Origin of the sequence: Kitasatospora sp. NPDC088264 (genome assembly GCF_040685715.1) — a bacterium.
GTDB lineage: Bacteria > Actinomycetota > Actinomycetes > Streptomycetales > Streptomycetaceae > Kitasatospora.
Genome location: NZ_JBFBIR010000032.1, coordinates 1 through 57671 on the forward strand (window position 1 = coordinate 1; position 57671 = coordinate 57671).

Consider the following 57671-nt stretch of genomic DNA (forward strand, 5'->3'; position numbering starts at 1 on the left):
GCCACCAGGTTCGACAAGACCGCCGTGTCCTACCAAGCCGCCGCCACCCTCGCCTCACTCCTCATGTGGGCCTGACCTTTGACGACACTGCCTAGCCCCGCGGACGAACTCCGGTGACGTCGGCCACGACCGGTGGGCCGATTTCTACTACGACCTGTCGTTGTACTTCCCCGATGGCGGCCCGCTGCGCGGCAAGAAGGTCATCTTCTCGTCCACCGGCGACCTTGCCCCAGCCGGTGACGACTCCGTCTTCTTCCCGGACGCCGGGGACCCTCTGCTGCAGGGGGTCGAGTTGCCGGCCGGCTTGGGGAAGTACATCTCGTTCGTCCATGACGAGATCCCGTGGCTCGCCGGCAGGGGAAAGCGGGGCCAGCGGCGGGCGCACGGCCGCCGCTGGCTGGAGCAGCAGAAGCTCGTCCAGGAGTACGGACCTGGCACCCTGCTGACCGTTCTGGCGAAGGTGATGCAGCAGGACGGGCAGGACCAGCAGGAGCTGCGACATTGCCTGCTTCTGGCGTGCCGCCTGTGGAGCGGGCTGGCGGCTCGAAACAACGGCCGCGGGCCGACGATCGACGGCCTGCTGGTACCCACCCGAAGTGGCTGGTCCCCGACCTGGCAGGCGATGTTCGGTCCGGGCTGGGAGGGCAGGACATCGGGCATCGACGACACCCTCGCCCGCTTTCTGACCCGGACCCGCTCACTCGCCAGCGACCTCACCGCCGCCGACAACGCCCTTGTGCGGCCGGCAGCCGAACTGTGTGCCGGGAGCGAGGTCGAACCGACCCTGTTGAAGCGGTTCCTGGAGCAGCAGGGAGTCCGCCATGGCTTGCGGCCGAGCTATCTGCGCGCCACTGAGACCGTCAAGGGCGATCAGCTCAACTATCCAAGCCAGTTCGTCGGCTACTGGTCCCACACCCCGACCACTGAGGCGCGCCAACAGTGGCGCACGACGGCCGCACGCTGGCCGAACCGCCGCGAGGGCCGCTTCGCGACCGTGGCGTACAGGCCGACCAACAGCCTGGCGACTCTCCCGGGCCAGGGCGCCTACGCGGCCTTCGACGACGAGAGCCGCCGGCACTACGCCGAGCTGATCGTCCATGGCCTGGGCACCTGGCCGGACAGCGCGGTGGAGGTCAAATTCGTCGGGGGATCCGACAGGTCGGGTACCGCGTGGCCGACTCCGCTGGCCGCGTTCCTCTCCCAGGCGCCGTGGATTCCCCAGACTGCCGAGTACCAGGGCCAGAGTGGATTCGCGTCGGCGTCGACCGCATGGTGGTGGGCCGAGAGCGACCCGCCGCCTGCGTATCTCGCGGTGGTGTCGGCGGTGCTGAGGCAGTTGACCTCCGACAAGGTCCTCGACCGGCTTCGCCTGCTGCATGTCCGCCGCTGGGTTGAGCCGCAGACGGCGCTGGACCGGCTGCGCCACCTGCCCGCGCTGCTGTCCCGCTCGCCCCAGCTGCGGTATGGACCGCTCGCGGTCGCTCTGTGCCGGGCCTATGAGCAGGCGTGGTCGGATCTGCTACCGCCCTACCAGCAACGGGACACCCGGCAGGCGAGTGGTCTGGGCGGTGCGCTACCTCAGTTGCTCGTGTCCCGGGCCAACGTTCTGGAGGTGCTCCCTGCGGCGAAGGCGCCGAAGGACGCGGACACGGAGCCCGTCTACGTGCCGGACCCGCGCAGCGGCCAGCAGCGCAGACTGCTCGACCAGATCCCGGTGCCCGTGCTGGCGCTTGACGACCGGGCGCTGGGCAGCCGCGTCCACGACTACCTGTCCGCGCAGGACGGCTTCTCCGTGCGCAGGATCAGCGGAGCCACCGTGCAGGTCGTGGCGGACCGGGTGCCGGCCCCGCTGGCACCGAGTACTCCGCTGCTGGAGTTCACCGGTCAGTGGCTGCGCACCCTGGTCGCCGCGGTGGTCGAGTTCGATGAGGAGCGCTCCTCGCGGCCTGGCCCGGTCTCGATCGCCCACCTCAACCGGCGCTTGCGCTCCTGCGCCCTGGTGCTGGCCTCTGAGGCACTCACCCAGGTCGCCGGCCATGTGATCGATGATCCGGGAATCGACCGGTCGCTGCTACACGACGATCCCGAGCGGCCCTGCCTGGTGGTCGTCCGCGCCCTGCCGCAATCCGACTGGCCGGTGCTGCAGACGGCTGCGACAGCCATCGCCGAACTGGTCGGTGCGCCCTATCTGGCCACGCCACTGCAACTCGCCCTGATGAAGCTGGAGCGCCACCCGGCCGTTCAGCGCGTTGAGGAGGTGGGGGACGCCGAGATCGCGGCCGTGCTCGGCCGGTCCGTCCAGCAGATCGAGGCCGTGCTTGCCGACCGTGCCTCCACCCGCTCCGGCAGCGCCCGCCTCGTCCCCGTGCTCGCGTGCGAGGACCTCGCCCTGGCGGAGGAACTGCAACAACGCCAGGAGGGCTTCAACGACCGGGGCGAACTGCAGGCCTGGCTGACTGACCGTCTGGGCTCCGAGCGCGCAGAGCTTCTCCTCTCACTCCCGGACGAGGACTGGCAGCGTCGGCTCACTCTGCTCGGCGTCCCGCTGGAGCGTGCCAACCGTTCTTGGCAGGCGCTCGGACTGCCCGCCATCGACAACACCGCTGCCCATGCGCGTCAGTTCGAGGCCTGGTTGCAGCACAACCGGCCGCTTCTGGTCGACCGGGTGCGTGACGCATTCGTCGGTGCCTACCGGGCCCGGCAGGATCTCGGCACGTATGTGCGGCTTCGCGCTCTGCCCGAGCTTGGTCCCGACCCTGAGTGGCACCGGACGCTCTGGGACCTGCCTGCCGAGCTGCTCGCCGAGGAGGCGGACCGATGGCTGACCAGCCGCCTCCCGACATCGGCCGAGCAGGACGGGAAACGGGCCGACAAGCTGCGCCCAGTGGCAGAGGTCCGCGAAGTATGCGTCGACTTCGTCCACGCTCGGCTGCCCGGGCTTCGCTCTCTGATCGAGCGCTGGCTGGCCCAGCAGGAGACCGTCGGGACGACCACTTGTCCTGGCGCCACGGAGGTGGCGCGGGAGATGGATGCTGAAGGGAGTTTGGACTTCGAGCCGTTGAACAGCCGGGTGCTGATCGCTTGGTTGCAGTCACGCGGCTACTGGCCTGCCGGGATGCCGGCCTCGGCGCGTGCCGCCGATCTCGGACTGGACAGGCAACCGCAGGCGTCGCCAGGGCCGAACACCGGCCAGACGGGAGTTCAGGCGGCCCGACCCCCGATGCCCTTCCGAGGCCCGCTCCTGGAGCTCAACGGCGAGTCATTGCCCGTTGGCAGCGACGACCTGCGTGAACTGGCCCGGAGAGTGGCCTTGGACCTGACGCAGGAACAACTCGCCACCTCTGCAGCGCTGGCAGCCCCCCGGGCTCCTGCTGCCGCGCCGGTCTCCGTCATCCCACGCCAACGTGGCACATCTGGCGCGGCGGCGCGAGGGGAAGGCGGAAAACGTGAGGCCGCCGATCCCCACAAGCTCATCGCGATCGGACTGGCAGGCGAGGTAACCGTCGGCGCCTGGCTGCAAGAGAGGTTTGGGGTGCCACCCCAGGAGTCCTGGAAGTCGAGGATGCGACGGCATGTCTTCGCGGACGGGAACGGCGACGACTCTCTCGGCTACGACTTCCTGATTCGTGATGGCGACCGCATCCTGCTGTTCGAGGTCAAAGCATCCACCCAGTCGAGCGGTGAGATTCTCCTCGGTGAGTCCGAGGTCGAGCGAGCCAGTCATCTCGGGCCGAACGAGGAGTACATCATCGTCTACGTCTCCCACGTCATGGATCACGACCGTCGCCGCCTGACGCCGCTCCCCAACCCCTTCAGTGCACCCGGACTCGCCGGCTACCAGGTGGTGAGCACGTCCATGCGATTGCGCTTCTCCATACCGACAGCTGAGTGATGACTCTTCACGCGACCAGCAGTTCATGTATCAGCAAGTCCCGTCCTGTCCAAATCTGCTCCCGCCCGCAGAGTGGTACTCGTCTGAGTGTTCCGCCCAGACGTTTGATCATGTCTGTTGCTCTGGAGTGGTGATGTCGGTGCAGTTCATGAATGCCAAGGAGACGGCGAAGTATTTGAATATGTCCCTTTCGTGGATTTATAAGGAGGCTCCGCGGTTTGGTCTGACACCGTACAAGTTTGGTCGGGAGAGTAACGCAAAGATTCAGTTCAAGGTGTCCGAGGTCCAAGCCTGGCTTAAGCAGCAGAAGCAACCTGGGTGGTGACCAGGTGAGGCTGAACAGCCTTTGGCCCGGTTGTGGAGTTCGGACTGGCTGGCCTTGATCAACAGCAGGAAGTGCGCCTTCTCCTCCCCGATCAGGAAGCGCACGTGGGCAGGCTGGGTGTGCTTCAGCCGCCCCACTCGATGCGCACCGGTTCCCGGGCCGCGGCCAGGGCGCCGTCAAAGTCGGCTAGGCGCTCCGCGAGGGTGGCTGTGGCAAGGCGTTCGGGGAGCGCGGTGGAGAACTTCAGGCCGCGGACCGCGCGCGGGTCGACCGAGGGCAGGGTGAGGGAGTCGGGCAGTTCCGCGCGGGCCGCCTTCCAGTCGGCGGGGGACAGGTCCTGGCGGAGGCGTACGTGGGTGTCGGTGGGGCGTTGGACGGGGTCGGCGAGGTTGCCGAGGGAAGCAGTGAGGGTCGCGTTGGCCCGGTAGCCGGCCCAGGTCCACCAGCGTGCCGCGTCGGCGTCGCGCACCAGGAGACTGCCGGCGGGATGGACTTCGTGCGGCGCCCGTTCGGTACGCAGCGTCGCGAGGGCGGTCTCTGCACGGCGGGTGAGGCGGACACTGGGGTCTTCGCCGAGGAGCACGTCGCGCATCGCACGCGTGAGGGCGAAAGACAGGCCGCGGAACTCGCTGCCCTGCCATTTGGCCACGCCGCCGTCCTGGACCGGTTCGACGAAGACTCGCCGCCGTGCCCAGTCGGTGAAGGTGACTTGCCAGCTGCGTCCGGCGAGCAACAGTCGCCGTGGTCCCGGCCGTTCCTCGGTGAGTACGGAGGGGTCGGTGGTGCCGATCTCCGCGCGCCCGGCGAGCACGGTGAACTCGGGAGGGGCCGTGAAGGAAGCGGTGAGCTCCATGAAGTGCCGTCGCCCGAAGGCCTTCTCGGCCTCTGGCCCGATGAACAGCATCCCGCCGTCCCGGTCCAGGAAGCCCTGTGCGGCGAGGTGGTCGACGAGAGGCTGCGCGGAGGTGTCGAATGGTGCGAGGCCGTTCCACTGCTCGGCCCACATCTGGTCGCCGAGCTGGTGCTGCTGCAGGATCACCGCGAGGAGCTGCTGGGCGACCAGGTGGCGGGGCGAGGGTGGTGGGGTGATGGGCTCGACCCAGCCGCGCGACCACAGTGTGAGCAGGCCGGCAGCCTGGAGGAGGGTGTCCTCGCAGGTCGCCAGGAACAGGCAGTTGCGCGACGAGCCGGCCCGCCGCCCGGTCCGGCCGATGCGTTGCAGGAACGAGGCGACGGTGGACGGTGAGTCGATCTGGATGACACGGTCCAGGTCGCCGACGTCGATGCCGAGTTCTAGCGTCGAGGTGGACACGATCACGCAGTCGCGGGCCTCGGCGAAGGCTGCCTCGGACCGGGCGCGCTCCTGGGCCGACAGGGACGCGTGTGAGAGGAAGACCGTGACCTCGCGCTGCCGCAGCGCGGAGCCCAGCTCCTCCACCTGCTTGCGCGAGTCGCAGAACACGAGTCGCTTCTCGCCCTGGTGCAGCGCCTCGATCACCTTGGCGGCATTGGCGAGCGAGCCGACGTAGTCCAGCTCCACGTCGCCTGAGGGACGCACAGCTGGCTTGTCGGATGCGTTCGATACGGCGGATGCGGAAGGCAGGTCCGGTGCGACGACCCGCCCTGCCCGCCCCTTCGGCCGGGCCCCCTGCAGCCAGGTGAGCAGCGTGTCGGGGTTGCCGACCGTCGCGGAGAGGCCGATCCGCTGGATCCGCCTGCCGGTCAGGCGCTCCAGGCGCTCCAGTACGGCGAGCAGATGCCAGCCTCGGTCGTCGGCGGCGAAGGCGTGCACCTCGTCGATAACGACGGCTCGTACCTGACCGAGCATCAGCGCATGGTCCGTCTTGACGCTGATCAGCATGGCCTCGAGCGACTCGGGTGTGGTCAGCAGCACGTCAGGGGCATCGACCCGAATCCGGCGCCGTGCGGCCTCCGAGGTGTCGCCGTGCCAGAGCGCGGCGCGCCGTCCTAGCCACTGCGCATAGCCATCGACGCGGTGGACAAGATTGTTCAACAGGGCTTTCAGCGGGGCCAGATACAGCACCGACGTTCCCGTCCAGTGCTGTTGGGCCATGGCGGAGAGCACGGGGAAGACTGCCGCTTCCGTCTTGCCGCCCGCCGTCGGAGCGAGCAGTACCACATCCTCGCCGTCGAGGAGTGGCCCGACAGCAGCCTTCTGGAGAGGGCGCAGGTCGGGCCAGCCCAAGGTATTGACGATGTGGTGCACGATCACCGGATCGAGCCGCTCTACCGGGTCCGAACCCACCGCTTCTGAGCCCACAGCTACAGCTCCAGTTCGATCTCGTCCGCCGACCCGGTGAGGGCAGCCGCGTTGCGCTCCACGTCGGTCAGGTCACCGCCGCGGAGGGTAAGCCGGTAGTGGGCGCGCGGATCGAAGTCGGGGAACTGGTCGACACGGTCCAGGACATCGCCTACGAGCTTCTTCAGGAACACCCGCGGCGCCACCCCCACCTTTCCGCCCAGCGCCCCGCCGACCGCGCCCGCCAGGTCGGCGATGTACGTGTCGTCGGCGAGCTTGCCGATCCGCTCCGGGGAGTCGGCCCCCTGCGCGTACAGGTCGCGGATGGTGGCGCCGAGGATGGTGAGCGAGTCCGTCGTGAAGCCTGGCAGCCGGACCTGTACGGCACGGGGGTTGTCGAAGCGCGGGTCGGTGGTGAAGTCGGTGGCCAGGCGCTGTGCGAGCGGTGCGAGGCGCTGCACGCCCTGCTGGCCGTCGTAGAAGGCCGGGGTACCTGTGATGATCAGGTACAGGCCGGGGAAGCGGCCGGAGTGCACCTCGTCGATCAACTGCCGCAGCGCGTTGAGGGCTTTGTCGCGGGCGTCGGACCGTACCCGTTGCAGTGTCTCGACCTCGTCGAGGACCAGGACCAGGCCCGCGTGCCCGCTGTCGCGCAACACGGTGAGCAGTCCCTGCAGGAAACCGAACGCGCCGAAGTGGTCCAGGTCGCCGCGCACTCCTGCGGCGCGCCGGGCGGAGGCGGCGACGTGCGGCTGTCCGCCGAGCCAGGACAGGACGGCGGAGGCCGTCGCCTCGTCACCGGCCTGGAGCGCCTGCCGGTACCCGCGCAGCGCGGTGGCGAAGGCGGGCGCGTGCCGGGACACCTCGGCGAGCCGTGCGGTGAGCAACCGCTCGACGGCGGCGGGCAGTTCGTCCTCGCTCGCGCCGTCGTCCAGCGCGTCTTCCTCTAGCGCGTAGAACCATGCGTCGATGACCGGGCGCAGCGCACTGGGAGGGAAGCTCGCCGTGGTCAGCCGTTCGGTGAGCCGCCGGTACACCGTCTCCAACTTGTGCAGCGGTGTCTCCGTCTCGGAGATCTGCACTTCCGCGACGGCGAACTTGAGGCGCTTGGCGCGTTCGGCGAGCCATCGGGTGAAGAAGGTCTTGCCGGAGCCGTACTCACCGCGTACCGCCTTGAACACCGACCCGCCGGACGCCGCCGTCTGCAACTCCTCGTCCACGGCCTGCTCGAACCGGTCCAGACCGGTGGCGAGGAGGTCCAGGCCGCTGTCGGGGACAGCGCCGCGGCGCAGCGCGTCGAGGACGGCCCGCCGCCGCACCGCGCCCACAGTGCCGCCTGCCGCTCCAGGGTTGTTCACGTGCTTGTGTTGCCTTTCCAGTCGGGATGCAGGGGGCTCACAGCTCGAACTGGGTGCGCAGGAGCGTCTGATTGAGCCGCAGCGTGCGGTTGTCGGGGAGGATCTCCAGGATCGGTGCGCCGTCGTGATTGAGGAGCTGTGCGAGGGTCGCCGCGAAACCCGCCGCGCGTGCGGCGGGCTGCCCGGAGCGCTCGGCGAGCGCGGTCATCGACAGTGTGCCCGCTTCGATCAGCGCGGTCAGGGCGCGCGGCACGGCGTCGCCGCGCGGCCTGCGGGCGAGCATCTCGAGCTGCGCCTGGTAGAGTTCGCTCGCCGTCAGTCGTCGGACGAGGTCGGCAGCAGGTCCTGCGAACGGTGCGGGCTGCTCCGGCTGCGGTGCGGTCTGCGGTTCCGGCTGCGGCTCGGCGGCGGCGACCTGGTCGATGTCGAACAGGCCAAGGGTCGCTTCCGCCGGCTGCTGCGTACGCCGGCGGCTCGGCTTCTTCGCATGGTTCGCAGAAACGGACGGGGCCACGGGTGTAGCGGGTTCGCGGATCTCGGCCTCGGTGTCGAGATGCCACCATGCCGGTGCCGGATCGCTCACCTCCCGCCACGCCTTGGGCGGTTCGGCGCCGAACGGCAGCAGCGCGAGGACCGGGATGGTGACCTCGGCAAGGGTGACGCCGCCGTGGTAGCCGGCCTTGCGGGCGGTGTAGCGGCTGTCATGGTCGCGCAGGGCGACGATCGCCGCTTCGGGCTCGGGCCACACCACCCGCGGCCCGGACAGCTCGACCTCGCACTCGGCCACAGGACCGCCCGACGTACGGTGCCGCGCGGAGCCGATCACCCCACTGCCAGCCTCCACGCGCTCGCCGTGCCGGTCCACGACGTGCCCGTGGTCGGAGGTGATCAGTACGGTCATGCCGGACGCGCGCGCGGCGCGGAGCAGCGGGGCGAATCCGCCGACCTCGCCGACCGTCCAGGCGCCGTCGCCGAGCTTCTGTTCCTTGGCGAGCCGGTCGTCAACGGTGTTGAGGACGACCGCGACATGCCCGCGTTCATCTGCGAGGGCCGCGCTCAGGGCGTCCGAGAACGGTGAGCCTGTGTCCTCTGACCGCAGGTCGTCCTTGTGGAACACGGCGGCAGGTGCGTTCTTCCAGAAGCGGTGCTGGGGGAAGAGCCGCTTCTCGTCGCCCTGGTCGCCCTTCATCAGCGCGCCCGCGAACAGGCTGGTGCGGCTGACGGCAGTCAGCGTCGGCAGCGCCGCCGCCATCGCCCGCCGTACCGGGACAGACTCACGCGCGGTCCCTGCCAGGGGGTCGAACTCGGCCCAGCTGCGCCGCAGTTCCTCGCCGAGCTCCGCGGCGATCGCCGCGCTCATGCCGTCGACGACGAGCAGCAGGACGCGCCGCCCCACGGATGTCGACGTTATCGGCGCGACGACCTTCTCCAGGAACGTCTCCACCGTCAACAGTGACTTCGGCGGTGTGCCCTTTTCGGTCCACACGGCGAGCCGATCGGAGAACTCGCGGTCCAGGCGCCGGCGTTGGGTGCGTACCTCGCGGGCGACGGTATCGTACGCGGCCGCGAGGACAGCATCCTCGTCGCCGCCGGCTTCCAGGTGTTCCAGTGCCCGGTCGGCCCAGCCGAACTCGGCCATTTGCCGCTCTATGCCCGCCGCGACGGTGGGGATCTCCGCGGAGGGTGCGGAGGTGAGCCACCGCCGCAGCCGCGTCGCCATCCGCACCCGCTCGACACGGGCCAGAGCCTGCGTCTCCCCGGCGAGCGCATGCTCGGACAACTCACCCAGGACCTGGGCTAGTTGTGCGTGATCCTGGGTGGCCAGTGCCTGGCCGGCCGCCGTGAACCGGGCGTCGAGCCCGCCCTGAAGTACCAGGCTCGCCCCCGCCACCGACTCGGCGCCGAACTGCGCGGTGAGTTGTGCGGCCCGCGCAAGTACCGGGTCGGCGAGTCGGCGCTCGCCACGCTCGAGCAGGGAGCGCACATAATCCTCGCCGGTCCGGCCGAACACGGCGAGGAGTTCGTCCAGTTCCTCACCCTTGCTGGGCGTTCGCTCGCCGAAGAACCGCTCGGCGCGCCCGCGCGCCCGGAAAACCGTCTCGCCGCCGCTCCCGTGCGCCCACAGGGCGGCGCACACCACGGCGAACGCGAGAGAGTCCGCCCCGTTGCCCGCCTCGCATAGCGAGGCGATGCAACGCCCCGTCGAACCCGCCTGGTTGGGCTCGCCGAGGAACCGTCCGATGCCCTTCCGCTCGGCGGCGCGGGCCCCGGCGAGGCGTTGCGGACCGCCGGGCAGCAGCGTCCAGCGCAGCAGCTGTGCCGCGTCGATCCGCTCCCCGGCCGCGGACGGCTCCACCAGGCCTGCCTCGGCGGCCTCGTCAAGGCCGAGGATGCGCCGGGCGAGCAGCCCGAGCGCCTCATCGCGCGAGAGCACCCGCCGGCCCAACCCGGCCCGGTCGAGTCGCCCGGCCGAGCCGAGCAGGGCCTCGGCCGCCCACTTCTCGGCGCGCAGCCGCGCGTCGATGTCCTGAGTGCCGAACGCGGTCCGTACAACCTCCCAGTTGTCGACCTCGCGGATCCGCCGCCCGTACGTACGTGCCAGGAGCGCAGGGTCGAGCTCGGTGTCTTCACGGTCCGTCAGGACGATGAGGACAAGAGGGCCGGCAGCGCCTGTGTTGTCGTCGCCGCTCAGGTGGCGCAGGATCTGCTCGTGCACGCCGAGCACCGAAGGTACGGCCGTCACCCGGGCCCGCACCCCGTCCGGGGCGCGCAGTACGGCAGGCCCGTCCCACACCGGGGCTGCCCGCAGCAGAAGGACATGGCGTCCCCCGTCGTTCAGGGCGCTGCGGGAGGCGACGTACTGGGCGATCGTGGCCGCCGGAAGCCGCGGTGGTCCTGCGGCGGCGACGACAGTGTCGGATGTGACGGTCTCGGCCATCAGTCGACGACCTTCCAGAAGATCTCGACGGTGGCGTTCGGATCCAGCTCGGCCAACCCGGCGATCTCCGCGCGCAGCGAGGCGACGGCCTGCGCGGCGGTGGTACGGCCGCCGCCGGAGCGGCGCGCACCGGGCTTGCGCTGGGTGCCCGCGTCATCTCCGCCCGGCGCTTCCCCATAGCCGATCGGTGGGTGCGCGGAACCGCCGCTGAGGTCGATGTCGTCGGGCTTCGCGACGACTACCGGCTCCGGCCTGTCGGCCTGCTGCCTGGCCGCGCGCTCGCGCTGCACCAGAGCGATGACCTTGCTCCCAGCCGTGCTCAAAAGTGCGGGAAAGTCCGGGAATTCGACGGGGTCCCCCGCAGCGGCCTCCTGTAGGCGGGTGACGATCGTCAGGCCTTCGACCCCGTAGCCGTCCGCCAGCTTCAGTTCCTCCCAGCCCGTCCGGTGCAGCGCGTCCACCACCTTCCCGGCCGTCTTCAGTGACGTGCCGAAGCGCTGAGCCGTGAATCCGCCGAGGTCGAACCGCGCGAGCGCCTCCACGACACTCTTCGCCCCACCCGAAGCGGCAGCGGTCCCTGCCACCGTGCCGTCTCCGGCAATTGTCCGCACCAGGGCCGTGGCCCGCCGCGCGAGATCCAGGCGTGGTGAGGCGTCGTCCAATCCGAGCTGCGACCGGTGCCGCTCGAGGGCAGCCACCAGCCGGTCCGCATCGTCGACGACGCTGCGTGCCTGCTGCCGGATCAGTCCGGCGAACTGGTTGACGATCCGCCCGCGCCGCAACTGCGGCGGCTTCGCGCCGAACACCGCCTGGAAGCGACCCTGAGCCTCCAGCCAGTCCGCCTCGTCGGGCAGCGCCTGCTCGCGCAGTCCGTACGTGAGCCTGAGATCGGCAGGTGTGGCAGGAGCGGGGTCGATCAGCGATCCACCGAGTACCCATACCCGGTCGGTCATCTCCGCGTACGCCGCGGCCACCAGCTTCTGCAGCGCCTCCGGCAAGCCGCGCGGTGCGGGCTGGTTCATCCAGTCGCCGAGCGAGACGAGGGTCGGCTCGGTCACGCCGTCCGGGCGGGCGAGCCGCTGGAAGTGGTCGGGCCAAAACGAGGACTGCTTGTAGTACGCCTCCTGCTGGGTGCCCAGCTGCAGGCCACCCGCGATCCGCGCCATCAGCTTGCGGTCCTTGGCGGGGACCTCGGTCCGCCCGTCCGGGCTCTCCGCCGCCGCCCGCACATACCCGAAGACGGTCCGCAGGTCAGCCGCGGTCACCGCGAACCCGCGACTCTCCGGGTCGAGGTCGGGGTGGAGCGGGAACTGCTCGCCGAGGAGTTTGCCGGCGAGTTCTCGCGCGGCAACGTGCAGAGTGGCGCCGAACGGAAGCTTCAGTTTGTCTTCGGGCAGGTCGCTCCGGAGCGGCACGAGGTGCTGGTCGAAGTCGAGGGCGACCTTGCCCTCCTTCTTCTGCTCCAGCCCGTACGCCTGCTTCAGCACCTTGCCGAGTTCGTCGTTCAGGGTGTCGCGCTGCGAGGCGAACATGGTCTTGGCGCGGATCTTGTCGTCGGGCTTGAGACGGCGTGCGTACTCGTTGTCGAAGCGGTCATCGTCGGCGAGGAGCTTGTCGATAACGACGAGCAGCTCGAAGTCGTCGCGCGCGGCGCGGGTGAGGTGGCTGGGCAGCCAGGCCAGGGTGCGCACCTTGCCGCCGGTCTTGTCGCGCACCTTGCGCAGCCGTTGGACGTCGTCGACCGGCGTGAACTCGCCCTCGTCGTAAGGCAGGTCGATCACGAGCCGCCAAGCGTCGTCGCCAGCGGGACCGAGGTCGAGCTCGCTGAGGGAGTCGGGGTCGGCAACATTGCCGAACACCACCTCGGCGTGCCGCTGAGTTCCCTTCCACACGAAGTTGAGCAGGTCGTACCCGCCCAGTCCGTCTGGGCCCGGAGTGATGGCCAGGGCCTCCTTCAGGAGGGCCTCCATCTTGGCCTTGCGGGCGTGCTGGTTATTGTGGACCCGGGCGTTGGCGAGGACCGCCTCCAGGTCGATGCCAGTGAGTTCGAGCCGGACGGCGGGACTGCTCTTCGTACCGGTCCGCTTGATCTCCGGAATCGCGGCGGCCCACTCACCGACCTTCGTGTACAGGCGCGACTCTTCCGTGCCCGGGATCATCGTGATGATCGATCCGTAGTTGAGCGCGTCGAGCCGCTTCAGGGTCAGATCGGCGAGAGCCGGCACGGTCGGCGCGAGAGCGGACAACAGCACGGTGTGCATCAGCCGCAGGTCGCCGGTGAAGTCGCGGCAGCGGGACGCCAACTGGGGGTTGGTGACGGACTCCGGGGCGCGTCGGTAGGCGGCGACGGTGTCCTCGTCGAGGTTGTGCGTGCGCAGCAGGAACGGCCGGAGCTTCTCCTGGTACAGCCGGTCGGCCGCCTTGAAGTGCACCTCTTCCTCACCCGTGAACGCCTGGTCACCCCCGCCCACCAGTGCCGGGTACAGATCGCCGAGCGGGACGAGCTGCCCGAGCCGCCAGTCGTCGCGGTGGTCGGAGAGCAGCTGCCCCATAAGCTTCAGACCGGTACGGGACCGTTGCAGCGCACCCGAGATGTGCACGAGGGTGTCCATGAAGGCAGGAGAGAAGGGGTACGTCCGCCGGAACGACTCCTCGTCGGCGCCGGTCGTGGACTTGTCGTCCCCGAGCAATGTCTGCCACACATCGGGACCGAGCCGCTTCGCCGCGTCGAAGGCCGTGTCGATCTGAGCCTCGGCCTGGCGAGTGAGGGGCTTGAGGAGCCGCGCCTGGGCGATCTGGGGGAGGTTGCGGTCCTCCAGCGTGATCTTGTCGAAGCGGCCGATGCTCAGCTTCAACCCTTCCTGCACGGCCACCTCGGCCGCGCCCGACAGCTCCTCGCCCACGAGTTCGCGCAGGTCACGCTGGCGCGCGATGAACGACACGATCGGGATGGCACGCCGCTCGTCGGCGCCCTCCACCAGGTTCGTGATCTTGTCGGCCTCGCGGGACATCGCCTTCTGGTCGGAGATCAGACCGGCCAGCCACAGGATCAGCTCGTCCATGAAGAGGATCAGGCCGTCGTACCCGAGCGACTTGGCATGCTCGGCGATGATCCCGAGGCCCTTGTCGAGCGAGACGAACGCGTCCGCGTCCTCCGAGGAGTTGCGGGCGAAGGCCGGGAAGAGGGTCTGCGAGAGGTCCTGCACGAGCCGGGCGCGCAGCTCCTGCGGGGTGGTGGGATTCTTGAGATCGAGCTGCTTGGTGTTCTCGTGCTCCTCGGGCGCGGACATCGCGGTGTCGAGCAGCTCGGACGTCCACCGGAACAAGGAGTCTCCGGCGGGGACGAGATCGCCCCAGCCGTCGTCGTCGGCGGGCGCGCCGGCTGGTGGAGGCTCGGGTGACCCCGCCTGGGACAGCTGCTCGATGACCTTCGCGTCGCTGTTGAGCCGACGCTGCTGCGCGAAGTCCTCGAACAGACCGTCGGTGCGGTAGACCTGCGGCAGCGGAGCGGTGGGGTGCAGTTTGCGCACGTGGTCGACGTAGCGGCCGAGCACACGCTGTTCGAGGGACTTCGCCGACAGCATGTGGTATGGCACGAGCAGGAACTTGCGGCCGTCCTCGTCCAGCCACCCGTGCTTGGCGCGCACGGTGTCGAACTCGTCGCGAGAGCGGACAGCCTGATGCCCTGACAGCAGTGCGTACAGCACCGCCATGAAGTGCGACTTACCGGAACCGAACGAACCGTGCAGATAGACGGCCTTGGACGAGTGCCCGTCCAACGACGCCTTGATGTAGCCCAGTGCCTCCTCGAAGTTCCTCTTCAGCCGGTCCGTGACGACGTAGTCGCGCAGCGCCGCCTTCGCGCCCTCGGGGGTGACGGCCTCACTCAGCCGCAGCACGTAGTCGGACGTCGACACCGTTTCCTTGATGTCGATCAGCTCACGCAGCAGCGGCCGGTCCTCGGCGCGGGGCTTGCCCTTGCTCATGAATGCCATGGTGTAACTCTCTCGCCTCTCCGGTTCCGGCTCAGGTGTCCGACTTCACAGTCGCCTTACGCCCGCCGCGTGGGGCCGCGACGGGCTTCCAGCTCCTCAAGTCCTCGTCCGTGAGTCCGAGTTCGCCCTGCTTGAGATGCCTGAATCCGAGGATCTCGGCGGCGGGGGCGGCTCCGTAGTCCGGGTCGTACTCGCCGTACCACTGGTCGAGCCACGGCTGCAGTTCGAGCAGCCCGGCCAGGTACGGGACGAGGTCCGCGCCCTCGAGGCCGGCACCGGCGTCCTGGAGGTACGAGGCGAGCGCGAGCGCCTGCTCGAGCTGGTTCCAGCCCGCCCAGCCGTAGAGGGCGGGCTGCTGGACATTGGCTGACCCGTACGAGACGAACCGCTCCTTGGGCACGTCGAGCTTGCCTCGGGCCCGCCAGTAGGAAGGCTTGAGGAAGTCGGCGGAGGTGTACTTCGGCGGTACGGGCATGCGCTCGCGGACCTTGCGCTTGGCGGGCTCGTCGGGGGCCGCGTCTTCCTTGCGCTGGAGGTTCCAGACGTGCTCCCAGTCGGCGCGCTTCTTCAGCCCGGACGGCTTGTAGCGCAGAGCGGAGACGAACGGGACGTGCTCGTCGGCGAGTAGCTCGCGCACCGTCTTCGTGAAATCCTGGCGCGGCGCGTAGATCTCGGCGACGGACACGAACTCGGCGTCCGTACTGAGGTCTTCGGTGAGGCGGGCGAGCGAGACCAGGGTCGGGTTCCCCTCCTGGTCGAACCAGTGCCGGCGGTCCTCGACCCGGTCGAGCAGCCACGCCTTGAGCGCCTTGCCCTGCATGGCGTCCCAACCGTCGGTGGCCCAGCGGCGCTTGTACTCGGGGCGCTCGATCATGTTCAGGGCGCGGTTGGATTCGATGGCGTCGATGCGCTTCTGGACGAGAGCGCGGTAGGGGGCGGGCCAGTGCTCGGGAATGGCGGTGATGGGGGTAGACCCGTGCCGCTTGAACCACTCGTCGCTGGCCTCGCCGGCCGCGATGCGGCGAGCGAGCACGATCTCGAACGCGCGCTCACCGAGGGCGAGGGACGGGACGGCGGCGGTTGCGGGGTCGGTGTCGGCCTCGGGGAGGCGCAGCTCGTCGGCGTGCAGCTGGTAGAGACCGTACACCTGCCAGTCCAACTCCTCCTGGAGCGTGATCATGCGGGCGCGGGTTTCGTCGTAGCGGGCACGAGCCTCGCGCAGGGCGGCAGGGGTCGGTGTCTCGCGGGTGGTGAGGGCGGAAGGGGAGGCGGCGGACAGCTCCTGGGCGAGGGTGTCGAGGGCGGTGGCGAGGGGAGTGGGGTAGGTGGCGGGGAGGGGGAACTCCTGGAGCTTGGTGCCGGTGAACTCGTAGAAGCGCTCCCAGACCTGCGACTTGTAGCCCTCGTTGACACCCTGGCTGCCCTTATCGTGGCTCACCATCTTGAGCCAGAAGCCAGCCGTGGAGCTGTTGAGCATTCCAAGCAACGCCAGATGTTCCTCCTCCGTCGCATCCTTCCGCAGCTTGATCACGGGGGCGTGGCGGTTGAAGACGTTGCCGCCCCGGTCCAGGACGAAATGGTTGTGCGTTGCGACAAAGGCGAACATAAGTGAGAGCGGTGTCGCGTAAGCGGAGGACGTGAACTGCATGTAGTCCCACCAGTTGAGGCCTGCCGCGGCCATGTCTCCCTGGAAAGTACGGCGCTCCCTAAGTGGGGTGCGATATGCCCACAGCTCGTCTTGAAATTGCTGCACCTGGAAGCCCTTTGTGTACGGGAACCAGATTGTCTCGTCGGCTTCAGCGTGCCAATCTCGCACTACGTCACCAGTCAAGAACGGACGTAGTGCAGTCTTGTCTGCCTTAGTCTGGTAGCTCTCTCGTGCCGGCCGGACATAGGCGCTGTCAGCGCCAACTCGTACGGCACGTCCGATGCCGGGATCGATGGCCTGAACCATGGGGCCGACTGCTGTTGCGGTCAGCGACTCGATGAGTTCGCGTCCCCCATCAGCCAGAATCCAGGGCTGCTTACCGAAGTACCGTCCCCGGTCCAGGTCATCGACCGAGACCCACTGCCCCGCATACCCCGGCTGGTCGATCTGCTCCACGATCCCCCGCCAGACGAAACCCTCCTCCTCCTTCCCCTCCTTCGGTGCCGCAGGTTCCCCCTGCACACTCCGCACCGTGCGGATCGTCGCCTGCCGCCCTGAGCCGCTCCTCGGCCTGCCCACCAAGATCACTGTCGGCGTCCCGTGCCCCGGGATGTACGCCCCCGACGTGTCGATGACCTCCGTCAGTTCTACCTTGTGCGCGAAGAACTCCTCGATCAGCCGCGTCCCGAACTCCCGCTTCATGAACGAGTTCGCCGTGATCTGCCCGACCATGCCGTACCCGCGCCCGCTCTTCGGGTCGTCGCCCCGTACTGCGAGCTCGAAGAACCGCTGGGCGAAGGGCACCGACAGCGCATATGTCCCCGCGCAAGCGTCGTACAGCTTCCGGTATCGCTCGTTGAGTGTCTTGTCCTTGACCGTGATGTACGGCGGGTTCCCGACCACCACGTGATAGCGGCCCTGCTGCAGGATCTCCGGGTGCTCGAAGACGTCCTCCGTGCTCAGCGCGTAGTACGGGTCCTCAGCGTCTTCCCCCGAAGCGCCGGGGACCTCGAACAACCCCTCCTGCCGGAACTCCGTCGGCAGCAGCGAGTCGCCCACCGCGAGCCCCATCGGCCACTCGTACGCCGACGCTTCTGCGAAGGTCCGCATCTCGCCCGCCGCCATCGCCGCGAGCAGCAGCCGGAACCGGGCGATGGCGACCGCGAACGGGTTGAGGTCCACGCCGTGCACCGACTCCAGAGCCGCCCGCACTCGCTCGTACGGGCCAACCGCCGGCCGCTCGTCCGCCCAAAGCCGCACCAGCCGCCGGAACGCGCCGAGCACGAAGTGGCCCGACCCGCACGTGGGGTCGATCATCTTCAGGCCCTCGAACCCGAACTCCCGCACCGCCGGCTTCATCGTCCGGTCGAGGATGAACTCCTCGACGAACTCCGGGGTCTGCAGCAGTGCGTACGTCTTCCGGGCCGCCTCGCTCAGGTCCTGGTACAGGTCACCCAGGAACCGGGTGTCCCACCCCTTCGTTCCGTCGCCGCCCTCCTCCAGCGGGTCGGTGAAGTCGTGGATCAGCGTCCCGTCGCCGCCGTTCTCCCGTCGCCAGAACTCCAGCAGCGCGCCCGCGCCCTCGTGCGAGAGCGGGATCTGGAACAGCGGGTTGTGGCGTCGGTCGAACAGAAGCCGCCCCGCCGGACCCGCGCCCAGCTCCGCGAAAGCCGTCTCCAGCCAGCCGCGGTACGTCGGGTCGTCGTCCTTGTCGACGTACTCCTCGTACCGCGCCTGCGCGACGTCGCGACCCGCGACCGTCGGCGCGGTGATGTACGGCTCAGCGATCAGCTCGTTGTCCTCGCTGAAACGCACGAAGACCGTGCCGAGCACCCACGCGACGGCGACCTGTGTGACCCGCTCCCCGAGCCACGCGCTCCACGTGGCGGCTGTCCGGTCCGCCTTGCGCGCCTGGTCGTACTCCCTGCGCAGCCGTCCGCTCACCTCGGGCACGGCCTTGACCTGGGCGTCCAGGTCAATTTCGGCCGCCTTGACCTGCTGCTGAAGGTCGGCGAGGAGGCTCTTGCGCTCGATCAAGGATGGCTCCCGTTCGGGTGATGCATGCGGTAGGTGGTCGTGTGGGGCGTGGGGGCGTCAGTGATCATTGTCAGGCATCGGAACGCGCCGTCACCCACGCTTCCGGCACATGGATCCACTCGCCGCGCGCCGCCTGGTACGGCACGGCCTTCCCCGCGAGGCGTGGCGTGTCCGACGGGTCGGACTGGGCGACGAGCAGCCACAGCGGCCGCCTCCCCTCTCGCGCCAGCTCCGCAAGCCGGTCCAGGACGTCCAGCGCGTCGTAACGGGCCAGCACCGCCGCCTCCGTGAGCAACAGCGGCCCCTCGTTCGCCCCCGGTACCCGCTCAAGGCGGGCCGCCAGCTTCGGCTCCAACTGGTGCCACGCTCGCCCGGCGACCACACCGAGGTTCTGCCGACCGCGTGAACCGGGCGCGGCAGCGTCCGCTTCAAGGACCGTCTGCCAGGTCGGCTGGGGCCGCCCGTCGACCATCTCATGCAGCTCGTCGAGGAACAGCCCGGTCAGCGACACCGCCTCCGCCCCGTACGGCGCCTGCGTCAGGAGTCGTGCCGCGGTGTGCGCGCCGCGCGACGGCACGGTGAGTACCCGCAGTCCGTCCTTGCCCGCATCATGCGTCAGCCGCTGCTCGGCGGTGGCCGCGGCCCGTACTGCCTGGTCGGCGTCGTACCGGGCGGCGCCCTGCCGGCTCGCGGACGATGTGGCCCCTGACCGGGCGGCCCCTGTCCGCGAACTCCCGTACGTCGTCATCAGGCTGCCGCCGGCTCCAGCGCCCGCAGGCCGGTTGGGCAGCAGTCGCAGCACACGGTCGTAGCGGGTCTCCAGCTTCAGGTCGAAGCCGGCCTTGCGCAGCGACGTCACCAACTCTGCCCCCGTGGGGAGTTCGGCCGTGACGAGGGGGTCGGCGCCGAGTCCGGGGAAGCGGGTGTGGACCAGCTTGTGCACGTCCTCCACGCGCAGGCCCGGTTGCCGCTCCTCCTCCAGCTCCGGCTGGACGGCGACCATGCCAGCCTGGGTGATGCGCAGGGCGCGTACCAGATCCAGATCCCGCGGATAGATCTCCAGACGCGGCGTGAGCGCAGCCCGCGTGGAGGTGGCCACGGCGATCTCCGCGATCCGCTGCTCGTTCCAGCCGAGCACACCCGGCGGTGGTGCGACGGAGCCCAGCTCGGTCAGCACAGTCGCGGCGGTCGGCAAGGACTCCAGGGCAGCGAGCCGGTCCGCCTTCGCGCCGAGCTTCACGGCGTACTCCTGAAGCGCAGGCTTGGTCGGTGTGTCCGGGCTGTCCGTGCCCTCCCGTACGTCGATGACGAGCAGGCCGAGCACAGGCTCCGTGCCGCGCGGCGCCGGCGCGTGGAAGTAGTGCAGCAGCGGCGGCTGCGGATTCTTTTCGACGTCGTAGAACTGCTCCCGCTCCACCAGCGCCCGCAGCAGCGCCAGGGCGAGCCTCCGACGGCCGCGCCGGTCGGCGACCTCGGTGCCGCGGCGGGCGATGAGCGCGTCGGCGATCTCGACGACGGATGCCACCCGGCCGCGGTCGGCGAGGATCTCCACCACATGCTCGCGCAGGACCGCCAGCGCCGCGTCTTCGTGCCAGCGCTCCCGCGCCTTCTTCACGACCGGCGGGATTCGGCCCGTGGTGACATCAAGGGCCTTCGCCACGTCCGCCTGCCGCGCCCACACCGGACCCTCGGGGTACTGGCCCTGCTCGTTCGGCAGACCGAGTAGCAGTCGGATGCCCTTGCGGGTCGCCTCGTTGGAACCACCACGCCCTGTCGCAGGCTTGGGCACCAGCCGGGCCGCGAGCGCGTCCAGGCTGAGCCGGGCGAACGCCTCCGCGGCCGCTTCGCCTCCTACCGCCTCCGCGATACTCGCCTCAAGGTCGGTGAGTTCCTGCTCCGCCTCCCTGCGCGCCTCACTGCTGGTCGGCGCGACCGGCTGGCGCAGCCGCGCGTTCCACTCCTTCTGACGGCCCTGGATCTCCTCACGCGTACGCGAACCCATACCGGGCGCGGTGAGGAACTTGCGCGCCTTATAGGTGACGACATCGCCGACCGTGCTCAGGCCCATCGCATACAGTTGGGAGAGCGCAGCCGGGGTCAGGCCCGCCACCGACAGATGCGTGCTCAGCGTCGCCCGCGCGGCCTGCTCCTCACGGATCTGAAGCGCGGCCTCGCTCTCGTCACCTGGCGGAGTCTCATCCCCTGCCCCAACATCGGCACCCCGCTCCGCACTGGAACCGTGCCCGGTAGACGGCGCTGTCGCCTTCTGCGCCTCGATGAAGATCTGCTTCCAGGCCCGCTCCATCGGAACCAGATCCGGAAAGCGGTCCTTGACGTCCCGCGCGAGCGCCTTACGGAAGAACGCCACCAAGCCGTCGCGCACCGGCGTCTCGAACGCATCCGCCGCGATCTTCGGATACGGCCACTCCGTCGCGACCGTCTGCCGCGCGGTGACCGAGCCGTCGCCCCACTGCGGCAGCTCGCGCGCGGCCATCTCGTGCAGGGTCACGGCGAGCGCGTACCGCTCGGCGTGCGCGTCGTACACGCCGCGCTGGAGCGTGCCCAGGAACGGGTCGAGGTAGCCCTCAGTGCCTGCCTCGATCTCCTTCGCCGGATAGCCGGCCAGCGAGAAGTCGATCAGGACGAGCTGACGGGTGCCGTTCGGCCGGATGCGGATCGCAATGTTGTCCGGCTTCAGGTCACGGTGCCAGATGCCCTCGGCCTCCAAGTGCTCGACAGCACCGAAGAGATACTGCCCGTACGCCTCCAGCTGATCCATACCGAGGCGGCCGACCTCCCGCAGCTGCCGTGCGACGGTGTCCTCACGGCGCTGCGGCCGCTCCGAGCGCCCCGCCTCCTCGCGTGCGTCACCCACGTGCTCAAGGGCGAGGACCCGCCGGCCGCCGATCGTCAGCGGCTCGGGCATGGCAAGCCCGATGATCCGCGAGTCCTGGTGGATCCGGCCGAGAACCTCCGCCTCCCGCTCCAGGACCGGATGCTTGGCCTCGCTCAACGCCACCTTCAGCACGACCGGCGTCCGCGACCCGTTACGGCGCGGCTCGGCGTCCAGGTCACGCACGAGGAAGGCCCGCGCGGTCGACCCGGTGCCGAGCCGCCGCTCGACCTCCCACCGACCCGCGAGCACATCACCCGCGACACACTCCAGGGGATCGCCCTCCGGCTCGGGCTTTGGAGCAGGGCCGGGCTCGTCACCGTCACCCCCACCGGCAGCGTCGTCCGCATCTGTCCCAGTGGACGCCACCGCCGCGAACGACGACTCGACGAACTCCAGCATCTCCATGAAGTCGTCGAGCGCGGCAAGCCGACGAACCGGGTCGAATGCTGTCGCCGCTTCCACCAGGTCGTCGATGTCCGGGTCCAGGCCGTCGACCAGCACACTGGGCCGCAGCGTCTCACCGCTTTCCAGCCTGCGCAGCACCTCCGCCTGGCTCGCCCCCGGGGCCTTCCCCGTGACCAGCAGATAGGTGAGTACACCCAGGCCATACACGTCCAGACGTACCGGATCGGCCTTCGCTGCCGTCAGCTCCGGCGCGAGGTACGGGTCCGCCTGGTCGGCGATGTGCAGCGCGGACAGCGAGCTCGGCGACATCATCTGCGTCAGACGACGCCCGCGACCGGAAGCACCGCCACCAGAAGAACCAGTCCCGGACCTACCGGCCGCGATCTGCCAGTCCGCGATCTCCAGGCGGGGCCGTGCCCACTGCTCGGCCTCGCTGAGCTCATGCCCGCGCGCCCCACGGTTGCGCGGAATGACGTGCACGCAGTGGGCGGACAGGGCACGGTGGTAGATGCGGCGCGAATGCGCGGAGCGGACCGTCTCCGCGAGCTGCCGGACTAGCGCCAGACGGGCCTGCAGGTCGAGCTCCTGACCGTGGCTGACGAGGTAGTCGTCCAGGCGCATCGTGTGCGGGTGGTAGTCGAAGAGGATCGCTGGGCCGGCCGGGTGCCCGGACGGCAGGTAGTTCTTCACCGACACCGCGCCGGGGTGCCGGAACCGGTTCAGCACTGCGGCTTCACGCGCGGCGGCCTTCTCCACCGAGGCACGCTCGGCATTCGAGGCCCCGCGCTCGCTGAGGAACACCCTCACCCGGGCGATGTCGTGGAGCTGGGTGTGTTCACCCCTATAGTCGGCCCAAGTCTGGCCGGAGTCGAAGGAGGCCGAGTCCAGCAGGTATCCCCCTACCTCGTCCTGCCGCCGGATCGGCGCGATCCCCAGGCTCTGCAGTCCTTGCGCGACCTTCCGGGAAACCTCGGCGGTGACCGCGTAACGGGCGTCACCGGGCGGCGTGGCCAGCATCTCGGCCAACTGCCTGACCGTGAAAATGCCGTTCAGGTCGGCGGCCGGCAGCTGCAGACGGAGCCTGTCGTCGGTGAAGCAGACCGCTTCGCCGACCCAGATGCGCGGGCGTGGACCGACGCTCGACTGGATCAGGCCGGCCAGCTCCTTGGCCTTCTGGTTGGACAGGTGCAGCGGATTGGAGTGACGTCGGCTCGTACCGCCCGGGGTGGTCTGGATCCAATCGCGACCACCACCCGCGACCGAGCCGTGCCAGTCCTTCAACTCGATCAGGAAGACGCCGGCCGGGGCGACCATGAAGAGGTCGACCTCGCGGACATGGCCGCTGTTCGCGGTGAAGGTGAAGTTCGACCAAGCACGCCAGGGCTCCCCGTCCTGGTCCTGCAGGGCCCGCCGGATCGCCTCCAGTCCGCGCCGCTCATGCTCGAACTGCGACTCGGTGACAGTCGTCCACCGCTCGTCTTTCACACCACTCCCCGTCCTGGCCCTACGTCCCTGCGATTCTAGGCCGTACCACTGACGAGCAGCGGGCAAAGGAAGGCCTTGAGGGACAACCAGCGGGCAGGTTCGCCCGGCGCAAAGCCTGTGGCATCCCTGTGGAGCTCGGCCACGTGGAACGAGGTAGCCCTGCGGGGTTGCCGCAGGCACGGGTCATCGGTGCTGCGTTTCCCGGGGCTCGTCATGGCCGGCGGCGTCGTACATAATCGCCGCTCTCCCGAAGCCAGGGTCAGCGCTGATGGGGTTCAGCAGGAGATATCGCTCCATGTCCATGCCGCTGAGGGCCGGCCGTCCGCTTCCCGGCCGAAGGGGCGAAGGCGGCCGAGCTCCATGAGCCCGGCATTCTCGGCGCGCTGGATGAGTCTGCGGCCGGCATCGTGGGCACTGGCCATGAGCAATGCGTCGATCAGATCACGGGCGGCGGTGGCGTTCGTGCCGCTGAGATTCGCGTGGCGGTCGGGCTCACGGGCCAGCAGCGTTTCCACTGCTTGCTCGGCGCCCGCCTCATCCAGTTCCCGTAGCATGAAGGCAGCACCGAGCGGATCAGTGACGTCGATGTGAGCGGCGGGGTCGCGGGCCAGCAGCGCTGCGAATGCCTTGCCTGCTCCTGCTTCTCGGAGACCTTGAAGCAACTCTGCCACGCGAAAGCCGTCGCTGAAGTCAGTATGGGCGACGGCACGGTCAGCCAGGAGGGCGGCTGAGCCAGTGGCTCCCACCTCGCTGAGCACACTGACCAGGAGCGTGACCTGTGCTGGATCGGCCAGCCGTACCGCGGTGCCAGGATCGCGTGCTACCAGGACTGCAACCTCGTCTGTGGCCCCCGCCTCATGGAGGACTTCCAGTAGCCAGGAGACTGGACCTGGCTCGGAGAGCTCGGCATGGGCGACGACTCGGCGGGCCACCGTGCTTTTGACTGCCGTATCGCCCGTGACCCGCTCCAGTTCCTCCACTGTGGCTGCACAGGAACCCAGTTCGTGCCGGCTCTCGATCTCGGCGTAGGAGATGACGCGATCGCGAAGGGTGGTGACTTGGTCGAATGCGTCGGCATGCTCGAGTTCCACCAGCAGGATGCCGAACTCCGTGTAGTTGGGCCCGGGGAGGTCGACGTGACTGGCCGGGTCGCGGCCCAGCAGTACGGCGACCGCATCGTTGATGCCTACATCCCGCAGCGCCCTGAGTAGCTCTGCGACTTCGAGAGGGTCGGTGAGGGCGGCGCCGGCGGCGGCTGCATGAGCGATTCGCGTAATCAACGCGGCTTCCGCACCGGCCGATTGGAGCCTACGCAACGTCCACGGCACGGTATGCAGGTCGGTGAGGTCAGCGTGTGCGATCAGGTCGCGAGCCATCAACGCGGCCGCTGCCTCGACCGCGCCAGCCTCCTTCAACTGGCCCAGTAGGTCAGCGACGGCGTAGAGGTCGCTGATATCGATGCGCGCGGCCGGGTCGCGGGCCAGCAGGGTTGCCACCGCCTCGGTCGCCCCGACGGCACGAAGCTCCAGCAGGAGTACGGCAAGGGAATCGGGGCTGGTGAGGTCGGCGTGGGCGGCGGGGCCGCGGGCGAGCAGGAGCGTCACTGCGCGGTCCACTGCTCTCTCCAGCTCCGAAGGCGACGCCGGGATGGCACGCGGCTGCTGCGGCCTGGCAGATTTCCCCGCCCCTCGTAGCGTCACAAGCATTTCCAGCAGGGAAGCGACGGCCGCCGGCGAGGTGACGTCGCAGTGAGCGGCGGCGCGCGTCAGCAGGTCAGTGAGCCCCTCGAGCTCACCTGCCTCCCAGAGCGCATTGAAGAGATGGGGGAGTTCCTGGGGAGGATCGAGGTCGACGTTGGCGACGGCACGAGCCAGCAGTGCCGATCGCGTTCGATCGGCGTCAGGTCCTTGTAGCTGGCGGAGAAGCCAGGCGACGGCACCCGGATCGGTGCCGTCCGCACTGTCGGCGAGCCACTTGAGCGCCTGACGCCGAAGCTCCGGTGCGTCGTGGAGCCGACCGACCAGACGGACGGGCGCGTCAGGGTGGCCAGCACGGATCGCCTTGACGCCCAGTCGTACAGCCAGCCTGAAGAGGCCTCTGGTCCATGCGGCCTCGACGAGGCGACTGAGATCCTCACCGTCGACGGCATGCGCGGCCATGGCATCCCAGAGGGGTGCACCGCCGAGTTGGTCGGCGCGGTGGATCCGGATGTGCTGGTCGAGATAGTCGGTCGGTTCGTAGTCGGCGGCAGTGCCGGAGCGAGCACGTACGGCCGCCAGCGGCGTGAGTGTGCGTCGATCGGTGCGTGTGTCGTTTCGTCGTACCCCCGTGGTGAGGGCTGTGAGAGCGACCTCGGCCCAGTCCAGGTCCGCGCTGCGGTGGTGGGCGGCGAGCGCACCGTCGGCGGCTTCGGCGAGGAGAGCGAGGGGGAGCGGTGCGTGGTGACCGAGACGCCGAGCATCCAGCGCAGCTGTCAGCAGTGCGTGTTCGATGGGTGAGTAGAATCCGCCGGGGCCTTCGAGGTAGGCCGCGAGCAGTTCCGGGCCGCCGCTCAGGTGCTGCACCACATGTCCGTCGCTGCCCCCGGCCTCCAGAGCCTTGAACAGTCGGGGGTCATGGTGCCGTTGTGCAAGGGCGTGCCAAGCATCCCGGTCATCGTCCAAGAGCCCACTCGCCACCGTGATCCTGCGGGTGCGCGGCCCGCGGAGGAGCGCCCGAGCCTGGCCGTGCGGGTCTCCCACTACCCCTTCTCTGGTGAGGTCGCCCCAGTAGGGTTCTGGCCACAGGGTCCCCACGGCCACCACACCAGGTTGGTGTTCCAGCTGGACGCGCAGTGCCGCGGCGGCCTGCTCACCCACGGCGACGTCCAGGAATCGCTGACTCTCGTTCAGCCACAGCACCGTCCCACCGGTGATGCGGTTGGTTTCCAATAGATCCAGCAAGGCCCCCGCGTTGACAGGACGGAGCAGTGGTCGGGTAGGTGCGAGATTCAGGAGGGCTTCGAAAAGTGCGCGGGTCTTGCCGGTGGAGGAGCCGCCGGTCAGCATCGCCAGCATCGACGTGCCTCCGGCCAGTGCCGGGCCGATCGCCTCCCGCAGTTCGGCGTCGTGTCGGCGGGCCAGGTAGGGCGTGAGCCACGGGAGCGGAGCGTTCTCCGGAGTCGGCAGGACCGCTGGGTGTACCTCCAGCACGGCCGGACCTATGTCCTGAAGACACTCCTCGGAGCCCTGGCTCGAAGGGGCAGCGGCGAGCACCGGCTGGGTGCCGCGCTCCTTCGTCAGTTCCGCTCGCGCCAGCACCAGCTGGTCGCGGAGCCAGCGCTGATCCAGCTTCTCACCGGCCCAATGCGCCCACACCGCTGCCATCGCCAGCAGCGGGTCGTCACTGGCAGCCTGGGGCACCTTGAACTTGGCCCGCTCGTCAGGAGCCCACTCGCTGGCGCGCTTGCCCGTGAAGTGTTCCGCTCCCGGAAGACCGCTTGTGCGTACCTCCCGTTCGAGAACGGCCTGGCTGGCCGACGCGCCCACCGCCCGCCTCGCGGCGGCAGCACGCTCTCGCAGGCCGCGAAGACGCGCGTGCAACTCGTCCTGCTGCACCCCCACCCGCGCCCGTCCTTCCGTTCTTGTCCCGCGCCGTCCGGCAGTGCCCGTCCTAGCCAGTTGCCCGCCACGGGCACGGCGGGCAACGGATCGGCAAGATCCTTAGCAGCAGCTTAAGGCCCACTGCGCCCTACGTGCCCGTCTCCTGGGACAGCGGGACCGTTCGGGCGCCAGAGTTCCATCCCGCCGGGCCCGGCATCCTCACCCCTTCCAACGGCGGGAGCTATGCAATGACCGCGAACAGGCGTCGTCGAACTGTTAGAGAACGTGCCCGAGGTCGGGCATCTCGTCCCAGCACGATCTGGGAAGAGGCCCTGAACCGTGCGGTTCTCGGCCTGGCCTCCGCCAGTGCTCCAGCAGCCCTCACCGTTCTCGAATGGTGGGCTCGAACGCACTGATCTCTCATCAGTGGCTCGCATGTGCTCTGAAGTGCGGGCTCGTCGGCCGCCCCTGCGATCCCATCGACGTACCCGCCGGGCGCGGCACAGTCCCTGAACGAGTCGCGCGAGCACACCGGGCGAATGCTGCCGTTCGTGCACGGGATCGGGCCGGTGCACGATCCGCGGGGCAAGCACGAGCTGGCCCGCCCAGAGGTGGTGAGACCGGTCCTGGCGGCGCTCGCGGCGGCCCGGCGAGTGGGCCACCCCGGCATTTGCTGCTGATCGCGACTCAGGCGCCGGAGAGGAGCGCCCCTGCCGCTGCTCGAATCAGCGGCGAATCAACTATTCGACGTGCTCACGGACCCGGCGGTGGGCGGTTGTCGGCCGAGTCCAGCACAGCTGCGTTTGAAGGGGGCCGACCTTTGAGGGCCGGCCCCCTTTATGTCATGTAGCTATACGGCCAAACCGAGGTTCAGGACCTGGGCGGCGCGGCTGATGGAGCCGGGCATGAGGTGGCGGTAGGTCTTGAAGGTGATGTCGACGCTGCGGTGGCCCATCCATTCGGCGACGTCGGTGATGGGGATGTTGTGGCTGAGGCAGTTCGAGGCGAAGAAGTGGCGCAGTCCGTAGAGGACCATGCCGTCAGGGATGTCGAGGGTGCCGGCCTTCTTGATGCGTTGCCACTGGTTGTCGAGGTAGTAGTGCGGGAAGGCCTTGCTGAGGTCACTGGGGTGGCGGAGGAGGTAGCCGTCGGCGGTGCCGTACTTGTCGGCGTACCACTCGATGGTGTGCTTGACGCGGGCTGGTAGCGGGACGTCGCGGTAGTCGTCGGGTTTGCGGTGCTTCAGCGGCCCGTAGGTTTTGGTGGTGTGGTTGACCTGCTCGGTAATGCGGTAGACGTCGTCGGCGACGACGTTGTTGATGTTGACTGCGAATGCCTCGCCGTTGCGCAGGCCGCAGCCGCTCATGAGGTCGGTGACGAGGAGAAGTATGTCGTCGCCGGCGGTGCGGATGCCCTGGAGCTGTTCGAGCGAGGGGATGACGGCGCGCTTCGGGTCGTACTGAGGTGGCTTGACGCCGTCTAGCGGGTTGTCGTCGTAGATGCCGAGTCGATGGGCGTCGAGGAGGATCGCCTTCAGCTTGTCGAAGGCGTTGGCCTGGGTGGCGAGGCCGACGTTGTTGCGCTCCATGTTCTGGATGAAGGCGTCGACGACCTTGTGGTCGAAGGTGCCCATCCGACGGCTGCGGAAGGCCGGGTACAGGTGGTGCTCAAGGAGCGAGTCGAGGTGCCGTATCGACGCGGGACTGAGGTGACGCTGGCCGGGCTTCCACTGCGCGACGTAGGCCCCGAACTGCATCGAGCTGTACTTCTGGATGCGGTCGGCCTTGGTCTGATTGCGCGGGGTGTCCTTCTTCGCCTTGTAGACCTCGGACAAGCGGGAGATGGCCTTGTCCTGGGTGGCGTAGCCGGACTCCTCGACCTGCCTTCCGGCTGCGTCGCGATATCGGATCGTGTACTCGTGCGGGCACTTGGACCACCTCGCTTGAGGGTGCTCGCACTCCTTGAAGAAGGTGCCCATGCCGTGGGCCAGTGTCTTGGTGGCCATGCTGTTCGACTCCCCGCGTACCAAAGCTGACTATTTGCTGACCGGGGATGGTCCATCATGCCTCTGACCTGGGTGAAAACGCTGAATCGGTGATATGTGGTGGAACTTCATCGGCCGGTCCGGTGAGGAGATCACCCGGGCCCGCGAGGACTGGATGTCCACCGCCCGCTTCGGTGACGTCCGCGGCTACGCCGGCGACCGGCTGCGGGCGCCGGAGCTCCCCGCCCTTCCGCTGAAGGCGCGGGGGCGCGTGCGCTGAGGCAGGGAGACGGGGTTCGCGGTCGCTAGCGTTCGTCGGTGAGGTCGCGGACGAGGGTGCTGCTCATCTGGGGGAGTTCGCCGTACTCGGGGTCGTCGCCGGCGACGGGGAGTTGGTGGATGACGGCCGCGAGGCGGGGGGGCAGCTTCACGTCGAGGCCGTAGTGGCACCGGGCGAGGATGTCGGTGAGCACCTGGGCCGGCAGCAGTGCGTGAGGAGTGCTCAGGACACGCTGTGGCGGGCGGGGGTTGGTGGCCAGTGCTTCGGCCTGTTGGCGCCAGACTTCCGCGTCCAGGAACTCCCCGAGGCTGCGGTGCAACAGGCTCAGGAACGACGCGGAGGTGTAGGAACCGCCGCCGGCCGCGAACTGCCACCAGAACTGGGCGCCGTCGCGATGGCCCGCGACGTACAGCAGCGCGCCGAGGACGAGGGCGCCCTCGGGGTGGATCTGCTCGGCGTTGACGAGGAGGCCCAGGGAGGCCGCGGCGGACGGCATCGAGAGGACCAGGGACGCGGCGAGGTCGAGTTCGTGTGCCGCCTGCTTGTGCTCGGAGGACAGCGGACTCGGGGCGGTCAGCAGCCGCTCCCAGGAGACGCCCGTGCCCCCTGGCTGCGGCCGGGGGGCCCGGGTGGGCAGGTGGATGCCGGCCATGTTCGGGTGCAGGGCCCGGTCGTGCTCGGTGCTCACCGGCTCTCCCCGCGTCGGCCGCCGAGCGCCGCGGCCAGACGGTCGAGAGCCTGGCTCGCGGTCGAACGGACGTTGGCCTCGGTCGTCCCCAGGCAGTCGGCGATCTGCTCGTCCGGCAGGTCGAGCAGGTACCGCAGCACGATCACGTCGTGCCGCCGCTCGGACAACCGCCGCAGCGCGACGTGCAGTTGCTCGTGAGTGCCCCCGGTCTCCATCAGGTGCTGCGCCCGCTCGGCGGCGATCCGCACGGCGTAGACCCACCCGGGGACGCTCGCCTGGGTGGGCAGCGGCTCGCCGTTCATCATCAGTTCCGCCAGGGTGGCGCCGATCTCCTCCTTGAGGATCGTCCAGGCGTGGAACGGTGGGATCTTCTCCCGCAGGATGCGCGGCCACTCCTTCCACACGCGTACCTTCGCGATCTCCACCGCTCTGTGTGCGGCGGCGTCGTCGCGAAGGCGCGCGCGGGCGAACCCGGTCCACGCCCCCTCGTGCGTGTCGCAGAACGCGTCGAACGTCAGGCGGTCCCGGTCTCCGACCACCCAGTCGCTCTCGGTCACGTCCCATTCCTCCCCTGCGGCACGCCTGTCGGCTGCCGTCCGGCGCGGGCCGTCGACCGTGGCTGAGCCCCACGGCCGTGCGGCGGTCACAGTGGGAACTCGCTTCCCTGGTAGGAACATTAAGGCGGATTGGATGCCGAGATGTTAAACCGCGACAAGGTGTTTCGAGATCAGACATAAGGTGCGGCGGATGATGGAGATACCGTGCGGAACATGGTCAGAGTGAGTCACTACATGCTCTGATTCGGTCGTCCTGCTTCACGGTCGCGTCGTCACCGGTGGCGGCCCTTGCTTGGCCGTTCGGGCGTGTGGGCATAGTGGAAGGGGCCGCGCCAGGGTCCGCCACCGCTCGCCACGGTGGCGCGGGCGCGGATCGGTCCTGTCCTGCGCAGGGCGAGTCGATGACGTATCAGGGGGAACGCATGACGGACGGCACCGCCAGGACCGACGACGTAGAGGTCAACCTCGACATACACCTGGCCCACTCGGCACGGATGTACGACTACTACCTCGGCGGCACGACGAACTTCCCCGCCGACCGTGAGGCCGCCGGCCGGGCCCTGGCGGTCTTCCCCTACGCCCGCTCCGCCGCGCGCGCCAACCGTGCCTTCATGCGCCGGTCGACGCAGCTGCTCGCCGAGGCCGGGATCCGGCAGTTCCTCGACATCGGCACCGGGATCCCCACCTCGCCGAACCTGCACGAGGTCGCGCAGTCGGTCGCACCGGACGCCAAGGTCGTCTACGCCGACAACGACCCGATCGTGCTCCTCCACGCGCAGGCGCTCCTGCGCGGTACCGAGCAGGGCGTCACCGCCTACGTGCAGGCCGATGTGCGCGAGCCCGGAGACCTGTTGGACTCGGCCCGGGCGATCCTGGACTTCACCCAGCCGATCGCGCTCAGCATGAACGCCCTGCTGCACTTCGTGCCGTTCGAGGCCCAGCGGATCACCGAAGGCCTCAAGGCACAACTGCCCAGCGGTTCCGCGCTGGTGGTCAGCCACTTCACGCAGGACTTCGCCGCCGAGGAGACCGCCCGGCTCATCCAGGTCTACACCGCCGCGGGAACCCCCGTCGCCGCCTGCACCCGTGACGAGTTCGCGCAGTTCTTCACCGGCTGGAACCTCCTGGAGCCGGGCGTCGCGGCCACTCCGCGCTGGCACCCGGCGGCGCCTGCGGACGACACCGAGCACATCACCGACGCAGCGGCCTCCTGCTACGGGGCCGTCGCCATCCGCCCCTGAGCCGTCCTCCCAGTCCGGCAGCTTCCAGTCTGGCAGCTTCGAAGCCCGGATGTTCAAGCCCGGACATCAGCAGGATCCCGCAGGCGGTGATCACCGCCGAGCCCGCGGCGATCGCGACGAAGGAGCCGACGAAGCCGCCCTTGCGCCCCCTGATCGTGCCCCACGCCAGCGACAGGCCCTTGCGGTCCGGCACCACGAGGCGGACCAGCCGTCGGATGCGGCGGATCACCGCGCGCCCAGGTACGTCACGCGCGCCGGGACCTGCCCCGAGGCGTGCCGGCGCGGCTCGCCCGCGAGCCGCAACGGCGGCGTGCCGATCTCCTCCACGGTCGGCGTGGTCATCGGGCTGCACACCCGGGAAAGGCACTCCTGCCGGAATCGGACGGTCCCACTCCGGGAGTGCGGGCGCCACGATCCAGTCCGACGCGTACGACATCCGGCGCCGGTATCAGGCTCCTTGACGAACCGTAACTCCTCGACGCCGCACCCCAACGGATCGACCAGTCGGCGGATGCGGCACGCCACGCAGGTTGAGACATGCTCGGGGAGCCTACCCGAGGCCCCGCCGCGCCCCGTCGTCGTGGCCGAGGAACGCACGGGGTCGGCCGTCTGAAATCCCCATGGACGAGATTGTGGCGCCGCAGCAATCACTGACAAGATTTCAGCACGGCATCCTGTCGCGGGAGATGCCGCCGAACCGACCGTGGCTCGACGCACGTCTGGAGGCCGCATGGCACGGGTGAACCTGAGGGCTGCATTCATGAGCGGCCTTTCGTCCACCGTCACGGCTCAGCAGGTCTTCACCAACCGGGTCGACGAAGTGGCCGCATTCGCCCGGTCGGTCGACGAGCTTCACCGGATGCTGGACGAGGCCGAGGTCTCGCCGGTCGTGGACCGCGGGCAGGGCCGCCGCAATGTGCTGACCTTCTACGGCGTGGGTGGCATAGGCAAGACGACGCTCTCCCACGAGCTGGAGCGCCGCCTCCTCGCCGAAGCGCGGGAGAAGGAGCGCGACGACGTGGTGACCGTGCGGATCGATCTCTCGGAGGAGGGCGCCGGCGACATCGAGAGCCTGTTGCTGCGTCTGAGGGCCGCCCTGGGCCAGTTGGGGAGCCGTTGGCCGGCCTTCGACCTGGCACTGGCCTCCTACTGGGCTCGCGCCCACCCCGGCGAGGCCTTGCAGGAGTTCCTGGACGCCTCGCCGGCGCTGCGGCGCGCCTCGCGGAGCATCGCGCTGGGTGACCAGATCGCGGAGGCCGTGAAGCAGGTCGACCCGGGTGGTCTGGGAGGTCTGACCGGACTGGCCCACCGGGCCGCGCTGGTCACGTACCGCGCTGTCCGGGACCGGGTGCGGGAGGGCCGGCTGCTGGCCGACTGCGATCTGTTCGCCGAACTGGTCGAGGCGGACGCCGACTACGAGACGCTCTCGTACTTCCCGTACCTGCTGGCCTGGGACTTGGAACGGCAGCCCCGGGGCGGTCGGCCGGGCCGGCGGCCCCGGGTGTGCGTCTTCCTCGACACCTTCGAGGTGGTCAACGGTCAGGCCGATCGCGCAGTGGAACGGTTCGTCCAGCGCTGCGCCTATCTGATGCCGAACGTGCTGTTCGTCATCACCGGCCGGAACCGGATCGACTGGGCCGACTCGGGTGCGGGCGGCGAGCTGGACTTCACCGGCCCGGAGTGCTGGCCCCATCTGCACTTCAGCAACGACACGGCCGAACCACGGCAGCACCTCGTGGGGTACCTGTCGGACTCCGACGCGGACAGCTATCTCCGTGAGGCCCTCGTCCGGGACGGTGAGCCCGCGATGTCGGCGGAGATCCGGGAACGCGTCATCTCCGGCGGCCAGGGGCTTCCCCTGTACCTGGACCTGTCGGTCTCCCACTGCGCCGCCCTGCTGGCACGCGGTGGGCAACCTTCCGTGGCGGACTTCGGCGGCTCGTTCACAGCCGTCGCGACCCGGTCGATCAGGGACCTCCCCCGGGAGGAACGCGACCTGGTCCGAACAGCCGCGCTCACCGACCGGGTGGGCGCGGAGCTGCTGCGCGCCGGTCAACCCGGAGTCTCCGACGGGAGCGTGGCACGGTTCCTTCGCCGACCGTTCCTGACACACGACGACGCCTATGCGTTCCCGTACGCGTTGCACGTGGCGTTGCGGCAGGCCATCGGCGAGGCGGACCGGACGCTTCCTGACGGTTGGTCGGATCGTGACCGCAGTGAGGTCGCTGCCCGGCTGCTGAGCTGGCTGGGCGAACGCCTGGGCGCCTCCGGCGGGCGGGTGGCGACGGCGCAAGCCCTCGAAACCGGGCTCAAGCTCTCTGCCGAGCACGGTGTCTTCGACGACTGGATGGCGCTGGCCACGCAGCGACTCGTCGAGGCCGGCCAGTGGTCGGAGCTCGGAGCCGGTCTTACCGGCGCCCCGGTGGGCCTCCCCGAGTACCGGGCGATCCGGGCCGCCATCCGGGGAGTCCAGCTCCGCCGGACCGGCCGCGTCGAGGAGGCGATCGAGTTGCTCGGCGGCGCGGCCGGAGGCGTGCGGCACGGTGGCCGAACGGCACAGCTGGTCCGCATCCACCTCGCCCACGCCCTGCGCAACCACGGCGACTACACGCAGGCCGCGGAGATCTACCGGGGCTTGGTGGGGGGCGAGTTCGACGCGGCCGCCCGCTACTGGCTCAGCGACTTCGACTACCTCAACGGGCGGTTCGCGGCCGCTCTCGCCTCCCTGCATGAACAACCGGTCCGTGGCCCGGAGGACGAAGGCGAACGGCTCCGGCTGACCGGGCACATCTGGCGGGTCAACGCCCGCTTCGAGGAAGCGACTTCCGTCTACCACGAGGCGATCGGCCTGGCGCGGCGCGAGGGACTGGCCGCCGCAGAGGCGAAGGCACTCGCCAACCTGGCGCAGACCGCCTGCTGGTCCGGGGACACGGCAGCCGTCGCCGACGCGGCGGGCCGGGCCCGGGAACTGCTCGACCTGGTGCCCAACCCCGTCGAACTGGTCAAGCTCCGGTCCGCCGAGGCGGTGGCCCACGCCATGGCCGGCGACGTCGGCGCTGCCCGGTCCGCAGTAGGAGACACCCGGCATCTTGCGGACGGGATCGCTTACCGGGGCGGCCACAACCTGGCGGACGTGGCCGAGATCCTCCTCGGCGTCCTCGCCGGTGACCACGAGGGTGCTCGTCGCACGCGATCCGAGCTCGATGCGCGCACCCGTACGTCCGGAGGCAACACCTACTGGGTTCCCATCGCGACCTCCTGGATCGACGGCTCCCTCGCAGCCGCGGAGCACCTGCCTGCCGTCGGCTGGGTGGACGGCCCCGTCGCGTCGTTGGGTCGCTGGGCAGCGGTGGTGACACGTCGATGACTCTCCCCGGCCCCCGCACCTCGGCCGAGTCGTCCGGAGAAAGCAGAGTTTGATGACTGACCTCGTGAGCGTCGGCCTCGTCGGCGTCGGCACCATCGCACAGACCCATCTCACAGTCCTGGCCGAACGGGCCGATGTACTGGTCGAGTTCACGGTCGATCCGAACCGGCCGGAACCGCCCTCGTTCCGTGGAACCACCCCGCGTCACTACGCCGGCCTGGACGACGCGCTCGCGGAGCACCGACCCGATCTGCTCGTGCTCGCCACTCCCACGCACACGCACGCGGAGCTGGCGGCCCAGGCTCTCCGGCTCTCCACGGCCAAGGTGCTGGTCGAGAAACCCCTCGTCCACGACCTCGCCTCGCTCGGGCGGATCCGCGCGCTGGACGAAGCGGTCGACGTGCGGGGCCGGTTGTTCACCGCGCACCACTTCGCCTTCTCTCCGGAGGTCGGCTGGGCGGCGGAACTGCTTGCCGAGCACCCCGAGTGGGGGCCCGTCACGGCCGTCACCTCCGCGTTCTACGACCCCTACGTCCTCAAGGGCACCGATGCCTACGAGTCCTACGGCTCCAGCTGGATGGACTCCGGGGTGAACCAGCTCAGCATGCTCACCCGCCTGGTCGACCTCACGGCGCTCACCTCCGCCCGGCAACTGGACGGCGGCGCCAGCGCGTGGTGCATCGCCGAGTACCGGTCCCGGGGCGAGTCGGGCACCGCACGTCTGCGCAGCAGCTGGCTCACGGGCTCCAGCAGCAAGGAGAGCAGTCTGGTCTTCGGCCGGGCGGGCGTGGAGGTGTGGATCGACCACACCTCCATGACCGGCTTCGCAGCCCGGGACGGTGACCTGCTCGCCGCCTTCGGGACGGACGGTCGGACGGCCCGGAAGGTGGCCCATTACCGGCCGCTGTACGAGAGCCTGCTCTCCGACCGCCCCGACCCGGTCCTCGGGTTCGACGCGGCTGCGAGGATCACCGAGATCCATCACGCGGCGCCCGGCGCGGAGTAGTCCCCGGGGCGGGACGTTGCGACGAGCACCCGCGGGCGCTACCAGGGGGTCAACTCGCCGACCTGGTCGGCGGCCTCCTTCCTCGGGCCGGTCGTGGCGGTTGGAGAGCCGCAGGGCCCGGCGGTTCGCCTCCAGTCACCGGACGGTCTGCGCGTGGGGCCTGCGGGGCCTCCGGCCGGTGGGCCGTGCGCAGTGACAGTTGTCATGTGGTTCGGGAAAAAAAGATCACTGACGAAGTGCCAGGCCGGTGGGGGAGGCTGGCGGTACGGCGGATCGCGGCGGATCGCGGGCGGTGACCGCAGGGCACGCGACAGACGGGGGAGTGGGCACGAAGGTGTTGGTGGCCGAGGCCGGGCTCGGGGGGCTCTGCCTGGCGCACGGGCTGCTCCGGGCCGGCGTGGAGGTGCGGGTCCTTGAGCGGGAGGAGGGGGCGCACAGCCGGTACCAGGGCTTCCGGATCGGCTTGAACGAGCACGGGCGCGCCGCGCTGCGCCAGTGCCTGCCGCAGCGGCTGCACCCCCTGCTGGAGGCCGTCACGGGCCCGATGGCGGGCGAGCGGCGCGTGGTCGACCAGCAGTTGCGCGAGCTGCGCCGGCTCGGCGCGGTGGACGGGGGAACCGCCGTCGACCGGCACGTGCTGCGCCAGCTGCTGCTGGCCGGGCTGACCGCCGTCGCCGGGTACGAGCGGCGGATGATCGACTACGGCTTCGCGGCGGTCGCCGACAGCCTGGAACGCCTGCCGGACTTCGCCCCCCGCGCACCGGTGTCCTGACCGCGCGCACGCGAGCGCACCCGCGTACGCGGGCACGGGGGCGTCACGGTTCCTGAAGGTGTGCTCAGACTTCTTCAGCGGATCTTCAGCGGGTTGGTCGGAGGCTTCTGGGGTCACTCCCCCGTCCGCCTCGTCGCAAGTGAGCCCCCGTTGCCCCTGAGCCCGGTCCGTGCAGCCCGCGCCACGGCCGAGACCCGGCCCGTGCCCGAACGGCGGCGGCCCGCCGCCGAGGGGGCGGGGGCGGCCCTGCTGCCCTGGGCGCTCGCCGCCGTGCTGTTCGCCGCCTACACCGCGCTGTCCGTCTCCCGTCACCTGCACCTGCGGACGAACGGCTTCGACCTGGGCATCTTCGAGCAGGCCGTCCGCGGCTACGCCGAGGGCCGCGCGCCGGTCTCCGAGCTGAAGGGGCCGGGCTTCCACCTGCTCGGGGACCACTTCCACCCGATCCTGGCCACCCTCGCACCGTTCTACCGGGTCTTCCCCTCCGCGCTCACCCTGCTGGTCGCCCAGGCGGCGCTGGTCGCCGTGTCCGCCGTCCCCGTGACCAGGGCCGCGGTGCGGGCGGTCGGCCGGTGGGCGGGCGCGGGCATCGGGGTGGCGTACGGGCTGTCGGTCGGCCTGCAACAGGCCGTCGGCTTCGACTTCCACGAAATCGCCTTTGCCGTACCACTGTTGACGTTCTCTCTGGAGCGGCTGATGCTCCGGCAGTGGCGGTCGGCGGTCGGCTTCGCCCTGCCGCTGCTGCTGGTCAAGGAGGACCTCGCGGCGACGGTCGCCGTCATCGGCTGCTACCTGTTCTGGCACGGCCGCCGCCGACTGGGCGCGGGCGTCGTCGCGCTCTCCGCCGCCACCCTGCTCCTGGTGCTGCTGGTCGTCATCCCGGCCCTCAACCCGGACGGCGCCTACACCTACCTCTCCAGCGTCGACGGCCCGGCCGGCAACCCCGTGACCAGGCTGCTCCTGCCCGGCGAGAAGTGGCACACCGTCGTCACGATTCTGGCCCCCACCGCGTTCCTGGCGCTGCGCTCCCCGCTGATCCTGCTCGCCCTGCCGACGCTGGGCTGGCGCTTCTGGTCCACCAACCCGTCCTACTGGGGGACGGACTTCCACTACGGCGCCGTCCTGATGCCGATCGTCTTCCTCGCCTTCGTCGACGCCCTGACCCGGCTTCGGCTCCGGTTCCGGGCCCGGCACGGCCTGCGGCGGTGGACGGTCCGCGGTTCCGTGGCCGTCGGGCTCGCCGTGACGGCCGCCGCCCTGCCCTCGCAGCCCCTCGCGGAGCTGGCCCGCCCCGCCACCTGGCAGCGCGACGCGACCGTCGACGCGGTGAGCGCGCTGCTGCGCCGGATCCCGGACGGCGCCGAGGTGGCCGCCGCCAACGGCTTCGCGGCCCAACTCACCGGCCGCACCCGGGTCTACCTCTTCCCCCGCTACCCGGGCGCCCCCGGCGCGCGGCCCGACTGGGTGGTGGCAGCCGACCACCCGCGGGACGGGCTCCTCTCCGCCCGCGACGAGGCCGAAGCCCTCCGCGCCCTCCCCGCCGCCGGCTACCGCCCCGTCGCGAGCGCCGCCGGCATCACGGTCTACCGGCTCACCGACCCTGCGGGCTGACCCGGGGCGGTGGTCGGACGACGGGAGGCGTGGTGACAACTCGACGCCAACGTGCGGTGGTTGCGCCGACGCGCGCAGGGCCCGCCACGTGCGGGGTGGCCCTGCGCGGGTCGGAGGGACGACAGGTCGGCGGGACGGAGGGGCGGAGGGACGGCAGGTCGGCCTGGTGTCAGCTGAAGGCGGCGTCGGCGGTCAGCGTCGACTGGGCGATGGGCTGGCCGACTCCGAGCAGGACGTCGACGCAGTTGTCCAGGATCGGCTGGTCGCTGTCGATGTTGAGGACGGTGGTCAGGTTCTCCCCGGCCAGGCGGGTGGAGGAGCCGGTGACGGTGCCGGTGAGGGTCCCGGCCCCGTCGACGTCGACGACGGCGATGTCGGTGATGGTGCTGCTCGCCTGCGTGCCGTCCTTCAGGTTCCAGGTGAAGGTCGCGGTGGAACCCGGCGCCATGGCCGGCGGCGTCAGCGGGTTGCAGCTGAGCGTGCCGAACTTGAGCGTCGCGGTGACGGTGCCGCCCGTCACGGCCGTCGGGCCGCCCTGGGAGTCGAGGCAGCCGCTCGCCGTCCCGCCGATCGCCACGGTGGTGGCCTCCGGGCCGGCCGAGAGCGGCGGGCTGAAGTTGACGGCGGCGTTCACGGTGCAGTTCAGGATTTCCGCGGCGGCCGTCGGGGCGGCGTCGGCGACCGGTGGCACGGCGGTGCACAGGGCGGCGGCGAGAACGGCGGACACGGTGACGGCGCTTCGGCGTACGGACACGTGGATTCCCTTTCTTTCGTCGGACCGGGGGTGTGGCCCTCGCACTCGGAGCGGGGTGGGCCGAAGGGGGACGGTGGCACGGCGCGAGGAATTCCGGCCGTCGCCATCCCGGGGATCCCGCCGATACGCCTCGAATGGTCCAGCGCCGCGGTCCGGCCCTCCGGCGTGGGCGGACACCGGGAAGGCGGCGGCCGGCCGGTCGACGGAGGGGCGCCGGGCCCTGGTCGACCTCGGCACCGTGAAGTGGTTCAACGGCCGTCGACGTCGTCGGCCGCTGAGGGCGCGCGGCGTCCGTCAGGCCACGTGGTCGAGGGCCGGCGCGGCCGTCGGCTGTGCCGTGGCCCCGGCGCCCTCGGCCTGCGCGCCCCAGCGGCGGGCCAGGACGGCGCAGACCATCAGTTGCAGCTGGTGGAAGAGCATCAGCGGCAGCACCATCAGCCCGGCCGCCGGGCCCGGGAAGAGGACGGTGGCCATCGGGACACCGCTGGCCAGGCTCTTCTTGGAGCCGCAGAAGACGATCGCGACCAGGTCGCCCCGGCCGAACCCGAGCCAGCGGCCGACCAGCAGCGTCGCGGTCAGGACCAGCCCCAGCAGCGCCGCCTCCACCCCCAGCAGTGCCGCCAGTCGGGGCAGGGAGAGGGCACCCCACACCCCGCCCACCACGGCGGCGCTGAAGGCGCTGTAGACGACCAGCAGGATCGAGCCGCGGTCGACCAGGCCGAGGACGGCGCGGTGGCGGGCCATCCAGGCGGCGATCCAGCGGCGCAGCACCTGGCCGGCGGCGAAGGGGAGCAGGAGTTGTTCGGCGATCTCCAGCACGGTGCCCGGCGAGACGCCGCCCTTGGTGTGCAGGAGCACGGCGGCGAGCAGCGGGGTCAGGACGATGCCGAAGAGGCTGGAGAAGGTCGCGCTGCAGACCGCCGCGGCCGTGTTGCCGCGGGCGATGGAGGTGAAGGCGATCGAGGACTGCACGGTGGAGGGCAGCAGGGTCAGGAACAGCAGGCCCTGGTAGAGCTGTGGCGACAGCACCGCCGGCACCAGCAGGTGGGCGGCCACCCCGAGCAGGGGGAAGAGGCCGAAGGTGACCGCGAGCACGGTGCCGTGCAGCCGCCACTGCCTGAGCCCCTCCCAGGCCTCGCGGGCGGAGAGCCGGGCGCCGTAGAGGAAGAACAGGACGGCGACCGCGCCGGTGGCGGCGTCCGAGAAGGCCGGTGCGGCGCTGCCGCGGGCGGGGAGCAGGGCGGCCACTGCCACGGTGCCCAGCAGGGCGGCGATGAACGGGTCGACCCGGAGGCGGGCGGGGCGGCGGGGCAGGTGGGAGCGGAGCGGGTGGTTCGGGCGAGGCATGGTTCTCCGCGGTGGCGGTTCGGGTGGGATGGCCCCAGCCTGCCGCCCGCCGGGGTGATTGTGAATCCCGCTGGCGGCACTCACTGTCATCATGATCCGTGATATCAGCGGATAGAATGGCCGGATGTTCGATCCGGTGCAGTTGAGGTCCTTCCTCGCGGTGGCCCAGACCGGCGGCTTCACCCGGGCCGCCCAGCGGCTGGGGCTGCGGCAGTCGACGGTCAGCCAGCACGTGCGGCGGCTGGAGACGGCCGCCGACCGGCAGCTCTTCCTGCGCGACACCCACTCCGTGCAGCTCACCGGCGAGGGCGAGGCCATGCTCGGCTTCGCCCGGACGATCCTGGAGGCGCACGAGCAGGCGCTCGGCTACTTCGCGCGGACGCAGGTGCGCGGGCGGGTGCGGTTCGGCGCCTCGGAGGACTTCGCCCACACCGAGCTGCCGCAGATCCTGCGGAGCTTCCGGCGGAGCAACCCCCAGGTCGACCTCGAACTCACCGTCGGCCTCAGCGCCGTGCTCTACGAGCAGCTGGCCGACGGACGGCTCGACCTGGTACTCGGCAAGCGCCCGCCCGGCGGCGGCTCACAGGGGCAACTGGTGCGGCAGGACAAGCTGGTGTGGATCGCGGCGGAGGACTTCCGGACGGACCCGGCGGAGCCGCTGCCGCTGATCGTCTACCCGCCGCCCAGCTTCACCCGGGTCCGCGCCCTGGAGGTCTGCGAACGCGACGGGCGGCCCTGGCGGATCGCCTGCACCAGCACCAGCCTCTCCGGGGTCCGGGCCGCCGCGCTGGCCGGCCTCGGGGTGGTGCCGCACGCCCGCAGCCTGATCCCGTCGGGCCTGCGGGTGCTGCCCGACCAGCCGGGCCTGCCCAGCCTCGGTACCATCGAGTTCGCCCTCACCACGGGGCGCACCACGGCGCGCGGCCCGGCCCGGGTGCTGGCCCAGGCGGTCCTCGCGGACGCGTTCCGCCTGCAACGCGCACCGGAGCGGGCGGAGCCGTGACCGGGGGTGACGGCCGGGCGTTCCTGCGGCCGTGATCCCCCGGGGGGCGGGCCGGCCCGGGGTGCGGGTGTCACCACCCCACGGGCAGGGTGCGCGGGGCCCGGGTGATCTGGCCGCGTTTCCAGTCGGGGGCGCCGGCCGCGTGGAGGGTCGGGAAACGGGCGACGAGACCGGACAGGGCCTCCTGGAGCTGGACCCGGGCGAGTTGCGCGCCGACGCAGAAGTGGGCGCCGTGCCCGAAGGCCAGGTGTGACGGGGTGTCCCGGGTGAGGTCGAGCAGGTCGGGCCGGTGGTGGACGCGTTCGTCGTGGTTGGCCGACGAGGTGAGCGCGATCACCGCCTCGCCCTCCTTGACCGTCACCCCGCCCAGCACCACGTCCTCGGTGCTCACCCGCAGGTTGGCGCCCACGGTGGCCTGCGCGTACCGCAGCAGCTCCTCGACCGCACCGGGGATCAACGCGGGCTCGCGGCACAGCAGTTCGTAGCGTTCGGGCTGTTCCAGCAGCAGGTGGACCAGACCGGCGAGGCGGTCCGAGGTGGTGCCGTAGCCGCCGGTGAGCAGGACGATGCAGAACGAGATCAGTTCGCCCTCGCTCAGCCGGTCGCCGTCGTCGCGGGCCGCGATGAGGGCGCTCAGCATGTCGTCGGCGGGGTGGGCCCGTTTGGCGGCGACGAGCCCGGTGAGGTAGCCGGTCATCTCCTCCACGGCCGCCATCACCTCGGCGTCCGTCAGGGCGGTGACGCTGCGCACCGCGTCGTCCCAGGCGTCGAGCCGGTCGCCGTCCACGCGGGGTGTCCCCAGCAGGTCGCAGATGACGGTCAGGGGCAGCGGCCGGGTGAAGTGCGCGACGAGGTCGGCGGGGCGCGGGCGCGGTGCCAGGGCCGTCAGCAGGTCGCCGGTCAGGACGGCGATGCCGCGTCGCATCGCCTCCGCCCGGCGGGCGTTGAGCGCGGGCGAGACCAGCCGGCGCAGCCGGGAGTGGTCGGGCGGGTCGGCGGCCAGGATCGAGTCGGGCAGCGTGGTCGTGCGGTTGATCCGGGGGCCCGTTCCCCGGGTCGCGCGGGCGCGGCTGAAGCGGGGGTCGGCCAGGACGCGGCGGACGTCGGCGTGCCGGGTCACCAGCCACGCGGTGTCGCCGCTGGGCAGCCGGACCCGGACGACGGGTTCCTCGCGGCGCAGCCGGGCGAATTCGGGGAGCGGTTCGAGCCCGTCCCGGTGCGGGAAGGGGAAGGGCTCGATGTGTTCGGTCCGGCTCACGCGGCTCTCCATCGGTGGCGGTCAGGGGCGTTCGTAGACGGAGACGTGGTAGGCGCTGTCGCGGGTGAAGGGCGCTCCCGCCCAGTCGCCCCAGCGTTCCTTGAGTCGAAGCCCGGCCCGGCCCGCCATCAGGTCGAGCTCGCCGTGGCCCGCGTAGCGGAACTCGACGTGCAGGTGCCGGGTGCGGCCGTCCTCCTGGATGACGTAGTGCGAGCGGTAGCGCTGGGTCGACGGGTCGAGCCGGCGGTGGCAGAGCACCAGGTGGTCGTCGCCCTCCGCGACGACCTCGGGGCCGGTGGCCGCCGCGAGGGCTTCGGGCACGTGGGCGTCGAGGACGAGGAGGCCGCCGGGGGCGAGGTGCGCCGCCGCGTTGGCGAAGCAGCGTGCCTGGGTGGCCTGGTCGGGCAGTTCGAAGAACGTGCCGCCGCCGAGGAAGACCAGGGTGTAGCTCCCGGCGACCGGCACCTCGGCGAAGTCGCCGATCGTCACGGGGATGTCGGCGCCCCCGGGTTTGGCCCGCAGCCGCCGGACCATGCCCTCGGAGCCGTCGACTCCGTGCACGTCGATCCCGCGCGCCTTCAGCGGCAGGGCCAACCGGCCGGTTCCGATGCCGAGTTCGAGGACGGGCCCGGCGCCGGCGAGGGCGGTGAGCGCGTCGACCGTCGCCCCGCTCACGCCGGGCTTCGCGAACCAGCGGTCGTACGTCTCCGCGAACTCGGTGGCGTAGCCGGGCCCGGGGTCCGAAGGGGGCGGGCCCGAACGGGCGGGTTTCAAGGGCACGGGGTTCAAGGGCGCGGGGTTCACGGGGGCGGGGTCCGAAGGGGCGGGGTTCACGGGGCTCCTAACCGAAGGGGTGCGGGCGGCCGGGGCCGGGGCCGGAGGGCAGCGGGAGGGTGCCGGGGGCGATCACGCGAACCACCCGGACCCCGGCGTCGCGGGCGGGTTTCGCGGTGGTCTCGACGAGGACCACGTCCTGGCCGGTGTGCCCGGCGAGGACGAGCAGCGGGTCGGTGTGCCCGGCGAGGACGAGCAGCGGGTCGGTGTGCCGGGCGAGGCCGTGCTGCGGGTCGGTGTGCCGGGCGAGGCCGTGCTGCGGGTCGGTGTGCCGGGCGAGGGCGTGCTGCGGGCCGGTGCGCCCGGCGCTGCCGGGCCGACCGGCCGGGGGCGGCCGCACACCCCACAGGCGCAGGCTGTCCTGGCGGTGGAACGTCCAGAGCGCGTGCTGGACGGCGGTGGCGGGGGGAGTGGCGCCGTGCCACCGCTCCCAGGTGCGGCGCGCGACCTGCGTCCGCATGCTCCAGCGCACCATCACCGCCTCGTAGGCCGCCTTCTCGACCAGGGCCCCGATCGTGTCCGCCGGCCCGCAGCGGGCCCCGAACGCCTGGCCGGTGCCGTCGGCCCGGTGCACGCACACGACGGCGCAGGCGGTTCCGGCGGGGGCGGGAACGGTGAACGCGGTCGCCACCAGCTCACCGGCCCGCAGGAACGCGGCCAGCGGCGGTGGCGGGACGGCAGGGAGCAGGCTCGGCGGCCGGTCGGAGAGCCCGTACCAGCTGCGGCGCACCAGGTCGCGTTCGAGCACCTCCCAGGCCGCGTGCCGCGCCGCCGCGGCGGGGTCGGGGTGCGCGGCGATGCCGGTGGAGCCAGCGGCGGGCGCGGCGTCGCAGCCGGCCGGGGGGCGGTGCTGCAGGAAGGCCGAGCCCGCCGGGACGAGCACCTCCGCGCCCCGGACGGTGCGACCGCGCACCCACAGCCGGCGGGCGTCGGGCCGCACCGGCGGGGCCAGCGCGGGTACGCCCTGCCGGCGCAGCTCCCGGTGGGTGGTGACGACCTCGGCGGCCGTCTCGGCCTCGCGCCCGGCCAGCACGTTTCCGAGGCGTTCCAGGAGTTCTCCGCGGGCTCCGGTGGCGACCTGGTCCCGGTCGTGCCCGGCGGCGCTGCCCACCAGCACCGGCGCGCCGTCCGCGGCGCTCGTGCCCTCGAACGCGGGCGACCGGGCGGCGACGCGGGCGAACAGCAGCTCCGGCTGGTCGGGGTAGGGGGTGAACACCTGGGGCGTCCACGCCGTCACGCGGGCCCCCCGAGGACGGTGGTGCACTGGGCGAGCACCCGCCGGCCGTGCGCGGTGAGGGTCTCGGTGTGGGCGGTCAGGGTGGTCACGGCCTGGTGCGCGGAGGCCAGCAGGTCCTGGTGCCGGGCGTCGACGGCCGGGCCCAGACCGGTGAGGCGCCGGTAGAGCAGCACGCTGCGCGCCAGGACCACGGTCTGCTGGAAGAGTCCGGTCAGCGGCCGGGGGTCGGCCCGCAGCGGAGTGGCGACCAGCAGGTCGGTGTGCCGGCCCGGCGCGTCCGGGTCGGCGGGCCGGTCGGGCAGCAGGAACGGTTCTGCGAGGGCGGCGGCGTTGCACCTGGTGTGCGCGCCCTCGTGCACCAGCGCCTCGGCGAACCGCACCGGACCGGGCAGCCCGGCGGCGCTCGCCGTCAGCCGCGCGCGGTGGACGAGGACGGCACCGTGCACGGTGAAGTCGGTGTACCCGTCGATGGCGTCGCCCGTCAGCAGCGCGACCTCGGTGACCGACTCCCGCACCTCGGCCGCGGCCTCGGGCCAGACCCGTGCCAGCAGGCCGAGGGACTGGGCCAGCGCCTCCCGCTCGGACCCGCGCCACCGGACGGCGTCGGCGGTGACCGGCGCGCCGTCCGCGCCGGCGCGGGCCGGGATGGACCGCAGCGCGCGGGCCACACTGCGGCTCAGGTGGTCCTGCGGTTCGGCCGGGCCGAAGACGGGCGGCGGCACGTGGTCGAGCCGGGCCGCCAGCGCCCGCCGCAGCTCCGGGGACAGCGGACCGGACCGCAGTGCCTGTTGCACGGTGTGGACGGCGTCGACGGCCGCCGGATGACGCAGTCCGTCGCCCGGCGGTGACGGCAGCTCCGCCCGGTCGAGCACCGCGCGCAGTCGTTCCAGCAGCCGCGCCCGGTCCTCGACGGCCTCGTGGGCGTCCGGTTCGACGTCCATGCTCTCCCTTCCCAGCTCCTGGTCCCTGCTCCTGGACTGGCACCTGCCTCCCGGACAAAGGACGTGCGGCGGGCCGCGAAGGCCCGCCGCACGGCGCGCAGGTCCCTAGTCGCGCGAGGGGACGTCGACCATCAGCGCGAGTTCGGGGAGGTCTTCTTCCACGACCTGCTCGATCTCCTCGTTCATCGAGGACTCCCTTCACCTCACCGGCCCCACCGTTCTCGGCAGGAGTCACCGGCGGTGTCATCGTCCGGGAGGGGGCTCGGCGCCGCCAAGGGTGAGCGGCGGGACACGGTGGGTGTACCGGCCTACGTGGAGGAGTCCGGAATCCGGGCTTGCCGCCCGAACCGCGGGAACGGGATTCCGCACGGGGATCGGAGTGAAATACCGGGCGGGCGCGGAATTTCCGGAGAAGGGGCCCGCACTCGGTCGTCTGCGGTTTTCGCGGATTTCGCCCCGCGGTGATCGGCCCGGGGCGCGTCATCCGGACGGTGGTGGTTTCGCCTCGGCGGCGACCACGGGCGGTGGCGCCTTCCACCCTGTTCCGGCCAGGTCGGTCGGGCCGGACGCGGGCGAAGACGGCCGGATGACGCGGCCTTCCGCTCGGCCGGAAGGGTAGGTAATTTGAGGTCGGCGACCCCCCGTACCACCGGGGCACCACCAGCAAATCGCGCATCTCCGATGGGCAATTGAATGCGCGTCAGTTCGTGTGCGGTGAGTTGTGGCGGGTGGGTTCGAAGGGGGTGGAAACGTCGGTCGGGGCGAAAGCGCCGGGTGCGCCCGCACACGGCGTCGCGCGTGCTCGGGTGGACACGGCCCTTCGCCTCCCGGAGGCGGAGCGGGAACGCAGGACGGAGGGGGGAGCCCATGGGAGGCGACTGGCGGATCGAGGTCGACGGCCGTCGGTGCATCGGTTCGGGGGTGTGCACGAGCACCGCTCCCGGGCGCTTCACGATCGACGACACCCGGCGATCACGGCCGACCGCCGGCGAGATCGCCCCCGACGAACGGGTGCTGGACGCGGCGTTCACCTGCCCGATGGAGGCCATCTCGGTCGTCGAGCGGAGCAGCGGCCTGACCCTCTTCCCGGACGCCGGGCCGCCCGCGGCCGACCGGGAGGAGACGCCGCCGGGCCCACCGGAGCCCGCCCCGCCCCGCCGGCCCGCCGCCGACCCGCACCGGTTGCCGGTGCCCCCACCGATCGAGGAGTAGACCGGAGTGCGCATCGCCTACCTGCACGGCGGCACCATCCCTTCGTTCTTCGCCAACGGCGTCCACGTGATGCGGATGTGCGACGCGTTCACCGCCGCCGGGCACGACGTCACCCTCTACACCGCGCCCGGCTCGTACCCGGCCGACGACGCGTACGCCTACTACGGCGTCCGTCACCGCTTCCCCATCCGCGCCGTGCCCATCCCCGAGGACACCCCGGCCGGCTACTGGCGGCGCGCCGAACGGGTCCGGGACCTGCTGGCCGGTGACACCGCTCCCGACCTCGTCTACGGGCGCGACCCCTACGGCCTCGCCGCCGCGGCGGACCTCGCGCCCTTCGTCTACGAGGTGCACCAGATCCGCCGGGACGTGTCCCCGCCCGGGACGGAGCACCGACTCCTCGGCCACCAGCGGCTCGCCCGGGTCGTCGCGATCACCCACGCGCTCGCCCGCGACTTCCAGGAGGCCCACGCCGCCCTGGGGCCGCTGCCGATCCTCGTCGCCCCCGACTGCGCCGACCCGCCCGCCCCGCCGACCGCGGCCGCACCGACGCTGCCGGGCCGCCCGGACGTGCCGCGGATCGGCTACGTCGGCCACCTCTACGACGGACGCGGGATCGACCTGATCCTCGAACTCGCCGACCGGCTCCCCGGTCTGGACTTCCACCTGATCGGCGGCGCCGCCGAGGACCGGGCCCGCTGGGAGGGATCCTGCGGGCTGCCCAACGTGTTCTTCCACGGGCACCGCCCGCCGGCCGAACTCCCCTCCTACTACCCCTCCTTCGACGTCGTCCTCGCCCCGTACCAGCGGAAGGTCTACACCTGGGGCAGGCTCGGCGAGACCGGGCGCTGGGCCTCGCCGATGAAACTGTTCGAGTACATGTCCCACGGCCGCCCGATCATCGCCTCCGACCTCCCCGTCCTGCGGGAGGTCCTCCAGGACGGCGTCAACTGCCTGCTGCGCCCGCCGGACGAGCCGGACGCCTGGGCCGACGCCCTGGCCGGACTGGTCGCCAACGGGGCCCTGCGTCGCGCCCTCGGCGACGAGGCCCGGCGGCAGCTCCTGGACCGGTACACCTGGCGGCGCCGGGCCGACCGGGTGCTCGCGGGCCTCCCGGGGCCGCGGGGTGAATCATCGCCGAACAAGCATGCGGCGAACGGATTCTGACAATCAGTCAAGAAGGTGCCGCCCTCCCCGGTTGGAGAACCGCATGCCCCAAGCGCAGCGCGAGGCCGCGTCCGCCGCCGGACCGGCCGTCGACGGATACCCGGCCCGGCCGAGCGTGCGGGCCGGGGACACCCTGCGGCTGCACGTGTCGACCCGCGCGGCCCGGTTCCGGGCCGACTTCTTCCGCTGCGGCGCCCGCATCCGCCACCTGGGCTCCGTCCAGGGGCCGGGGCGGTACGCGCCGCCCGGGCGGCACGACCAGGACTGGCGCTGGCCCGGCCACGACGTCACCATTCCCGCGGACTGGCCCTCCGGGGTGTACATCGCCGTGCTGAGCCCCGCGACGACCGCGTCCGCGGACCCGGCGCCGCCCGGCGCCGAGGCCCTGGACGCGCGCCGCTCCCGGATCCTGTTCGTGGTGCGGCCCCGGGAACCCGCCCGGACGTCGCGCATCCTCTACAAGGTGCCGGTCTTCACCTACCACGCCTACAACCGAAGTGGCGGCGGATGCCTGTACGGCCCCCTCCACCACGACGAGGCCGCGCTGCGCGCCGGCACCAGGACCGTCAGCCTGCGCCGCCCGGGCGGCGGCATCGGCGGCCCGGTCAAGGGCCACCCGGACGCCCACGACCCGCGCACCCCCCGGCAGACCTTCGCGCACTGGGACGCCCCGTTCATCGCCTGGTTCGAGGCCGCCGGCTTCGAGGCCGACTACTGCACCGACCTCGACCTGCACGAGTCACCCCGACTCACCGACGGCTACCGGCTGTTGATCTCCGCCGGCCACGACGAGTACTGGAGCGAGGACGTCCGCCGCAACGTCACCGCCTTCCGCGACCGGGGCGGCAACTTCGCGCTGTTCGGGGCGAACACCTGCTGGTGGCGGGTGACGGTGAGCGGCGACGGCGCCGCCCTGCGCTGCGCCAAGTACCCGCCCGGCGTCCGGGACGTCGACGTCGACCGACTGCGCGGTTCCCCCGGCCACTGGTGGGAGTCGGACCCGGAGAACGCGCTGACGGGCGTCAGCTACCGCAGCGGCGGCGGCCACTGGGCGGGCCGCCGGGCGCCGCTGGGCTTCACCGTCCAGCACACCGACCACCCGGTCTTCGCGGGCACCGGACTGCGGGACGGCGACGTCCTCGGCGCCGGACACGCCCTGGTGGGCTACGAGTGCGACGGCGCCGCCCACCGCCGCGACGCCGCCCACCGGGCGGTGGCGACCGGAGCGGACGGCACGCCCGCCGGCTTCACCATCCTGGGGGTCGCCGACCTGCCCACGGACCCGGCCGCCGGCTGGCAGTTCGCCGCCCGCGAGGACCCGGACCCGGGCCGGGCCGCGACCTTCGGCCTGTACACCAGGGGCGGCACGGTGTTCACCGCCGCCACCACCGACTGGGCCCGCCTCCTGCCCCTCGACCCGCAGGTGCGCGCCATCACCCGCAACGTCGTCACCCTGCTGTCCTGAGGCCCGGACGGCACCCGCCGCCCCGCCGGGCAGTGGTCTTGCGCATGCCGATACAACTGGGGCGGTTTCGCCCGGAGGGGAACGTGTATGCCCGCACGGCAGGACACCGGCGACGCCGCGGCGCACCGCCTGAGCGCTCGCGCACCGTCCGTCCCGTCGACGCCTCCCAGCCGGGTGGTCGTCGTCGGCCAGGGCTACGTGGGGCTGCCCCTGGCGGTCCGCGCGGCGCAGGCCGGCCACCGCGTCGTCGGCTTCGACGTGGACAAGCAACGGGTCGGGCAGCTGCGCGCGGGAGAGTCGTACGTCCTGGACGTCCCCTCCGCGCGCCTGGCTCCGCTGCTCGCCTCCGGGGCCTACCGCGCCAGCACCGACCCGGCGGACTGCGGCGGCTTCGACATCGCGGTGATCACCGTCCCCACCCCGCTGCGCGAGGGACTGCCGGACCTCTCGCACGTCGCCGAGTCGGCCCGCACGCTGGGCGTGCTGCTCCGGCCGGGCGCGATGGTCGTCCTGGAGTCGACCACCTACCCGGGCACGACCGAGGAACTGGTCGGGCCGATCCTGGAGGAGATGTCCGGGCTGGTGGCCGGCCGGGACTTCCACCTGGGCTACAGCCCCGAGCGGATCGACCCGGGGAACCCGCGCTGGCGCCTGGAGAACACGCCCAAGGTGGTCTCCGGGGTGAACCGGACGTCCCTGGAGCGCGTCCAGGCGTTCTACGGTTCGATCGTCGACGCCGTCGTACCGGTCACCACCTGCCGCACCGCCGAGCTGACCAAGCTCCTGGAGAACACCTTCCGCCACGTCAACATCGCCCTGGTGAACGAACTCGCCATGTTCGCCCACGAGTTGGGTGTCGACGTGTGGGAGGCGATCGACGCCGCCAGCACCAAGCCGTACGGCTACCTGCGCTTCGTCCCCGGCCCGGGCGTGGGCGGGCACTGCCTGCCGATCGACCCGTCGTACCTGTCCTGGTGGGCGGAGCGCACGGCCGGCCGCACCTTCCGGTTCGTCGAACTCGCCAACGACGTCAACAGCCACATGCCCGACTACGTCGTGCGCCGACTCGTCGACGCCCTCGCCCGGCGCGGCAAGACCGTCGAAGGCTCCCGGGTCCTGCTGCTCGGCCTCTCCTACAAGGCCAACACCAGCGACGCGCGCGAGACCCCCTCCGCCCGCGTCGCCGAACTGCTCCTCGCGATGGGCGCGCAGGTGCACGCGGCGGACCCGCACGTCGTCCACCCGCTGCCCGCACCCGCCGACGCGCTCGACGGCGTACGGATGGTGGCCGCCACCCCCGGTGAACTCGCCGCCGCCGACTCGGTGGTGCTGCTCACGGACCACGACGCGTTCGACTACGACACCATCGCCGCCTGCTCCACGTACGTCCTGGACTGCCGCCGGCGCCTCAGCGGCGACAACATCGACATCCTCTGACAGGGAGGGACCGGCATGAAGATCGCGATCACCGGCGGCGCCGGATTCATCGGCAGCAACCTCGCCCACACCCTGGCCGAGTGCTCGCAGGTGTCCGAAGTCCGGATCGTGGACGACCTGTCCACCGGCTCCAAGGACAACCTCGCCCCACTCGCCGTCCACTTCCTCGAAGGCAGCGTCCTGGACGCCGCCCTCCTGGACCGCGCGTTCCACGGCATCGACGCGATCGTGCACCTGGCGGCGCTCCCGTCGGTACCCCGGTCGGTGAACGACCCCGTCGCCAGCCACCACGCCAACGCCACCGGCACGCTGTCCGTCCTGGAAGCCGCCCGACGGGCGGGCGGCGTGCAGGTGATCGCCGCCTCCTCGTCCTCCGTCTACGGCGCGAACCCGCGCCTGCCCAAACACGAAGGCCTGCTCCCGGCCCCGATGAGCCCGTACGCCGCGAGCAAACTCGCGGGCGAGGCGTACCTGAGCGCCTACCACCACTCCTACGGCCTGCCGGTCCTCCCGTTCCGCTTCTTCAACGTCTACGGGCCCCGGCAGCCCGCCGGGCACGCCTACGCCGCCGTGGTGCCGGCCTGGATCAGCGCCGCGACCACCGGCCGGCCCCTGGTGGTGCACGGCGACGGCGGCCAGACCCGCGACTTCACGTACGTCGCCACCGTCTGCCGCATCCTCGCCCGGGCCGCGCTGCGCACCGTCGCCGACCCCGAACCGGTGAACCTCGCCTACGGCACCCGCACCTCCCTGCTGGACCTGATCGCCGAACTCGAACTCGCCACCGGGACGACCCTGCACCCGCAGCACACCGCAGCCCGCCCCGGAGACGTCCGGCACTCCCAGGCGGACAACACCCGGCTGCGCACCCTGTTCCCCGAGGTCGAGCCGACCGCCCTGCGCGAGGGCCTGGAACAGACCGTCCGGTGGTTCCGCAGCAGGGCCTGAGGCCCCCGTGCCCCTGGTCAACCCCGGGGGTCGAAGGTGTCCGGGTTGGGGCCGATCCGGCCCCCGTCGGCGAGGGCGGCGATGGCGGACAGGTCCTCCGGGCCCAGGGCGAAGTCGAAGACGCCGATGTTCTCCCTGATCCGGGCCGGGGTCGCGGAGCGGGGGATCACCAGGTTGCCGAGCTGGAGGTGCCAGCGGATGACCACCTGGGCCGGCGTCTTCCCGTACCGGTCGGCGATCCGGGCGAGGGCGGGCTCGGCGAGCAGCCGGCCGCCCTGGGCGAGCGGGCTCCACGCCTCGGTGGCGATGGAGTGCTCGGCGGCGAGCGTGCGCATCCGCTCCTGGGGGAGGTAGGGGTGCAGCTCGATCTGGTTGACGGCCGGGACGACGCCGGTCTCCGCCAGCAGCCGTCCGAGCGTCGCGGCGGTGAAGTTGGAGACGCCGACCGCCCTGGCGCGCCCCTCGGCGTGCAGCAGCTCCAGGGCCCGGTACGACTCGACGTACCGGGCCTGCCGGGGGAGGGGCCAGTGGATCAGGTAGAGGTCCACGTAGTCGGTGCCCAGGCTGCGCACGCTCGCGTCGAACGCGCGGAGGGTGCGGTCGTAGCCCTGGTCGGCGTTCCCCAGCTTGGTGGTGAGGAAGACCTCCGGCCGGGGGATGCCGACGTCGCGGACGGCCCGGCCGACGCCCTCCTCGTTGCGGTAGACCCGGGCGGTGTCGATGCGGCGGTAGCCGGCCTCCAGCGCGTGGGTGACGGCCGTGTAGGCCTGGTCGTCGGTCAGCGGCCAGACACCGAGGCCGACGCGCGGGACGGCGGAGCCGTTGTTGAGGACGAGGCGTTGCACGGGGCGGGCCTTTCCGTTCCGGGGTACGGCGGCGGCTTGCCCTTCGAGTGTGTCGCCGCAGGCCGCTCCGAGGAAGACCGCCCAGGTGGTGACGGACGGTCAGATTCGTTGTGCCGCCCGAAGCGCGCGCGGGTTCGCCGCTGAACCCGACGGTTCCCCGGTCGCGTTACGAAGGCTAGAGCAGCCGGCTGACGCGGACAGGGAAAGGTCGGGAAAGATGCGATTTGGCGACATGCTGCACGGACACCGGAAGCACCGGGGCCTGACCCAGCAGCAACTGGCCGATCTCGCCACGCTGAGTGTTCGCGCGGTGCGCAACCTGGAACGGGGCGGGGCGCTGCGGCCCCGGCGGGAGACGGTGCGGCTGCTCGTGGACGTGCTGCGGCTGGACGCCGACCAGCGGGCGCAGTTCGAGTCGGCGGCGTTCGAGTCGACGGCGTTCCCCGAGGGGCCGGGCGCGGCGCCCCGTGATCGCGGCCCCGGCTTGCGGGGGCCCGGGGCGCGCGTTTGAGTGGGAAGGTACCGGCGGAATCGGGGGCGAGGAGGCGCCATGTCGCACCACAAGTCCAACAAGGACGTCGAAGGCGACCCGGACACCGGGCACGGGCGCGGTCTGCCCCGGCGGCCCGACGAGGAGGAGCTCGACGAGCGCACCGAGGAGGACCGCGAGGAGGTGGGCCTGCCCCCGGACCCGGACGCGGACGACCGGCCCGAGCAGGGCCGGCGGTAGGGGCCGGGGCCACTGCCGAGCCCGGCCGGAGCCGCGCTACGGGCCGGTGGGGTCGCCCGTCTCCCCGGTCCTGGTCGGCCGGGTGTGGACCTTGGCGACGCAGGCCGGGAGGGCGGCGGCGTGGTCGTGGTCCCGGGCCCGGTACGCGCTGGGGGTCTCGCCGACCAGCTGGGTGAACCGCGAGCTGAACGAGCCCAGCGAGGTGCAGCCGACCGCCATGCAGACCTCCGTCACGCTCAGGTCGCCGCGCCGCAGCAGTGCCTTGGCCCGCTCGATCCGGCGGGTCATGAGGTAGCCGTACGGGGTCTCGCCGAAGGCGGCGCGGAAGCTGCGGGAGAAGTGGCCCGGCGACATCAGTGCGGTGTGCGCCAGCGCCGGCACGTCCAGTGGCTGGGCGTAGTCGCGGTCCATCCGGTCGCGGGCCCGCCGCAGCCGGGCGAGGTCGGGTAGGGGGAGTCGGGACACCTGGGGCACGTCTGCCACGCTACCCGCCCGGTCCGACAGGGTCGCGCGGAGGCGTGCGCCGGCCGCCGCCCCGGGCCGCCTCCCCGCCCCGTCCGCTCCCGCGCCCCCGCTCCCGCACCCCCGTTCCTGCGCCCTGCCCTGCACTGTCCCCGCACCCCCGTTCCTGCGCCCTGCCCTGCCCTGTGCTGTCCCCGCGCCCCGCCTCCGCACCCCACCGCCTTGTCCGGACGAATTCCGGTCAAAGGCGCTGTTTTCGAGCAGGGCGGCCGGTATCGGACGAACGGGTCCAGATTCGAACTGGTGGTGGAGTGGGTGTGCCGCTCTTGTCGCGCGTGCACATGAACTTTCGTCAATTCCCTTGCGGATATATTAGATTGCCGGTCTGCTGATGAACTCCTGATCGGCCCGGGTGTGATAACCCGTCGATGATGAGAGCGGGACATTGGGACGAACGAGGAAGCGAACGAGGTGCGCCGCGCAGGTCGCGGCGCTGACGGTGGGACTGTCCGCCGCAGCGCTGGTGACGGCGCCGGCGGCTTTTCCACAACCCGGCGACGGGACGGTGACCGTCCGGGTGATCCGGGCGGTGGACACCAGTGGAGTGTGGACACCGGCCCTGGAGCCAGGGCTCGCGGGCGTGAAGGTGACGCTCACGGATGACGCCGGGGTCGCGATCGAGGGGGTGACGGCGGCCGACGGGACGGTCACCCTGGCCCCGGCGACGGCCAAGCCGTCCGGGGGCAAGTACCGGGTGCAGGTGGTGAATCCGAAGCCCGGGGTGCTGTTCCCGGCGTTCGCCTCGCGGCAGGGGCTGGACGGCGCGCCGACCCAGCTGAGCAGCAACGAGGAGTTCGTCGACCTCTCGGGCGGCAAGAACGTGGCGTACACCACCGGGCTCTGGAACCCCGGTGACTACTGCCAGAAGAACGCCCCGCTGGTCACGACCTGCCAGCCGATGGACCGCGAGGGCGGGGCCCAGCGCACGCTGGTCTCCTTCCCGTACAGCGCGCGTGGCCAGGACGGCGAAGGCGTGACCGCCACGAACCTCGCCACCAACGCCGATACCGGCACGCTGTACGGCATCGCCTGGAACAAGGCCGACCGGCGGTTGTTCTCCTCGGCGGTGGCCAAGCGCACCACCGACTACGGCCCGGGCGGTGCCGGGGCGGTCTACGTCACCGACATCGCGCAGAAGAAGACGACGCTGTTCACCACCGTCCCGAACGCGGGCTCGACGGCCCACGGCGGCGGTACCGACGACGCCTTCCTTGACACGCCGGGCAAGGAGAGCCTCGGCGGCATCAAGATCACCGACGACGGCAAGGACCTGTTCGTCGTCAACCTCAACGACCGCAGGCTCTACCGCTACAACGCCACCCTGCCGGCCGCCGGGAGCCCGACGGCCTCCTACCCGATCCCCGACCCGGGCTGCCCGGCGGCGGGGGACTGGCGTCCGTTCGGCCTCGGCCTCCAGGACGGCACCGGCTACCTCGGCGGAGTGTGCTCCGGCGAGTCCACGGGCAAGCTCACCGACCTGCGCGCGGTGGTCCTGCCCTTCGACCTCGCCACCGGCGTGTTCGGCAAGCCGGTGCTGGACCAGCCGCTGGACTACCCGCGCCAGTCCACCGTCGGTTCGGGCCCGTGCGACGGTGCGGGCTGGTTCCCGTGGACGAGCACCTACCCGACCACGCAGAACGGCCGCCCGTGCGGCAGCGCCACCATCGCCAAGCCCGAGCCCGAGTTGGGCGAGATCACGTTCGAGACCGACGGCTCGATGCTGCTGGCCTTCCGCGACCGCTTCAGCGACCGCGCGCCGGGCGCCCCGGTGCCGGGCTTCGTCGCCGTCGTCATGTCCGGCGGGGACCTGAACAAGGCCTGCCGGGCGAACGGCACGTACGTGATGGACACCAACAACGGGTGCGGGCTCGCCCCCCGGGGCACCCGGTTCTTCGACACGACCTGGGGAGGCCACCGCAACACGGCGTTCGCCGGCATGGCGCTGTCCAAGGTCGAGAGCACCGTCGCGGTCTCCGCCTTCGACCCCAACCACACCGCTCTCGGGTACGGCACGTCGTTCCTCCAGCGGGCGAACGGCCAGCAGGACCCGCAGTTCGGTTTCCGGCTCAACCCGGCCGGGACGATCGCGCCGTTCGGCAAGGGCGCCTCGATGGGCGACCTGGAGGTGCTCTGCGACCAGGCGCCGCTGCAGATCGGCAACCGGGTCTGGTACGACCCCGAGCGCAAGGGCGTCCAGAACCCGGGCCAGCGCCCCGTCGAGGGCGCGACCGTCCACCTCTACGACGAGTCGGGCAAGCTGGTCGGCACGACGAAGACGACGAAGCGCGGCGAGTACTACTTCGACGACTCGAACGTCACCGGCGGTCTCAAGCCGAGGACCAAGTACACGATCCGGCTCGACAACCCGGCGGACTACGCCAAGGGCGGGCCGCTCTACCAGTGGGTGCCCACCGACGCGGACGTCGGCGACAACCACTTCATCGATTCCAAGGGCCTGGTGCCGCCCGGTACGAAGTTCCCCGAGCGGGCGCTGACCACCGGCGGGCCGGGCGAGAACGACCACACCTTCGACTTCGGGTTCCGGCAGCAGGAGGGCGCGCTGCGCCTGGTCAAGCACGACCAGGACGGCAAGCCGCTGGCGGGGGCGAAGTTCCAGCTGTGGCACGACACCAACGGCACCGACGGGTTGCAGACCGGCGGTGACAAGCCCGATACGGCGGTGGGCGGCCCCTGCACGACCGGCGCCGACGGCCTCTGCCAGGGCGCCGGGGTGCCGGGGACGTACTACTGGCAGGAGCTCAGCCCGCCCGACGGCTACGCGGCTCCGGACACCACCGTGTTCGGCCCGCTGGCGCTGACCTCCGACAACCTCGCGGACGGTGTCTCGGTGACGGCGGTCAACCGGCTGCTGCCCACTCCGACGCCGACCCCGACGCCGACCAACTCGTCGAGCCCGCCGAGCCCGTCGAGTTCGCCGAGCACGCCGGAGCGGACCACGCCGCCGGGGCCGACGGAGTCGCCGAGCCCGTCGACGGCGAACCCGCTGCCCCCGCCCGGGGGACAGCTGCCCAGCACCGGCGCCAGTGCCCTGGTGCCGCTGGGGATCGTCGGCGGCGCGGTGCTGGTGGCGTCCGGTGGTGCGCTGGTCCTCGTCGCCCGTAAGCGCAGGGCGCGGCACCAGTAGGAATAGGAAGCGGTGAGGAGGGGCGGGCCCGTGGCGTGATTCATGCCACGGGCCCGCCCGCCGCTCGTTCGCACGACGGTGACGACGAGCACGACGGTGACGACGAGCACGACGGCGACGACGAGCACGACGGTGATGACAAGGAGGAGGGCTGCCAGATGGCCCGCAGGAAGATCGGGAAGAGGGCGCGGTTGCGCCTGCTCGTCGGGGTGGTCGGCGCGGTGGTGGTCGCCGGGGCCACGGTCCTCGGGGTGACGGCCTGGGGCGAACCGGAGGAACGGGCGGTGACCATGGACGAGGCGTCCCGGCTGGCGCTGTCCCGGCTGACGCTGTACCAGGCCAGCCCGGCGGCGGTGGTGCTCACCGCGGCGGAGGGCGGCGGCGTGCAGATCCGGGTGGAGGGGGTGGTGGACTACCGCACCCGCCGGGGGGTGGGCCGCTACCAGGTCTCCGGGGCCTCGGGTCAGCTCGACCACGGCCTGATCATCTGGGACGGCGAC

35 protein-coding genes and 1 pseudogene (1 of these 36 running past the window's edge) are annotated in these 57671 nt (G+C 71.2%); 18 read left to right on the forward strand and 18 right to left on the reverse strand.

The window, feature by feature from the left end; translation table 11 throughout:
• The first annotated feature begins 160 nt into the window (after nucleotides 1-160).
• Complete coding sequence (locus AB0O82_RS23560) at nucleotides 161-3892, forward strand: DUF3883 domain-containing protein (RefSeq protein WP_363585908.1); 3732 nt, start codon at nucleotides 161-163, stop codon at nucleotides 3890-3892.
• A gap of 449 nt (nucleotides 3893-4341) precedes the next feature.
• On the opposite strand, the gene AB0O82_RS23565 is transcribed toward AB0O82_RS23560, so the two are convergent.
• The 8 genes from AB0O82_RS23565 to AB0O82_RS23600 all read right to left on the reverse strand — a co-directional run bounded on the left by AB0O82_RS23565 (nucleotide 4342) and on the right by AB0O82_RS23600 (nucleotide 28825).
• Nucleotides 4342-6498, reverse strand: a complete 2157-nt coding sequence (locus AB0O82_RS23565; RefSeq protein WP_363585909.1) for a DEAD/DEAH box helicase — start codon at nucleotides 6496-6498, stop codon at nucleotides 4342-4344.
• Nucleotides 6499-6500: 2 nt separating this feature from the next.
• Nucleotides 6501-7835 (reverse strand): BREX system ATP-binding protein BrxD, encoded by a 1335-nt coding sequence (gene brxD, locus AB0O82_RS23570; protein WP_363585910.1) that lies wholly within the window; start codon nucleotides 7833-7835, stop codon nucleotides 6501-6503.
• A gap of 37 nt (nucleotides 7836-7872) precedes the next feature.
• Nucleotides 7873-10773 carry a BREX-2 system phosphatase PglZ gene (pglZ, locus tag AB0O82_RS23575; protein WP_363585911.1) on the reverse strand — a complete coding sequence of 967 codons (2901 nt, stop codon included), beginning with the start codon at nucleotides 10771-10773 and terminating at the stop codon, nucleotides 7873-7875.
• The gene (locus AB0O82_RS23580; protein WP_363585912.1) at nucleotides 10773-14759 is read right to left on the reverse strand and encodes a DUF6079 family protein; all 3987 of its coding nucleotides are present in this window, start codon (nucleotides 14757-14759) and stop codon (nucleotides 10773-10775) included. Before AB0O82_RS23580 ends, pglZ begins: the two co-directional genes overlap by 1 nt.
• A gap of 40 nt (nucleotides 14760-14799) precedes the next feature.
• Entirely contained in the window at nucleotides 14800-18453 is a 3654-nt protein-coding gene (gene pglX, locus AB0O82_RS23585) for a BREX-2 system adenine-specific DNA-methyltransferase PglX (protein WP_363585913.1), read from the reverse strand.
• A 70-nt stretch (nucleotides 18454-18523) separates the two neighbouring features.
• Nucleotides 18524-23239, reverse strand: a complete 4716-nt coding sequence (pglW, locus tag AB0O82_RS23590) for a BREX system serine/threonine kinase PglW (RefSeq protein WP_363585914.1) — start codon at nucleotides 23237-23239, stop codon at nucleotides 18524-18526.
• 275 nt (nucleotides 23240-23514) lie between these two features.
• Nucleotides 23515-26841, reverse strand: a complete 3327-nt coding sequence (locus AB0O82_RS23595; protein WP_363585915.1) for a hypothetical protein — start codon at nucleotides 26839-26841, stop codon at nucleotides 23515-23517.
• Nucleotides 26842-27670: 829 nt separating this feature from the next.
• On the reverse strand, nucleotides 27671-28825 hold the full coding sequence (locus tag AB0O82_RS23600; RefSeq protein WP_363585916.1) for a tyrosine-type recombinase/integrase: 1155 nt from the start codon (nucleotides 28823-28825) through the stop codon (nucleotides 27671-27673).
• Between the two features lie 94 nt (nucleotides 28826-28919).
• On the opposite strand from AB0O82_RS23600, the pseudogene AB0O82_RS23605 reads away from it, so the two are divergent.
• Nucleotides 28920-29084, forward strand: a pseudogene (locus AB0O82_RS23605) (pirin family protein); the annotation flags it as partial.
• Between the two features lie 25 nt (nucleotides 29085-29109).
• On the opposite strand, the gene AB0O82_RS23610 reads toward AB0O82_RS23605, so the two are convergent.
• On the reverse strand, nucleotides 29110-29772 hold the full coding sequence (locus AB0O82_RS23610; protein ID WP_363585917.1) for a hypothetical protein: 663 nt from the start codon (nucleotides 29770-29772) through the stop codon (nucleotides 29110-29112).
• Nucleotides 29769-30329: a sigma factor-like helix-turn-helix DNA-binding protein gene (locus AB0O82_RS23615; protein WP_363585918.1), complete on the reverse strand. Its 561-nt coding sequence runs from the start codon at nucleotides 30327-30329 to the stop codon at nucleotides 29769-29771. The genes AB0O82_RS23610 and AB0O82_RS23615 overlap by 4 nt, the downstream gene beginning before the upstream one ends.
• Before the next feature lie 422 nt (nucleotides 30330-30751).
• Here AB0O82_RS23615 and AB0O82_RS23620 point away from each other — a divergent pair, with 422 nt between their 5' ends.
• The 6 genes from AB0O82_RS23620 (at nucleotide 30752) to AB0O82_RS23645 (ending at nucleotide 38326) form a co-directional block, all read left to right on the forward strand.
• Nucleotides 30752-31570 carry an SAM-dependent methyltransferase gene (locus AB0O82_RS23620; RefSeq protein ID WP_363585919.1) on the forward strand — a complete coding sequence of 273 codons (819 nt, stop codon included), beginning with the start codon at nucleotides 30752-30754 and terminating at the stop codon, nucleotides 31568-31570.
• A 620-nt stretch (nucleotides 31571-32190) separates the two neighbouring features.
• Entirely contained in the window at nucleotides 32191-32313 is a 123-nt protein-coding gene (locus tag AB0O82_RS23625) for a hypothetical protein (RefSeq protein ID WP_363585920.1), read from the forward strand.
• Nucleotides 32314-32330: 17 nt separating this feature from the next.
• Nucleotides 32331-34937 (forward strand): hypothetical protein, encoded by a 2607-nt coding sequence (locus tag AB0O82_RS23630; RefSeq protein ID WP_363585921.1) that lies wholly within the window; start codon nucleotides 32331-32333, stop codon nucleotides 34935-34937.
• Between the two features lie 52 nt (nucleotides 34938-34989).
• A complete protein-coding gene (locus tag AB0O82_RS23635; protein ID WP_363585922.1) occupies nucleotides 34990-35943 on the forward strand; it encodes a Gfo/Idh/MocA family oxidoreductase in 954 nt (317 codons plus the stop codon).
• A 322-nt stretch (nucleotides 35944-36265) separates the two neighbouring features.
• The gene (locus tag AB0O82_RS23640) at nucleotides 36266-36715 is read left to right on the forward strand and encodes a hypothetical protein (RefSeq protein ID WP_363585923.1); all 450 of its coding nucleotides are present in this window, start codon (nucleotides 36266-36268) and stop codon (nucleotides 36713-36715) included.
• A 201-nt stretch (nucleotides 36716-36916) separates the two neighbouring features.
• The gene (locus AB0O82_RS23645; protein ID WP_363585924.1) at nucleotides 36917-38326 is read left to right on the forward strand and encodes a DUF2079 domain-containing protein; all 1410 of its coding nucleotides are present in this window, start codon (nucleotides 36917-36919) and stop codon (nucleotides 38324-38326) included.
• Nucleotides 38327-38495: 169 nt separating this feature from the next.
• Here AB0O82_RS23645 and AB0O82_RS23650 read toward each other — a convergent pair whose 3' ends face one another.
• Together AB0O82_RS23650 and AB0O82_RS23655 are read right to left on the reverse strand one after the other, a co-directional pair.
• Complete coding sequence (locus tag AB0O82_RS23650; RefSeq protein ID WP_363585925.1) at nucleotides 38496-39080, reverse strand: hypothetical protein; 585 nt, start codon at nucleotides 39078-39080, stop codon at nucleotides 38496-38498.
• A 294-nt stretch (nucleotides 39081-39374) separates the two neighbouring features.
• Nucleotides 39375-40427: a bile acid:sodium symporter family protein gene (locus AB0O82_RS23655; RefSeq protein WP_363585926.1), complete on the reverse strand. Its 1053-nt coding sequence runs from the start codon at nucleotides 40425-40427 to the stop codon at nucleotides 39375-39377.
• 124 nt (nucleotides 40428-40551) lie between these two features.
• Between AB0O82_RS23655 and AB0O82_RS23660 the strand changes: the two genes are divergently transcribed.
• Nucleotides 40552-41430: a LysR substrate-binding domain-containing protein gene (locus AB0O82_RS23660; protein ID WP_363585927.1), complete on the forward strand. Its 879-nt coding sequence runs from the start codon at nucleotides 40552-40554 to the stop codon at nucleotides 41428-41430.
• Nucleotides 41431-41500: 70 nt separating this feature from the next.
• On the opposite strand, the gene AB0O82_RS23665 is transcribed toward AB0O82_RS23660, so the two are convergent.
• The 4 genes from AB0O82_RS23665 to AB0O82_RS23680 form a co-directional block, all read right to left on the reverse strand.
• Nucleotides 41501-42688, reverse strand: coding sequence for a cytochrome P450 (locus AB0O82_RS23665; RefSeq protein ID WP_363585928.1), 1188 nt, complete (start codon nucleotides 42686-42688; stop codon nucleotides 41501-41503).
• Nucleotides 42689-42709: 21 nt separating this feature from the next.
• Nucleotides 42710-43468 (reverse strand): class I SAM-dependent methyltransferase, encoded by a 759-nt coding sequence (locus tag AB0O82_RS23670; RefSeq protein WP_363585929.1) that lies wholly within the window; start codon nucleotides 43466-43468, stop codon nucleotides 42710-42712.
• A gap of 61 nt (nucleotides 43469-43529) precedes the next feature.
• Nucleotides 43530-44759 (reverse strand): YcaO-like family protein, encoded by a 1230-nt coding sequence (locus AB0O82_RS23675; RefSeq protein ID WP_363585930.1) that lies wholly within the window; start codon nucleotides 44757-44759, stop codon nucleotides 43530-43532.
• Complete coding sequence (locus AB0O82_RS23680; RefSeq protein ID WP_363585931.1) at nucleotides 44756-45700, reverse strand: HEXXH motif-containing putative peptide modification protein; 945 nt, start codon at nucleotides 45698-45700, stop codon at nucleotides 44756-44758. The genes AB0O82_RS23675 and AB0O82_RS23680 overlap by 4 nt, the downstream gene beginning before the upstream one ends.
• Nucleotides 45701-46567: 867 nt before the next feature.
• Here AB0O82_RS23680 and AB0O82_RS23685 point away from each other — a divergent pair.
• The 5 genes from AB0O82_RS23685 (at nucleotide 46568) to AB0O82_RS23705 (ending at nucleotide 51929) form a co-directional block, all read left to right on the forward strand.
• The gene (locus AB0O82_RS23685) at nucleotides 46568-46912 is read left to right on the forward strand and encodes a ferredoxin (protein ID WP_363585932.1); all 345 of its coding nucleotides are present in this window, start codon (nucleotides 46568-46570) and stop codon (nucleotides 46910-46912) included.
• Nucleotides 46913-46918: 6 nt separating this feature from the next.
• Nucleotides 46919-48079, forward strand: a complete 1161-nt coding sequence (locus AB0O82_RS23690) for a glycosyltransferase family 4 protein (RefSeq protein ID WP_363585933.1) — start codon at nucleotides 46919-46921, stop codon at nucleotides 48077-48079.
• 43 nt (nucleotides 48080-48122) lie between these two features.
• Nucleotides 48123-49544: a N,N-dimethylformamidase beta subunit family domain-containing protein gene (locus AB0O82_RS23695; protein ID WP_363585934.1), complete on the forward strand. Its 1422-nt coding sequence runs from the start codon at nucleotides 48123-48125 to the stop codon at nucleotides 49542-49544.
• Nucleotides 49545-49631: 87 nt separating this feature from the next.
• Nucleotides 49632-50981 carry a nucleotide sugar dehydrogenase gene (locus AB0O82_RS23700; RefSeq protein WP_363585935.1) on the forward strand — a complete coding sequence of 450 codons (1350 nt, stop codon included), beginning with the start codon at nucleotides 49632-49634 and terminating at the stop codon, nucleotides 50979-50981.
• A 15-nt stretch (nucleotides 50982-50996) separates the two neighbouring features.
• On the forward strand, nucleotides 50997-51929 hold the full coding sequence (locus AB0O82_RS23705) for an NAD-dependent epimerase/dehydratase family protein (RefSeq protein ID WP_363585936.1): 933 nt from the start codon (nucleotides 50997-50999) through the stop codon (nucleotides 51927-51929).
• Nucleotides 51930-51946: 17 nt separating this feature from the next.
• On the opposite strand, the gene AB0O82_RS23710 is transcribed toward AB0O82_RS23705, so the two are convergent.
• A complete protein-coding gene (locus AB0O82_RS23710) occupies nucleotides 51947-52774 on the reverse strand; it encodes an aldo/keto reductase (protein ID WP_363585937.1) in 828 nt (275 codons plus the stop codon).
• A gap of 217 nt (nucleotides 52775-52991) precedes the next feature.
• On the opposite strand from AB0O82_RS23710, the gene AB0O82_RS23715 reads away from it, so the two are divergent.
• Together AB0O82_RS23715 and AB0O82_RS23720 are read left to right on the forward strand one after the other, a co-directional pair.
• Nucleotides 52992-53285, forward strand: coding sequence for a helix-turn-helix transcriptional regulator (locus AB0O82_RS23715; RefSeq protein WP_363585938.1), 294 nt, complete (start codon nucleotides 52992-52994; stop codon nucleotides 53283-53285).
• A 39-nt stretch (nucleotides 53286-53324) separates the two neighbouring features.
• Nucleotides 53325-53504 carry a hypothetical protein gene (locus AB0O82_RS23720; protein ID WP_363585939.1) on the forward strand — a complete coding sequence of 60 codons (180 nt, stop codon included), beginning with the start codon at nucleotides 53325-53327 and terminating at the stop codon, nucleotides 53502-53504.
• 36 nt (nucleotides 53505-53540) lie between these two features.
• Here the strand turns inward: AB0O82_RS23720 and AB0O82_RS23725 are convergent, their stop codons facing one another.
• A complete protein-coding gene (locus AB0O82_RS23725; RefSeq protein WP_363585965.1) occupies nucleotides 53541-53915 on the reverse strand; it encodes a helix-turn-helix transcriptional regulator in 375 nt (124 codons plus the stop codon).
• A 697-nt stretch (nucleotides 53916-54612) separates the two neighbouring features.
• Between AB0O82_RS23725 and AB0O82_RS23730 the strand changes: the two genes are divergently transcribed.
• Together AB0O82_RS23730 and AB0O82_RS23735 are read left to right on the forward strand one after the other, a co-directional pair.
• Nucleotides 54613-57171, forward strand: a complete 2559-nt coding sequence (locus AB0O82_RS23730; protein WP_363585940.1) for an SdrD B-like domain-containing protein — start codon at nucleotides 54613-54615, stop codon at nucleotides 57169-57171.
• A gap of 35 nt (nucleotides 57172-57206) precedes the next feature.
• On the forward strand, nucleotides 57207-57671 hold the 5' portion of the coding sequence (locus tag AB0O82_RS23735) for a hypothetical protein (protein WP_363585941.1). It continues 423 nt past the right edge of the window; the window shows 465 of its 888 coding nt (coding positions 1-465); its start codon is at nucleotides 57207-57209; its stop codon lies beyond the right edge, outside the window.

Bases quoted from the DNA above. Each gene is read 5' to 3' on its own strand.
- pglZ (WP_363585911.1), bottom strand. From the start codon at position 10,773: ATGGCCGAGACCGTCACATCCGACACTGTCGTCGCCGCCGCAGGACCA.
- AB0O82_RS23580 (WP_363585912.1), bottom strand. From the start codon at position 14,759: ATGAGCAAGGGCAAGCCCCGCGCCGAGGACCGGCCGCTGCTGCGTGAG.
- AB0O82_RS23600 (WP_363585916.1), bottom strand. From the start codon at position 28,825: ATGGCCACCAAGACACTGGCCCACGGCATGGGCACCTTCTTCAAGGAG.
- AB0O82_RS23620 (WP_363585919.1), top strand. From the start codon at position 30,752: ATGACGGACGGCACCGCCAGGACCGACGACGTAGAGGTCAACCTCGAC.
- AB0O82_RS23625 (WP_363585920.1), top strand. From the start codon at position 32,191: ATGGACGAGATTGTGGCGCCGCAGCAATCACTGACAAGATTTCAGCAC.
- AB0O82_RS23630 (WP_363585921.1), top strand. From the start codon at position 32,331: ATGAGCGGCCTTTCGTCCACCGTCACGGCTCAGCAGGTCTTCACCAAC.
- AB0O82_RS23635 (WP_363585922.1), top strand. From the start codon at position 34,990: ATGACTGACCTCGTGAGCGTCGGCCTCGTCGGCGTCGGCACCATCGCA.
- AB0O82_RS23655 (WP_363585926.1), bottom strand. From the start codon at position 40,427: ATGCCTCGCCCGAACCACCCGCTCCGCTCCCACCTGCCCCGCCGCCCC.
- AB0O82_RS23660 (WP_363585927.1), top strand. From the start codon at position 40,552: ATGTTCGATCCGGTGCAGTTGAGGTCCTTCCTCGCGGTGGCCCAGACC.
- AB0O82_RS23680 (WP_363585931.1), bottom strand. From the start codon at position 45,700: ATGGACGTCGAACCGGACGCCCACGAGGCCGTCGAGGACCGGGCGCGG.
- AB0O82_RS23685 (WP_363585932.1), top strand. From the start codon at position 46,568: ATGGGAGGCGACTGGCGGATCGAGGTCGACGGCCGTCGGTGCATCGGT.
- AB0O82_RS23695 (WP_363585934.1), top strand. From the start codon at position 48,123: ATGCCCCAAGCGCAGCGCGAGGCCGCGTCCGCCGCCGGACCGGCCGTC.
- AB0O82_RS23700 (WP_363585935.1), top strand. From the start codon at position 49,632: ATGCCCGCACGGCAGGACACCGGCGACGCCGCGGCGCACCGCCTGAGC.
- AB0O82_RS23705 (WP_363585936.1), top strand. From the start codon at position 50,997: ATGAAGATCGCGATCACCGGCGGCGCCGGATTCATCGGCAGCAACCTC.
- AB0O82_RS23715 (WP_363585938.1), top strand. From the start codon at position 52,992: ATGCGATTTGGCGACATGCTGCACGGACACCGGAAGCACCGGGGCCTG.
- AB0O82_RS23720 (WP_363585939.1), top strand. From the start codon at position 53,325: ATGTCGCACCACAAGTCCAACAAGGACGTCGAAGGCGACCCGGACACC.
- AB0O82_RS23725 (WP_363585965.1), bottom strand. From the start codon at position 53,915: ATGGACCGCGACTACGCCCAGCCACTGGACGTGCCGGCGCTGGCGCAC.